This is a genomic window from Bartonella sp. AC70YNML (genome assembly GCF_042196545.1).
Taxonomy (GTDB): Bacteria; Pseudomonadota; Alphaproteobacteria; order Rhizobiales; family Rhizobiaceae; genus Bartonella.
In genome coordinates this window covers 46,630-98,540 of sequence record NZ_JBHIQK010000003.1, presented here as the reverse complement: position 1 = coordinate 98,540, position 51,911 = coordinate 46,630, and the positions used below count along the sequence as shown (strand labels likewise).

At 39.0% G+C, this 51,911-nt stretch carries 35 protein-coding genes and 6 pseudogenes; 11 read left to right on the top strand and 30 right to left on the bottom strand.

The window, feature by feature from the left end:
• Positions 1 to 438 (bottom strand): annotated as a pseudogene (locus tag ACFIMU_RS03825) (hypothetical protein); the annotation flags it as partial.
• 856 nt (positions 439 to 1,294) lie between these two features.
• Positions 1,295 to 1,544, bottom strand: a pseudogene (locus ACFIMU_RS03820) (ABC transporter); the annotation flags it as partial.
• A 305-nt stretch (positions 1,545 to 1,849) separates the two neighbouring features.
• Here ACFIMU_RS03820 and ACFIMU_RS03815 point away from each other — a divergent pair.
• A pseudogene (locus tag ACFIMU_RS03815) lies at positions 1,850 to 2,034 on the top strand (integrase); the annotation flags it as partial.
• A gap of 473 nt (positions 2,035 to 2,507) precedes the next feature.
• Here the strand turns inward: ACFIMU_RS03815 and rpmE are convergent.
• A complete protein-coding gene (gene rpmE / locus ACFIMU_RS03810) occupies positions 2,508 to 2,729 on the bottom strand; it encodes a 50S ribosomal protein L31 (protein ID WP_005774581.1) in 222 nt (73 codons plus the stop codon).
• 190 nt (positions 2,730 to 2,919) lie between these two features.
• On the opposite strand from rpmE, the gene ACFIMU_RS03805 reads away from it, so the two are divergent.
• Positions 2,920 to 4,710, top strand: coding sequence for an ABC transporter transmembrane domain-containing protein (locus ACFIMU_RS03805; protein WP_375615065.1), 1,791 nt, complete (start codon positions 2,920 to 2,922; stop codon positions 4,708 to 4,710).
• Between the two features lie 1,177 nt (positions 4,711 to 5,887).
• Here ACFIMU_RS03805 and ACFIMU_RS03800 read toward each other — a convergent pair.
• The 7 genes and pseudogenes from ACFIMU_RS03800 to tkt form a co-directional block, all read right to left on the bottom strand.
• Positions 5,888 to 6,147, bottom strand: a pseudogene (locus tag ACFIMU_RS03800) (integrase); the annotation flags it as partial.
• A gap of 17 nt (positions 6,148 to 6,164) precedes the next feature.
• Positions 6,165 to 6,448: pseudogene (locus tag ACFIMU_RS03795) on the bottom strand (integrase arm-type DNA-binding domain-containing protein); the annotation flags it as partial.
• Between the two features lie 1,064 nt (positions 6,449 to 7,512).
• A complete protein-coding gene (locus tag ACFIMU_RS03790) occupies positions 7,513 to 7,926 on the bottom strand; it encodes a hypothetical protein (RefSeq protein ID WP_375606561.1) in 414 nt (137 codons plus the stop codon).
• 656 nt (positions 7,927 to 8,582) lie between these two features.
• Positions 8,583 to 9,614 carry a class I fructose-bisphosphate aldolase gene (locus tag ACFIMU_RS03785; RefSeq protein ID WP_375614513.1) on the bottom strand — a complete coding sequence of 344 codons (1,032 nt, stop codon included), beginning with the start codon at positions 9,612 to 9,614 and terminating at the stop codon, positions 8,583 to 8,585.
• Between the two features lie 112 nt (positions 9,615 to 9,726).
• Positions 9,727 to 10,920: a phosphoglycerate kinase gene (locus tag ACFIMU_RS03780; protein WP_375606614.1), complete on the bottom strand. Its 1,194-nt coding sequence runs from the start codon at positions 10,918 to 10,920 to the stop codon at positions 9,727 to 9,729.
• A gap of 510 nt (positions 10,921 to 11,430) precedes the next feature.
• Complete coding sequence (gene gap / locus ACFIMU_RS03775) at positions 11,431 to 12,438, bottom strand: type I glyceraldehyde-3-phosphate dehydrogenase (RefSeq protein ID WP_375614514.1); 1,008 nt, start codon at positions 12,436 to 12,438, stop codon at positions 11,431 to 11,433.
• A gap of 203 nt (positions 12,439 to 12,641) precedes the next feature.
• Positions 12,642 to 14,648, bottom strand: a complete 2,007-nt coding sequence (gene tkt, locus ACFIMU_RS03770; RefSeq protein ID WP_375606564.1) for a transketolase — start codon at positions 14,646 to 14,648, stop codon at positions 12,642 to 12,644.
• Between the two features lie 334 nt (positions 14,649 to 14,982).
• Between tkt and ACFIMU_RS03765 the strand changes: the two genes are divergently transcribed.
• Together ACFIMU_RS03765 and ACFIMU_RS03760 are read left to right on the top strand one after the other, a co-directional pair.
• On the top strand, positions 14,983 to 15,258 hold the full coding sequence (locus ACFIMU_RS03765) for a DUF4164 domain-containing protein (protein WP_005774573.1): 276 nt from the start codon (positions 14,983 to 14,985) through the stop codon (positions 15,256 to 15,258).
• A 12-nt stretch (positions 15,259 to 15,270) separates the two neighbouring features.
• Positions 15,271 to 15,654, top strand: a complete 384-nt coding sequence (locus ACFIMU_RS03760) for a cell division protein ZapA (RefSeq protein ID WP_375606565.1) — start codon at positions 15,271 to 15,273, stop codon at positions 15,652 to 15,654.
• Between the two features lie 1,465 nt (positions 15,655 to 17,119).
• On the opposite strand, the gene pyk is transcribed toward ACFIMU_RS03760, so the two are convergent.
• Both pyk and ACFIMU_RS03750 read right to left on the bottom strand, forming a co-directional pair.
• Entirely contained in the window at positions 17,120 to 18,556 is a 1,437-nt protein-coding gene (pyk, locus tag ACFIMU_RS03755; protein ID WP_375606566.1) for a pyruvate kinase, read from the bottom strand.
• On the bottom strand, positions 18,553 to 19,041 hold the full coding sequence (locus ACFIMU_RS03750) for a DUF1036 domain-containing protein (RefSeq protein WP_375606567.1): 489 nt from the start codon (positions 19,039 to 19,041) through the stop codon (positions 18,553 to 18,555). The genes pyk and ACFIMU_RS03750 overlap by 4 nt, the downstream gene beginning before the upstream one ends.
• A gap of 256 nt (positions 19,042 to 19,297) precedes the next feature.
• Here ACFIMU_RS03750 and ACFIMU_RS03745 point away from each other — a divergent pair, with 256 nt between their 5' ends.
• Positions 19,298 to 19,558 carry a DUF2312 domain-containing protein gene (locus ACFIMU_RS03745; protein WP_005774567.1) on the top strand — a complete coding sequence of 87 codons (261 nt, stop codon included), beginning with the start codon at positions 19,298 to 19,300 and terminating at the stop codon, positions 19,556 to 19,558.
• Positions 19,559 to 20,094: 536 nt separating this feature from the next.
• On the opposite strand, the gene rimJ is transcribed toward ACFIMU_RS03745, so the two are convergent.
• From rimJ to ACFIMU_RS03725, 4 genes are all read right to left on the bottom strand, one after another.
• Positions 20,095 to 20,658, bottom strand: a complete 564-nt coding sequence (rimJ, locus tag ACFIMU_RS03740) for a ribosomal protein S5-alanine N-acetyltransferase (protein ID WP_375606615.1) — start codon at positions 20,656 to 20,658, stop codon at positions 20,095 to 20,097.
• A gap of 558 nt (positions 20,659 to 21,216) precedes the next feature.
• A complete protein-coding gene (locus ACFIMU_RS03735; protein WP_375695847.1) occupies positions 21,217 to 23,079 on the bottom strand; it encodes an ABC-F family ATP-binding cassette domain-containing protein in 1,863 nt (620 codons plus the stop codon).
• Positions 23,079 to 23,465, bottom strand: coding sequence for a hypothetical protein (locus ACFIMU_RS03730; RefSeq protein WP_375606568.1), 387 nt, complete (start codon positions 23,463 to 23,465; stop codon positions 23,079 to 23,081). Before ACFIMU_RS03730 ends, ACFIMU_RS03735 begins: the two co-directional genes overlap by 1 nt.
• 100 nt (positions 23,466 to 23,565) lie before the next feature.
• Positions 23,566 to 24,201, bottom strand: a complete 636-nt coding sequence (locus tag ACFIMU_RS03725; RefSeq protein ID WP_375606569.1) for a thiamine diphosphokinase — start codon at positions 24,199 to 24,201, stop codon at positions 23,566 to 23,568.
• Positions 24,202 to 24,347: 146 nt separating this feature from the next.
• Here ACFIMU_RS03725 and ACFIMU_RS03720 point away from each other — a divergent pair, with 146 nt between their 5' ends.
• Positions 24,348 to 25,925 (top strand): M48 family metalloprotease, encoded by a 1,578-nt coding sequence (locus ACFIMU_RS03720; protein ID WP_375606570.1) that lies wholly within the window; start codon positions 24,348 to 24,350, stop codon positions 25,923 to 25,925.
• A 302-nt stretch (positions 25,926 to 26,227) separates the two neighbouring features.
• Here ACFIMU_RS03720 and ACFIMU_RS03715 read toward each other — a convergent pair whose 3' ends face one another.
• Complete coding sequence (locus ACFIMU_RS03715) at positions 26,228 to 27,139, bottom strand: RNA polymerase factor sigma-32 (protein ID WP_142415995.1); 912 nt, start codon at positions 27,137 to 27,139, stop codon at positions 26,228 to 26,230.
• A gap of 576 nt (positions 27,140 to 27,715) precedes the next feature.
• Here ACFIMU_RS03715 and ACFIMU_RS03710 point away from each other — a divergent pair.
• From ACFIMU_RS03710 to ACFIMU_RS03700, 3 genes are all read left to right on the top strand, one after another.
• Positions 27,716 to 29,302, top strand: a complete 1,587-nt coding sequence (locus ACFIMU_RS03710; protein WP_375687579.1) for a hypothetical protein — start codon at positions 27,716 to 27,718, stop codon at positions 29,300 to 29,302.
• A gap of 21 nt (positions 29,303 to 29,323) precedes the next feature.
• The gene (gene fdxA, locus ACFIMU_RS03705; protein WP_015856977.1) at positions 29,324 to 29,665 is read left to right on the top strand and encodes a ferredoxin FdxA; all 342 of its coding nucleotides are present in this window, start codon (positions 29,324 to 29,326) and stop codon (positions 29,663 to 29,665) included.
• A gap of 303 nt (positions 29,666 to 29,968) precedes the next feature.
• Positions 29,969 to 30,553 carry a CarD family transcriptional regulator gene (locus tag ACFIMU_RS03700; RefSeq protein ID WP_273790499.1) on the top strand — a complete coding sequence of 195 codons (585 nt, stop codon included), beginning with the start codon at positions 29,969 to 29,971 and terminating at the stop codon, positions 30,551 to 30,553.
• Positions 30,554 to 31,459: 906 nt separating this feature from the next.
• On the opposite strand, the pseudogene ACFIMU_RS03695 reads toward ACFIMU_RS03700, so the two are convergent.
• The 3 genes and pseudogenes from ACFIMU_RS03695 to rpmF form a co-directional block, all read right to left on the bottom strand.
• Positions 31,460 to 32,251 (bottom strand): annotated as a pseudogene (locus ACFIMU_RS03695) (tyrosine-type recombinase/integrase); the annotation flags it as partial.
• Positions 32,252 to 33,442: 1,191 nt separating this feature from the next.
• A complete protein-coding gene (locus ACFIMU_RS03690) occupies positions 33,443 to 33,637 on the bottom strand; it encodes a hypothetical protein (RefSeq protein ID WP_375606572.1) in 195 nt (64 codons plus the stop codon).
• Between the two features lie 131 nt (positions 33,638 to 33,768).
• A complete protein-coding gene (gene rpmF / locus ACFIMU_RS03685) occupies positions 33,769 to 33,948 on the bottom strand; it encodes a 50S ribosomal protein L32 (RefSeq protein WP_005774555.1) in 180 nt (59 codons plus the stop codon).
• Positions 33,949 to 34,373: 425 nt separating this feature from the next.
• Between rpmF and ACFIMU_RS03680 the strand changes: the two genes are divergently transcribed.
• Positions 34,374 to 35,276: a polyprenyl synthetase family protein gene (locus tag ACFIMU_RS03680; RefSeq protein ID WP_375606573.1), complete on the top strand. Its 903-nt coding sequence runs from the start codon at positions 34,374 to 34,376 to the stop codon at positions 35,274 to 35,276.
• 1,714 nt (positions 35,277 to 36,990) lie between these two features.
• On the opposite strand, the gene ACFIMU_RS03675 is transcribed toward ACFIMU_RS03680, so the two are convergent.
• The 3 genes from ACFIMU_RS03675 to ispG form a co-directional block, all read right to left on the bottom strand.
• A complete protein-coding gene (locus ACFIMU_RS03675) occupies positions 36,991 to 37,590 on the bottom strand; it encodes a hypothetical protein (protein ID WP_375614517.1) in 600 nt (199 codons plus the stop codon).
• 775 nt (positions 37,591 to 38,365) lie between these two features.
• Positions 38,366 to 39,517 carry an MFS transporter gene (locus ACFIMU_RS03670; protein WP_375696830.1) on the bottom strand — a complete coding sequence of 384 codons (1,152 nt, stop codon included), beginning with the start codon at positions 39,515 to 39,517 and terminating at the stop codon, positions 38,366 to 38,368.
• Positions 39,518 to 40,017: 500 nt separating this feature from the next.
• Positions 40,018 to 41,259: a flavodoxin-dependent (E)-4-hydroxy-3-methylbut-2-enyl-diphosphate synthase gene (gene ispG / locus ACFIMU_RS03665; RefSeq protein ID WP_375606576.1), complete on the bottom strand. Its 1,242-nt coding sequence runs from the start codon at positions 41,257 to 41,259 to the stop codon at positions 40,018 to 40,020.
• 851 nt (positions 41,260 to 42,110) lie between these two features.
• Between ispG and ACFIMU_RS03660 the strand changes: the two genes are divergently transcribed.
• Positions 42,111 to 42,395 (top strand): hypothetical protein, encoded by a 285-nt coding sequence (locus ACFIMU_RS03660; RefSeq protein ID WP_375606577.1) that lies wholly within the window; start codon positions 42,111 to 42,113, stop codon positions 42,393 to 42,395.
• A gap of 706 nt (positions 42,396 to 43,101) precedes the next feature.
• Here ACFIMU_RS03660 and ACFIMU_RS03655 read toward each other — a convergent pair.
• The 7 genes from ACFIMU_RS03655 to atpH form a co-directional block, all read right to left on the bottom strand.
• Positions 43,102 to 44,109, bottom strand: coding sequence for an HlyD family secretion protein (locus tag ACFIMU_RS03655; RefSeq protein ID WP_375606578.1), 1,008 nt, complete (start codon positions 44,107 to 44,109; stop codon positions 43,102 to 43,104).
• A gap of 30 nt (positions 44,110 to 44,139) precedes the next feature.
• Entirely contained in the window at positions 44,140 to 45,768 is a 1,629-nt protein-coding gene (locus ACFIMU_RS03650; protein WP_375606579.1) for an MFS transporter, read from the bottom strand.
• 24 nt (positions 45,769 to 45,792) lie between these two features.
• Complete coding sequence (atpC, locus tag ACFIMU_RS03645; RefSeq protein WP_375615019.1) at positions 45,793 to 46,209, bottom strand: ATP synthase F1 subunit epsilon; 417 nt, start codon at positions 46,207 to 46,209, stop codon at positions 45,793 to 45,795.
• A gap of 109 nt (positions 46,210 to 46,318) precedes the next feature.
• Complete coding sequence (gene atpD, locus ACFIMU_RS03640) at positions 46,319 to 47,926, bottom strand: F0F1 ATP synthase subunit beta (protein WP_375696829.1); 1,608 nt, start codon at positions 47,924 to 47,926, stop codon at positions 46,319 to 46,321.
• A 19-nt stretch (positions 47,927 to 47,945) separates the two neighbouring features.
• Entirely contained in the window at positions 47,946 to 48,857 is a 912-nt protein-coding gene (locus ACFIMU_RS03635; protein ID WP_375606582.1) for a F0F1 ATP synthase subunit gamma, read from the bottom strand.
• Between the two features lie 20 nt (positions 48,858 to 48,877).
• On the bottom strand, positions 48,878 to 50,413 hold the full coding sequence (gene atpA, locus ACFIMU_RS03630; protein ID WP_375606583.1) for a F0F1 ATP synthase subunit alpha: 1,536 nt from the start codon (positions 50,411 to 50,413) through the stop codon (positions 48,878 to 48,880).
• Positions 50,413 to 50,997 (bottom strand): ATP synthase F1 subunit delta, encoded by a 585-nt coding sequence (gene atpH / locus ACFIMU_RS03625; protein ID WP_375614519.1) that lies wholly within the window; start codon positions 50,995 to 50,997, stop codon positions 50,413 to 50,415. Before atpH ends, atpA begins: the two co-directional genes overlap by 1 nt.
• Positions 50,998 to 51,911 lie beyond the last annotated feature (914 nt).

Here is a 51,911-nt window from a genome sequence, read left to right as displayed (position 1 = left end):
GCACTCTTGCTCTTTTTGCTCAAGTTGTTCAGTCAATTGAAGACACTTCTGTTCCCCTTGTGCAATAATATCTTTATATCCAACGCACTCTTGCTCTTTTTGCTCAAGTTGTTCAGTCAATTGAAGACACTTCTGTTCCCCTTGTGCAATAATATCTTTATGTCCAGCGCACTCTTGCTCTTTTTGCTCAAGTTGTTTAGTTAAATGCTTGTTCTGATAAATTGCCAATGCAAGCATTAAGCTTCCCCCACAACACACTATCATTGCCAAACCGAACAAAAAATCCACTGAGTATCCCGAATACCACAACTTCCCCATCAATATGATGCAGAAAATCATAACACCGCATCTTACACTCCCATATTTTTTCCCCCATTTCCACATGACCTTAATTGTAGCTATTCTGAAAGCTATTGCCAATTTTATGTCTTCTTCCATTCTTGCTCTCTTTTATTCTCACCAACATTTAACGCAGCTCTTTTATCGATCCCTCGATATTGTATCAATATGTATATATCTGATTTGAAAATAACTACATATTATATTTTAATAAAAATAATACACAAAATATAGATATTTTTATTGGTAAAATAAAACAATTTGTATTTAATTGTATTGCTCTTATGCTTTATGCACTTTAAAGAAAAGCCTTATAATTCTTAAAATGCACTCCCATAATATTGGTTCAAAGTACTCAAATGCCTAACACAGCAAAACATGGCTGCGTGCTCACCTTGTTTTGTAAAATTGATAAAAAGTGTCTCTCTACTCATTTATCGGCTCTTTTTTAGTAAATCGGCATCATCATACACTCTCCTAACCCCTAATGTTACTACAGCCCATAAAACTTGAGACGCTTCATGAAGAGGACTTATTCTTTCTAAAGTGTTTACCTCACGCAATCTTCCCTGTTTGGTATATGCAAGAGACATGGTTTTAACTGATTCAACATAACCAAATTTGAAATACGAAAATCCTATGGTATTCATGATCTCTCATGAAAAACAATGCGTTATCATTATAAATCAACGTGACAGTTCTGTTATGAAGAGAACTCCTTGCTCATCTTAATAGTCCATAGCGATTTAACTGGGTATTATTTTATATTCTGTACACAAATGAAGTATTTTTATAAAAATGCTTCATCTCAGGCAGAAAAAAGAACAGCCCGTTAAAAAAGAAAAACACCTTAAAGCTTGCCTTTCTTTTTTCCATGAGAGTTTCAAATTGATAAGCCTGTCTGAAAAGAGTGCTGTTTATGCCTTTAAAGATACTGCTCTTGTATCAAGATCACTTACTCAGATGAGAATTGCAGTTTAGCCAAATGCGCATAAACATTATTTTTTATAATGAGTTTTGTGTGTTCCTTCTTCCACAAGAGAGCCTTTATCCATCACGAGAATACGATCCGCTTTTAAAATTGTTGCAAAACGATGTGCAATGACCAAGGTTGTACGATTTTGCATCAACCCTTCTAAGGCATCTTGCACCAACTTTTCACTGTTTGCATCTAAAGAAAATGTTGTTTCATAAAGTAGTAATACTTTGATTTATAATAATAATTCATTGTCTTGTATGTTGAATGAGAATCTCGAATACCGTAGGATTCTCTCATTTCAAATCGGTTCCATGGTGAATCAATCAAAACTATGTTTCTTGCACGTACCAAGCGGGGAGAGTCCGCGTGAATAAAAAAACTATTAAGAAAAGATTTAAAATGCCTCTCATGAATTGTCTCAAGTGCTAAGGGCTGTAGCAACATCCACGAGTTGGCAAAGTGTGTGATAGTGCTGGCTTGCTTCTTCATAAGCGTAAATATGCAGGTGCACAATAGCTTTACCGTTATAGCATTCATGGATGCCGTCGCGAAATAAGCTTGGATGCTCTTTGAGAGATATATCTTTAAAATAAGCCTGTGAAACTGTAACAAAACGGCGTTCTGTTTTCCGTGAGGAACAAAATCCCATTAAAAAACGGAATAAACAAAAGTGTGAAGCAATAAGCAATCTCCATTATTTAAAAGATATTGCTCTGAGCTGGCAAAGTGTGTGATGGTGCTGGCTTGCAGTAAGAGGGCTGCATTTCTTAAAATCGCCTATGCAATACCAATGCGTTGTCTTTGCCCTCCAGAAAGCATGGTACTGCGTTCTCCTCCTTGCGTATCAAAGTCGTTTGGTAAAGCTTGAATAAATTCAAGTGCATTGTCCGCTTTAGCGGCAGCAAGAATTTCTTCTTCATGGGTATTTTCAATTCAAAAAAGATGAACTGTTTGCAATCGTTTTATCTGAGATTTTTATACGCTATGAGAAGAGGTGTATGCGTGTATTTCAAAATGATTTTTGAATTTAAAAAACGCAACCACTACGATTTATAAGGGTTTAAGACCTATCTTTTTTTGTTGGATGCGTTTTTGAATTAAATTTAAAGTGCACTCTTTGACAGGATAAAAAAACCATCGTTTGCAATCGTTTTGTTTAAAATTTTTGTACCCCATAAGAAGGAGGCTTTTACATGCCAATATTACCAAAACGATTTTTGAACTTAGAAAGACGACCACCACGGTCTACAAGTGTTTGGGATCCACCTGTCCATGCTGGATGCGTTCTTGGGTCAATATCTAGATTAAGGGTATCACCTTCTTTTCCCCAAGTGGAACGCGTCGTATATTGGGTTCCATCCGTCATTACAACGGTAATTTTGTGATAGTTGGGATGAATATTCGCTTTCATGCGTCAAACCTTTTGCGTTTATAGAATGAAAGAACACTTACTCATTTTTTTAAGTGCGCTTCCTTTGTCTTTTTGATACACTGATTTAAAGTATTTATTTCTATAGCTGAGCACGCATCAAAAAACAAGTGTTCAAGATACATCATTGTATCAAGTGTTATAAATCATTTAATAGAGTGAGCGAAATTTTATAATGTTACATTATCATTCAGAAAAATCTACGAAATCTTCCCATAAAAAATCTTCATTCTCTTCGCTTGCAATTTTTGTTCCTTATCTTTTGCGCTATCGTTGGTTGTTTATCTTTGCCTTTATTGCTTTGTCTGTTGCTGCTCTGATCACATTAGCTTTGCCAGTGGCTATCCGACAAATGTTTGATCATGGGTTTTCTACTTCAAGCCATGGACATATCAATTTTTACTTCGGAATTTTATTTATCTTAGCTTTGTTTCTCGCATTTGCTTCAGCTGGACGTTATTACTGTGTTATCACCTTGGGAGAACGGATTGTTGCCGATTTACGGCGTGATGTGTTTGTTCATATTATGAGACTCTCTCCTGCTTTTTTTGATCGGTCACATTCAGGAGAGATTGTTTCAAGGCTTCTAACCGATACAACACAAATAAAATTAGCCGTTGGTTCGACCGCCTCTACTGCTTTGCGTCAGTTGATTATCGTGATCGGAGCTGTCGTGATGATGGTGATCACCAATGCTAAATTATCTTTGCTGGTTCTGGCTGCTATTCCTATCGTGGCCATTCCCTTGGTGGTCTTTGGACGTAAAGTTCGCTCTCGTACACGTGCCGCGCAAGATCGTCTCGCAGATGCTAATGCTGTCGCTACAGAACAGGTAAGCGCTATTCGAACTGTACAAGCTTTTACCGCTGAAAAACTCGTTACAATACGTTTTTCACAATTGATAGAACGTGCTTTTCAAACAGCACGTGCTTCTGTAATCTTGCGCTCCTTTTTTACGGGGTTTGCAATTTTTTTGGTTTTTAGCAGTGTGGTTGCTGTTTTATGGATTGGATCGCGTGATGTTTTGAATGGAACGATGACAGGAGGGACCTTAGGACAATTTGTCCTTTATGCGGTTTTTGGAGCTTCTACTTTTGCGCAATTATCGGAACTGGGAGCAGAATTAATCCAAGCAGCAGGCGCTGCTGAACGGCTTGCCGAATTGTTACAAGAAAAACCTGCTATTGTAGCTCCTAAAAATGCTTTATCATTAGAGCAACCTGTTCGAGGTGAACTTGTTTTTGATCAGGTTGATTTTACCTATCCCTCTAGACCACAAGAGAAGGTTTTACGCTCACTTTCCTTTTCTATAAAAGCAGGTGAAACGGTTGCTTTTGTTGGGGCTTCCGGAGCAGGAAAAAGCAGCATTTTTTCTTTGATTCTTCGTTTTTATGATCCAATAAGTGGAACAATTCGGTTGGATGGCATGGAAATTAATCGCCTTTCTTTACAAGATTTACGCAGTGCAATTTCCTATGTTCCACAAGATGTCGCCATTTTTGATGGAACATTGCGCGATAATATTATTTTTGGAACTGAAAATACCCATGAAGAGGAAATCCTTGCTGCTGCTAAAGCGGCTAATGCACTTGAATTTATTCAAGCTTTACCAGATGGCTTGGATACGCAAGTAGGAGAACGCGGTACCATGCTTTCTGGGGGGCAAAAACAACGCATTGGTATTGCGCGGGCAATTTTAAGAAATGCACCCCTCTTGCTGCTTGATGAAGCAACATCTGCTTTGGATGCAAACAGTGAAAAGTTGGTGCAAGACGCCTTAGACGGGTTGATGCAAAATCGAACAACATTGGTCATTGCGCACCGTTTGGCAACAATTTTAAAAGCAGATCGTATTCTTGTAATGGATAAAGGCGCTCTTGTGGAAGAAGGAACCCATGCCGAACTTGTGGCAAAAAATGGCGTTTATGCCTATCTCGCAAAACTCCAATTTTCACCTGAGTGAGTGATCTTGATACAAGAGCAGTACTTGGGCAGCAGTACTTGGGCGTGAATACCGCGCTTTACAGGCAGAGGATTATTAATTTAAGGGCTCATGGAAAAAAGAGGGATAAGAATTAAGATGAAAAAGAGGAGCAAGAATTGAGGCAGTTTCTTTTTGAATTACAGGTTGTTCTTTTTTCTGCATAAGGTAGATCATTTTTATAAAAACGCTTCTATGTACAGAATATAAAACGATGCCAAGTTAATCTCTATGATTAAGGTGTATAAAGAACTCTCTTCATAATAAAACCGTCATGTTGTTTATTATAAAGATAATTTATTATTTTTCGTGAGAAATCCTAATACCATAGGATTTTCTTATGCTGAACTCTCATAGTGAATCAAACAAAATCTTTTGCTTGCACATCACAAGTGGGGTTGGTGTGTGGAGTGAAATTGTACAAGAAAGGAGCAAGAGCCTCTCTTGCCCCTTTAAGTTCCAAGAACTGTCACAACATTGGAGCGCTGACAAAAGAATATACGCTGGCAAAGATTAATAATGGTGCTCGCTTGCTTGAGTCCCTTATGCAGCTTACTTGATAGACTCTACCCTAAAAACTTACCCCACTCTTTAAAAAAAATTAATATGAAAAATTTTTCATGCCCTCTATCTCAGCGCTCTAAACAATAGTGTTTACCGAAAATCATGATAAGCTGTAATTTATAAATACGCTTCTCTCATCTGTAAAAGTATCCTTTTATTCTCTTTTAAAAAACGAACATTTTTTGAACATTGTTTGCAGATTCTTATTATTGAAAAAGAGCAAAGATTTTTTTAGCGTTTTTGGGTGTCTCTATAATTTTTGTGTGAGCGCGTATGAGCAACAGCTTTTGTAATAAACCCGCTTTTGGCAAAATTGTAAAATTTTATCAAATTTATTGTTTGTAAATATCACCACGACCACTGTTCTTCTCTTGCAGACACAACAACCTCAAAACACTTTCTCTTTGCTCACAAATCGTCTCTCCAACTCTCTCTTCCAGTCATAGCCTATAAAAGTAAGGATAGAGTGCTTTGATTGGACACCATCTTCTCATCCCCAAGACCCACAATCCCATCATTTATATTTACAGCCCTCATTTATAGCGCCTCCTGTTGTGCTTTAAGAAGGCATTTTAACGATGATAGGAACGTGTACAAAAGTATCTAGAGCAATATTTTTTAAATAATGGAGATTGCTTATTGCTTCACATTTTTGTTTATTCCGTTTTTTAATGGGATTTTGTTCCTCATGGAAAACAGAACGCCCTTTTGTTACAGTTTCATGGGCTTGTTTTAAAGATATATCTCTCAAAGAGTACCCAAGTCCATTTCGCGACGGTGTCCATGAATGCTATAACGGTAAAGCTATTGAGCACCTTCATCTTTACGTTTGTGAAGAAGAAAGACGGCACCATCACACTCTTTGGCTAGCTCAGAGCAATATCTTTTAAATAATGGAGATTGCTTATTGCCTCACATTTTTGTTTATTCCGTTTTTTAATGGGATTTTGTTCCTCATGGAAAACAGAACGCCCTTTTGTTGCAGTTTCATGGGCTTGTTTTAAAGATATATCTCTCAAAGAGCACCCAAGTCCATTTCGCGACGGCGTCCATGAATGCTATAACGGTAAAGCTATTGAGCACCTTCATCTTTACGTTTGTGAAGAAGCAAGACGGCACCATCACACTCTTTTCTAGCTCGTGGATGTTGCGACAGCCTTTGGCACTAGAGAGGGTTCATGAGAGGGATTTTAAATCTTTTCTTCTATATTTTTACCCACACGCTAGCCCCGCTTGTGATGTGCAAGGGAATGGTTTTGATTGATCCAAGAAAACAGATTTGAAATGAGAAAATCTTACGTTATTCGGGCGACTAATTCAATATAAATAATGCTAAATTATCATTATAAGTCAATGTATTGTGCAAATATGATATATCTTTAGGGTCTTTATGTTTTAAAGCTTGCATGAAATCATAATTTTTTTGTATAGCGAGCCAAGTGTGTGCAAAATACACACCCCTAACCATTTCAAATCATTCAGCTGTTTCAGTAACAGATAAGCCAAGTTCTACAATTATATCTTCAATCACAAATTCATCGAAGTGCAGCGGATTTTCATCATTTTTTAGCGCTCCCTCTTCAGTGATCCTCTAGATAATTAACTCATTCAGCATCTATACCAGCAAAGCGAAATATTATGTGCTAATTTTTCTTTACATTCATTAACCAAGAACCCTCAAAATGACCTTTTAGCGGATAGAGCCAAAAGGATGAGTCATTCAAAAATCATTTGGTGATATAACTATATCAAGAGCACCGAGAATATGTCTTAGTTTCTAAGTATAGGCGATTTTCCCTCTTTTATTGTATCAGTCTTGTCGAAGACTTTAAGTCTTTTATGTTTAAATCAAAAAATCATAATTGGATTATATTGCATAAAGATGCTTTTTTTTATTTTTCCATTTAACATACGATAAGGTATCTTTTAGGCCTCATAAGAAGCTTTTCCCTTATATCATGATTTCAGAGCTGCGTGAGAGGGATAAAAGATGATGTGGCTTAATAAGAGAGTTTGTTCATAAGCCGTTTGGGTGTCTTAATCAAGGATGCCGTTAGGCGCCTCTGTAAGGTTTTCCTTGAGCTTGAGGAACCAAGGCTTGTTAGTCCCTTCGTTAAAAGCGGGTCTGATGTCATGATTTTGGAGAGCAATTATGAAGAATTTGAGAGGCTGTCGGCCTCTTATTTTGGATTAAGTTATGTATAAACGAAGGGCGCTTTTTTATTCAGGGAGAATAAGAACATATCCAGAAGGGGCTAAACGGAATAAGAGAGCGTCGTAACCCCACGCAGCAGACATGCATACAACAGAAAAAACGCCTTCACCAATTGTTAACATCAATGCGGACGATATAGCGGCTTCATCTGTGGCTTCGCGGCATTCTATAAGATATCCGAAAAAAAATAAAAAGCACGCTAATCCACTCGCACCTGCAAAGAAGCTTAATACGGCATGAACCGGTCCACGAAGACGGAACAGGATAAGAAAAATTATGAAAGTAAATACTGTAAAGATCCCTTCGAATACCCCACGCACCATATTGCACAATTTTCGCATCATAATTGCAGAAAAACTCTGTTCTGCGTATCGATTTTTTCTTTTGATGCTTGTATTCTTAGAAGATATACCGTCCACAACTCCCCCCCGTTTTAAAGCAAAAACGCTATAAATTTAATCGCTTATAATTATATCATCACAAAAGACAAGAAAAATTTATTCATTTTAACGAAAAAATAGGTGTTTTATTGAGGAGCAAATCTATTTTCTTTTGCAAAAGTTATTCAATCCGTTCGTCAATAGAAAGTCTACCCCCATTGAACAGGAAACTATCCTGATGCACAAAAATTTCATAAGCTGTATGTCTAATCAATTCAGAAATCGTAATTCTTCAATCTATCAGCTTATCCACTTTTGCAACTACACTCAAATGGATTCTGCTGATGATAAGTAATGATAACATGAAAAAACACCACACTATCAAACTCTTCAATACAGTATTTGCTTTATGATTTTCACTCAAAAAGCAAGTGCCCACTTCATGAATGACACCATACTAAAGTGCTGTGCATTCACAAATTTCCTAGCATTATCTCCCCTTCTCGAAATTGCACCTCTCCCGCAATCTTATCTCTCAGGTAGCACCCATTAAGACTTTTAAAATATCCAAGGAAACAATTTTCTGAGAAGCTTTCAAGCCTAAAACGCCCCCGCCATTTTATCTATGGTGAGGGCACCCCAAATCACGCAGAAACATGAAAAATCTCTCCGCATTTAAAAACAGAGCTTGTGCTTCAATTGCACGCTTTTTCCTGTTCTTTGGTCCATTGTCCTAAAGCCGCAAGATGATTCATCCGAGCCCGATGACGAAAGGCTTTCTGTGCAACAGCAATATTTTCATCTTTTCCAGCCCATGCTTTTAAGGCAGCTGCTTGCAATGCGCGTCCATAGGAAAAGGTCAATTTCCAAGGCAATGAGCCTAAAGAATTCATGGCAGATAAATGCGCTGTTGCTTCCTGATCAGACTGTCCTCCAGAAAGAAAAGCAATTCCTGGAACAGCAGCAGGAACCGTTTGTTTAAGCACCTGGACGGTTTTTTCAGCAACTTCTTCAACACTAGCCTTGCGTGCATCCTTGCCATCAATCACCATATTGGGCTTTAAAATCATCCCCTCCAAAAGAATACGGGCTTCAAACAATTCTTTAAAGACAGCCTGTAAAACAGCGCGTGTCACCTCAAAGCAACGCGTAATGGAATGCCCACACGACGGTCCATCCATTAACACTTCCGGTTCAACAATTGGCACAATATTCAACTCCTGACACAAAGCAGCATAGCGTGCAAGAGCTTGTGCATTTTGTCTTATGGCGCCTCTTGTTGGCAAAGTGTGTTCATCAATAGCAATTACCGCACGCCATTTAGCAAAACGTGCTCCCAAAGCATAATAATCTTTTAGCCGCTCACGAAGACCATCCAACCCTTCGGTAATTGTCTCTTGGGGAAAAGCAGCCAATGGTTTGGCTCCCGTATCAACTTTAATGCCTGGTAAAGCGCCTGAATCCCGAATAAGATCCGTCAACATTTGTCCAGTTGATGCTTTTTGCCGAATGGTTTCATCAAATAAAATGACTCCAGAAATGGCATTTTCCATAGCTTCTTTTGCGCTAAAAAGCATTTCACGATAAGCACGGCGACTATCTTCATGAGATTCAACACCAATACTTTCAAAACGCTTGCCAATGGTTGCCGTACTTTCATCTGCTGCTAAAATACCTTTACCTGTATACACCAAAGAAAGTGCAATATCTTCAAGCCGTTCGTTCATAAAAAAAATCCTCTTTATTTTGTCTTTAAATTTTCCAAAAGTGCGCACCACGCGCGATATACTCTACACAACAACACACAGTTCTTTTTTTAGCTGCACTTTAAATAGACATTTAAGCTTGCATAAGGGCAAAAATGCCAGGTAAAATCTTACCTTCCATCCATTCCAAAAAAGCTCCTCCAGCAGTCGAGAGATAAGTAAAATCATTGGCAACACCAGCATGATTAAGGGCGAAAACCGTATCGCCTCCTCCCGCAATTGAAACCAGTTTCCCTTTTTGACTACGTTCTGCTGCATAGCGTGCCACGGCAATTGTTCCCTTATCAAAGGGAGGCATCTCAAAAACACCAAGGGGTCCATTCCACACAAGGGTAGCAGCTTCATCAATTGCAGCATTGATATGCGCAATAGAACGTGCACCAACATCCATAATCATGCCATCTTGTGGAATATCTTCAATGTCATAGAGACGATGTGGTGCATCTTTTTCAAAGCGAAATCCAACGACAGCATCCTGAGGGAGCAGAAGCTTACATTGACACTCTTGCGCTTTTTTAATGATTTTTTTAATTGTTTCCATCAATGCATGTTCACACAGTGATTTCCCTACATGGATACCTTGCGCCGCTAAAAAACTGTTGGCCATGCCCCCACCAATAACCAAAGAGTCGACTTTTTCCACCAAATGATTGAGCACAAAAAGCTTACTAGAAACCTTGGCACCTCCCACAAGGGCAATTACAGGACGTGTTGGATTGCCCAATCCTTTTTCTAATGCCTGCAATTCACCTTGCAAAGAACGCCCCGCATAAGAAGGCAACAAATGCGTTATGCCCTCTACCGAAGCATGGGCACGATGAGAAACTGAAAAAGCATCATTAACATAGAGATCGCCATTATGAGCCAAAGCTTCTGCAAAAGAACAATCATTTTTTTCTTCCCCTGAATGAAAACGAACATTTTCAAGCAGTAAAACACTCCCATTTTGTAATGACTCAACTGCAACCTGCACCGCCGAACCGATACAGTCAGGAGCAAAAGCAACCGGCTGATTAATGATCTTTTCCAATACTTGTACAACAGGACGGAGTGAAAACTCTTGTTCTACCTTTCCTTTGGGGCGACCACAATGAGAAAGCAGAATAAGTTTAGCACCACGCTTTTGTAACTCAACGAGTGTTTCTTTATGTCGTACAAGACGTGTCTCGTCACAAACTTTGCCCAGTGCCATAGGAACATTAAAATCCACGCGCACAAGAACACGTTTGCCCAAAACATCAACATCATCAAGTGTACGAAACCCCATCACTGCTTCCTCTTCACTTTCCATTGTTTCAAATAAAAACGCATCCAACAACCCTGCCCACTTTTCTTTCCAATTATCCCCTCTTTGCTTTTACAAGAGATCCACAACATCCTATCTCTCACCCTGTGCTTAAAAATCCAAAGCTTTTATCGTCAAATGTACAAAAGCCCACCATTGCTATTAATCTTCATATTCCATTGTGGCAAACAAATGCATTGGCTCAACTTGATCTCTATTAAAGCTTCCTTTTACTTCTAGGCAAAAGAATTTACATCTCCTTTTTTATGACGTTTTCTCAAAGGGTATCTCGTTCAGATCTTGCTTTTTCAAAGTTTATTCTTTTATTCAGCTTTTAAAAGCACGTATTGACCCAGTATTAAAACAAAACACATCATCAATGTTTCAATAGCTCTTCTCTCTAGCGCATGAGAACAACAGCCTCTATCTGTTTTTCTCAAAATTGCACAAAAATGAGACTTTTTCCTATAAAAAGAGGACCCTGAGGTCCTCTTATATTGTCTTAGCAAAAGCCACAGCCGTATCACTCATACGGTTAGAAAAGCCCCATTCATTATCATACCAAACCAAAACACGACAGAGCTGACCATCAATTACTTTGGTTTGATCATTGTGGAAAATCGCTGAATAAGGATTATGATTAAAATCACAACTCACGAGTTTCTCTTCTGTCGTGTCTAAAATTCCCTTCAAAGAACCTTGTGCAGCAGCAGCAATAGCTGTATTAATTTCTTCGATTGTTGTGGAACGCTTAGCAATAAATGTCAAATCAACCACAGAAACATTAGGGGTTGGAACACGAATCGATACACCATCAAGCAATCCCTTTAATTCTGGCAAAACCAATCCCACAGCTTTTGCCGCTCCTGTTGAGGTAGGAATCATAGAAAGAGCTGCCGCACGTGCACGATAAAGGTCCCGATGCATTGTATCCAACACAGGTTGATCACCCGTATAAGAATGGATTGTTGTCATGAAACCCTTTTCAATGCCCACCGTGTTGTGTAAAACTTGTGCAACAGGCGCCAAACAATTGGTTGTACAAGAAGCATTTGAAACAACGCGATGCTCGCTGCTTAAAGATTGATGATTAACCCCATAGACAACCGTAAGATCTGCTCCTTCAGAAGGCGCAGAAACAAGAACACGCTTTGCCCCCGCCTCCAAATGAGCACTTGCTTTATCACGCGCCGTAAAAATGCCCGTACATTCCAAAGCAATATCGATATCCAAATCTTTCCAAGGCAATTGAGCAGGATCACGCTCTGCGCATACCTTTATTAAACCACCTCCCACATCAATAGCATCCCCCACCACCTCAACAGTTCCAGGGAAGCGCCCATGAACTGAATCATAGCGCAACAAATGGGCATTTGTTTCCACAGATCCTAAATCATTAATTGCAACCACTTTAATATCTTGTCGTCCACTTTCTACAAGCGCACGTAAAATATTGCGTCCAATACGACCAAACCCATTAATTGCAACACGAACCGTCATTTCACATGTTTCCTCATCAATTTTTAAAAGCACACCATTTAAAACACAATAAATAGGTATTTCATCAATCCCAAATCATTAATTCCTATAACGTCAATATCTTGATTAATCACTTACTTATCCACAATAATGCACAAGATCATCCACAACACTGTACAGTATAGACGCCCTACGACCAAACCAACTCATGACAACACAAGTTGTCATTTTGTCTTTTCCTCTTTGATCTTTCCAAGCTCTTTTTCTGCGGTCGCAACGACATTTTCCCAAGTAATACCAAAATGCGCATAAAGGGTATCAATTGTTCCACTTGCCCCAAAGCCCTCCATACCAATAAACACACCATCACAGCCAATAAAACGGTCCCATCCTTGGGAGACAGCAGCTTCAATAGCAATTTTAATCGGTGCCTCTCCAATGAGAGCACGCTGATAGGAGAGAGATTGTTGAGAAAAAAGTTCAAAACAAGGAACAGAAATCACACGCGTTGGGATATTTTTTTCTTCTAAAATCGCATGTGCTTGTACCGCAATTTGCAATTCTGAACCGGAAGCAAATAAAGTCACTTGCGCTTCATCACTGGCCGTTAATAATTCATAAGCACCAAGCATACAAAGATTTTCTTCTTCATACTCTTGACGCAAAAGCGGTAGATTTTGTCGACTCAAAGCCAAGGTAGAAGGTGTTCCGCGTGCTTTCAAAGCCAATTGCCAACATTCGACTGTTTCCATGGCATCAGCAGGGCGAAATACAAGATGATTAGGCATGGAACGCAGGCAAGCCAAATGCTCCACAGGTTGATGGGTAGGACCATCCTCACCAAGACCAATAGAATCATGGGTCATGACATAAACCACCCGCAACCCCATAAGAGAAGACAAACGCATAGCGGGACGCATATAGTCAGAAAAGCATAAAAATGTTCCCCCATAAGGAATAAAGCCCCCATGAAGAGCAAGCCCATTCATTATAGCGCCCATTGCGTGTTCGCGAATTCCATAATGCAGATAGCGCCCTGAAAAATCATCTGCAGAGATACTTTTCATTTGGCTGCTTTTTGTGTTATTGGACCCTGTTAGGTCGGCAGAACCACCAATGGTTTCCGTAATGACTTCATTGATCACTTCAAGAGCCATTTCCGAAGCTTTACGCGTAGCAACAACGGGGCGCTCTTCAACCAATTTCTGTTTATAAGCATCGATAGCGCCATCAAATCCGCCCACGAGATCGCCCCGCATCAATCTTTCAAACTCCACACGCTCTGAAACAGGAAGATCAGCAAATTTTTCTTCCCATTTTTGACGTTTTTTAGCAGCATTGAGACTAGCCAAGCGCCAATTATCGAGAATATCGGCTGGAATAACGAAAGGCTCAGCATCCCACCCTAAAGCGATACGGGTTTCAGTGATTTCTCGTGCACCCAAAGGGGCACCATGAACTTTATTGGTACCCGCTTTATTGGGTGCTCCAAAACCAATTGTTGTTTTACAAGCGATCAAAGTTGGTTTATCGGAATTTTGTGCCGCCTCAATAGCCCGCGCAATTGCTGCTTGATCATGCCCATTGACTTTATGTGTCTCCCAACCAGATGCCTTAAAACGCGCAATCTGATCTGTACTGTCAGCAAGGGAAATCTCTCCATCGATAGAAATATTATTATCGTCCCACAACACAATAAGCTTATTGAGTTTCAAATGACCGGCAAGGGAAAGTGCTTCTTGAGATATCCCTTCCATAAGGCATCCATCGCCTACCAACGCATAAGTGTAATGGTTGATAAGATCACCAAAACGGGCATTTTGCAAACGCTCTCCAAGAGCCATCCCCACGGCATTAGCCAATCCTTGTCCGAGAGGACCAGTCGTTGTTTCGATTCCCGCCACATGCCCATATTCTGGATGCCCAGCAAGCTTTGCTCCTAATTGGCGAAAATTTTTGAGATCTTCAATGCCAATATCTTCATAACCAGAAAGATACAAGAGAGCATAAAGCAACATAGACCCATGTCCTGCTGATAACACAAAACGATCACGGTTAGGCCAGCGAGGTTTTTTGGGGTCATGAGCAAGAAATTTTGTATAAAGAACCGTAGCAATATCGGCTGCTCCCATTGGCAAACCCGGATGACCAGAATTTGCTTTTTCAATCGCATCAATAGCAAGAAAACGGATAGCATTGGCCATCTGATTCTGTTGGTGGGTGTTTGTCATGAATAATCGACCATTTCGTTAAATACGTTATTCTGTTGCTTTTTCCGTATTCTCTTAAAGTTCTCAAGAAATACTATTTTCTAATCCTTAGCGTGAGACTTTTTGCCACCACTTCAATAATATTAATAACATTCCCCTCACGCGTTCTGTATATCCATGTCATTTATGCCAATACGCGCAAAAAATCCAGCTTTTAATTTATATCTATCCCCTGCTTTGCTTGCTAAAATATCCTACATACTTAAAAATAAAATGCACACAACACAAGAGTGAAAGTGATTCGTTTTTGCATAACACATTGATAAAGGATACAATTACCCAAAGGATAAAGGCAATGAACCAAGAGACTACAGTTCTACAAGATGCTTTAGAGCACCTAGAAAAGGCACTTAGAACTTTAGAGATCACCATAATAAACCGCAATGCCGTTATTGATAAAAATAACGAATGGGAAGAAGAAATCCAACGAATGAATGCTGACCGCAGCCATCTTGCCCAAGCGCTTGACAAAGCTGAAGCCCAAATTGAACGCTTAGAGTCCGTAAACAAAGAAGTTTCCAAACGTCTTATTAAAGCAATGGAAACAATTCGTGTTGTCATTGATAGATAAAGGTTTGAATGTATGGAAACTGTTTCCGTTACCATTGATGGTAAAATTTATCGCATGGCTTGTGACAAAGGACAAGAACGTCGTCTTATTGCGCTTGCTGCTCAATTAGATCAATATATCACACATTTAAAGAACAATTTTGGTGAAATTGGCGACCATCGTTTATCGGTTATGGCTGGCATAATGATTATTGATGAAATGGAAGAAATAAAACGAGAAAATAAAAAATTACAAGAAGACTACAATACTCTTTTACGACTCCACAACGAAAGAGACCGCACCATGGGGAAAATTATGCGTGACACCACACAACGCATTGAAAATCTCACCAACCAATTGCTCAAAGATGATCAAAACTGCACAAACATTCAAGAACAAGAACAGGAAGATTTCTAAAAAGTACATCAGCGCGTAATAAACCAAGATTTGACTTGCCTCTCACACCTTACAGAACAAAAATCCTAAAACCCACACCAGTGTGTAAACAGTCTGGTTTTTTATAGGAAGGATTCCAGCTACTCACGACTTATGGGATTAACTTAAACCTCAACAAGAAAGCCCTACCCTGAATATTTCACCTCCGCACAAACACTTCCTATATCAAGGAGGCTACCTTATATCACCACATTTCAAATGAGATGTCTTTTAAAAGCGCAATAAGATAACAAAACCAACATCATTGTAAAAAAAATCATATAAATGACAACAACAACAAACAAATAAAGCACCCTTCGAAAAAAAGAGCTATATTCATGTTCCCTATGAATGCATGCCAAAAAATTCTTTCCCCTAGATAATACAATATATATTAAAAAATAACCTTATCTATTATACCGTAAAACACCGCTATTTGATAATATAAGCACCATAGAGTCTTTGCGCCTGAAATGTCCATCCGATGAAACCCACCGAAAAGAACCGTATCATTTATAAACCAGCGTGAATTAAGTATTTTCATCCTTTAGAGCAGGAAAAAAGTCAAACCCAAAGAGTATGTTAATCTCATACAACCTCAAACATCATAAACAACAATAGCTCTTGAAACCATCCTCTACCGACATCTTTATCCTTATAACAAATAATCCATATTTCTCTCCCCACCCCTCAAAATCTCCAAGCTTAATAAAAGAAAGAGCAAGTCGGCATCATCATTATAGTCAGCCCTCAATATTGCAACAGCCCCCTTGGCTCTTGAAACGCTTCATAAGAAGTATGCCTTTCTTGTACAATTTTTACCCACATGTCCCACCCACTTATGACGTACAAGCAAAGAGTTATGATTAACAAAACATAAATAAATTTAAGATAATCTTACGGTATTCGGGGTTCTAATTCAAGTTTAATAACGATAAATTATCATTATAAATCAATATGTTGCAAATGCCCCGACAAAGAATATTTAAAAACACATTCACCCATCACTTTTTCTTATAACATACCAGTACGATTTTTTAGGTACATAATTTTAACTTTATTCAATTCTGTTTGCAAAAGTTTAAAATGAGAACAATTTCAAGGCTCTCATCCAAAAAGAAAAAGAATAAATTCTCATTATCAATGAACATCTCGCTCGTATAAACATCAATAAAGCAATTCCCAATATGCCTCAATGAAATAAAAAGGGGGCTCCCATTAAATGCCCTACCGTAAAAGCAGCTTCCTCAGAACTAAAACAAAATCAAAAGACAATATCACCGGATCTGCTCCCATCACCAAACTGGACGACCTAACGCAATATCTTGCTATCTTACGATAGGAGATAAAAGAATAATGAGTCTATGGAGGCATTCACAAAAGACGAACAGCCGTTGTTTTTAAAGCCTGTTCAAAGGCGCATGAAAAAACACCATGCGTAAACGGCTCAAATCCCTTTCGTTCCATCTTGAGAGACAGAAGCAATACGCAAGAGATTTGTCGCACCAGGCGTTCCAAGGGGAACACCAGCTGTCACAAGGAAGCGATCTCCCCCTTTGCAAAAACCTTCCTGAAATGCAATGGCTGCTGCACGATCAACCATATCCTCTAAACTCCGTGCATCTTGCGTGACCACACAATGAAGCCCCCAAACGAGAGCCAAACGCCGTGTTGTTTCCACAATGGGAGATAAAGCAATAATCGGTCTATTAGGGCGTTCACGAGAGGCGCGCACCCCCGTTGTTCCTGAAGCCGTATAAGCAACGATAGCGGATAGCGCAAGTGTTTCAGCAATCTGACGCGCAGCAAGAGAAATCGCATCCGTTCCTGTTGATTCTGGTGCTGGATGTTGTGCTCCAACCTGAGCGGCATAAGTGTGATCCTGTTCGATTTGCCGCGCGATTCGGTCCATCATAAGCACAGCTTCTTCAGGATAACGACCAGAAGCAGATTCAGCCGACAACATCACCGCATCTGTTCCTGCATAAACTGCTGTAGCAACATCCGACACTTCTGCGCGTGTCGGAACAGGAGATGTGATCATTGATTCGAGCATTTGTGTTGCCACCACAACAGGCTTTCCTGCTAAACGACAAGCTTTTATGAGCTCCATCTGAAGTGCAGGAACCTTTTCCAAAGGCATTTCCACTCCGAGATCACCCCGTGCAATCATAATGCCATCAGATACCTCAATAATTTTCTCTATATGCTCCAAGGCTTGAGGCTTTTCGATTTTAGCCATCAAAGACACCTTGCTTTTCGTCAACTGACGCACCGCCATAATATCTTCTGGACGTTGAATAAAAGAAAGAGCAACCCAATCAACAGGCTGCTGTAAAAGAGCCTGAAGATCCCCCTTATCTTTTGACGTCATCGCATCAAAAGGCAAAATTGTATCGGGAAAACTGACACCTTTTCGATCAGAAATACGGGCTCCAGCAACCACGCGACACTGTATAGAATGACCATCACAAACTTGCGCACGCAGTTCCACCCTTCCATCATCAATCAACAACCGATTTCCTGGTTTAACAGCTGAAAATACATCCTCATGAGGGAAAAAAACACGCTGTGCATCACCAAGAACATCGCGATTATCTAACGTAAAGCTTTGCCCAACACGCAAATCTTCTTGCCCCTTAGCAAAACGCCCCACACGCAGTTTTGGCCCCTGAAGATCCACTAAAATACCAATGGGGCGTCGAACTGTTTTTTCAACTTCTCGTATAGACTTGACCAAATCACCCAGCATATCACGATCAGTATGGCTCATATTAAGACGAAAAACGTCTGCCCCTGCCCTAAAAAGCTTTTCAATCATCAAACGAGAAAAAGAAGAAGGACCAAGAGTGGCAATAATTTTTACTTTACGTGCACGTTTCACGGTGGAGAATTTCCTGAAAGAGAAGGTATAACTGAATTGTTTAGCAAAGACTCATCCGTCAACTGTACCATCCAACTGGTTTGATTTCCGGTATCGATTTCTTTAAATTCAGCCTTTTGATATCCTCGAGGGAAACAATCATGAACCCCTTGAATGGTAAACTGGCTATCTTGCACACACATGGTCACAGAGCCTGCCCAGTTCCCTTTTTTTTGTGCCCCTTCCGCATAAAAATAATAAAACCGTGAAGCAAGAGGCCCCTCAATTAAAGTTTTACACTCCGTCACTGGTACAGTCCACCAGCCTTCGCTCACCCACCCTGAAAATGTACGATATCCAAGAGCAACCCCTACAGACTGCTGAGTTGTATTACAAACCCTAAAGTCAGCTTTTGCAAAAACAACAAGGGGAAACAAGAGCAAAAGGCTCAAGAGAAAAACTTTTAATCCTTTCTGAAGCACCCAATATCGTTTTTTTAAAATCACAAAACTTCCTCTATAATGCCAAATTCTCAAAACAAATTACACATTTCTTTATTTTAAAAGCTTTTCAAATCTAAAACGTATATTTTTCTTTTTATAGCCCTTTTATCAATGCATATATTTTAAAAATTTTACAAAATATTTAAAGTCAATTTGTAAAAAAACTGTGTAGCTTGACTTACTTTTTATTTTCAAGCTTTTTTAACCTAAATTCGTCGTCGAAAAACAACTTAAAATATATAACTTGGAGAAAAATACAATGAACGATACAGTAACCGATCAAACACACGCTATATCCGTAAACCAATTACGCTCTTTTATCGAACGTATTGAAAGACTAGAAGAAGAGAAAAAAACCATTTCTGATGATATTAAAGACGTTTACACTGAACTTAAAGGCTCTGGTTTTGATAGTAAAGCTGTTCGAAGCATTATACGATTGCGTAAAAAAGAAGAACATGAAAGAATGGAAGAAGAAGCAATCATTGAGCTATATAAAAATGCGCTTGGTATGAATTAACACCATTGAGAACATTGGAAATTTTCCTAAGAAAAGAAAATATAAAAAACAAATGAATGTATAAAAATTTCACCCAAACAATAAGCAGTTTGTGTAACTTGTAACGAGACTATCGGTCACAGAATACACAATATTTGTAACAGCCCTCACATTTAAAAGGATTTATACAGAGAATTTTTATTCTTATTCTTCAATCATTTTTATCCACATAACCCCTCACTTGTATGCCAACCTATGCCAACCCAGTTTGTGATGTGCAAGAGAGGTGTTTTTATGATTAAACATCTAGAGATTTGAAATGAGAAAGTCTTCCGATATTGAGTACTCTCTTCCTTCAAATTGAAAAAATGAATTATGATGATAAATCAATTTATTATCTACGAAAAGAAACATATGAAAGCGGTCAGCAGTTGAAATCCGCTAAACGAGAGTCTGAACCGTTTACAAAAGAAGAGGTGGTTAAGGATCTTCGTCTTTTAGGATAGGGAAAAGTGCAGCATATTTACACATTTGATAAAAAGACCCTTAACAAAACTTTATTCAAATCTATTAAAGGACTCATACAGATCATTGATTCGAGAGGTTAGAATGTGATCTCTCCATTTTCCAGAAATCATCAAATAGTCTTTAGCATAGCCTTCTTTTTCAAAATGAAGGCGTTTTAATAAACGTTCGCTTTTTATGTTCTCAGGTCTATAATTTGCCATCACTCTATGCAGATGATAAATATGAAAGATATGCCGTATTAGAGCCGATAAACTCTCAAACATGAGACCTTTTCCTTGTTGTTTTTCATCAAGAGAAAAACCAAGATGACAGGCTTGAAAAACACCCCGAACCACATTTGTAAAATTCACAACACCAATAATTGTGTTTTCATTTTTTAATCGTACGGCATATCGGTATGCTTGTCCCTTTGCACTTTCACAAGCAAATGCATTGGCTCGTGTTTCCCAAGCCGTTAGGCTGTGGTAACCATCAGATCTAACAGGTTCAAAAGGACGCAGGTGATTCGCATTACGGAGAAAATAAGAAGACAGTTCAACTGCATCTTCTAAACCGATCAATGTGGAAATTGTTCGCTTTGTTTTAATTGCCATCATTTTCTCCTCCTAGAAATGTTACAATAACATGTTGATTTACCCTAACAAATCATCATTTTTAAACTCAAATCATAACATCGAATACAGTAAGCTTTTCTCATCACAACACTTCTTATGTTAGAATTAATGAGGATCATTTGCTTTTCCGTCATAAGCGGGGGTGGTATCTTTAAAGCATAAGGTAAAGACAAGGGCATGTTTCTTATGAATGCTCTCAAATTCCAAAGGAGCTGTAGCAACATTGGGGACTGGCAAAGTATGCAATGAAACTGGCGTGCTTCCATATATGAAATTTTGAAAAAGCTCACAGCAAAGATAGTTTTGTTTCTTTGCCTTTCAAGCTCAGAGCATGCTTGTTTTGCGCTACCATATCATTGCCCCCGTATAGAAATCCCAATGACCATCGCCTTGAAATGCTATATGTTACAGTGCAATCTAAAAAGTCTCTGCCATAACTCGTCAACAGCACTGTTCCCGCTAAATCAGCCACAAACTCTTGTAACAAATCAAAGAAAAGCGATGATGCAATACAAATCTTTTAAAGTTTTTTAGATATTACCGTGAACACGCTTCCATTTCTTCGCGTAAAATTTCAAGTTCTAGCCATTCTTCTTGCTTTTGTGTGCAAGTATTTTTCTTTTTTTCCAATGCCGTTGATAAACGCTCAAAACGTTCTTTATCGCGGCGATAAAGGGTTGGATCAGAGAGCTCTTGCTCAATTTTTTTGATTTCGTCCTGCAAAACAGCAATTTCTTCAGGCAATTTTTCCAATGCATAAACCTGCTTATAAGACAATTTACCTCGTGTTTTTTTCTCCCGCCCTACCAAGCTATGTTCTGTTGATGAATCCTGCTTTGAAAGCTCTCCCGCTTGAGATTTTGAAGGTGCTTTACGCTGCGATAATTCTGTTTTTTTGCGTTGTAAACGAAGAGCATGCTGGTTTTGCGCTATCATATCACTATAGCCACCCGCATACAAAACCCAATGACCATCACCTTGAGGTGCCAACATATGCGTTACAGTACGATCTAAAAAGTCTCTGTCATGACTGACCAACAATACTGTTCCCGCAAAATCAGCAATAAATTCTTGCAACAAATCCAAAGTTTCCATATCCAAATCATTGGTCGGTTCATCAAGAATCAAAAAGTTTGCAGGACGCGAAAGAAGGCGTGCAAGCATGAGGCGTGCTCTTTCTCCCCCTGAAAATTCTTTAAGGGGAGTGCGTGCTTGTTCTGGTGAAAATAAAAAGTCTTTCATATAAGAAACAACATGCCGCTCCAGCCCATTGATCACAAGAGTATCACCTCTTCCTCCCGTTAAATAATGCGCTAAAGTTTCTTCTTCATTTAAAATACGCTGCTGATCAAGCAATGCCATGGAGAGGTTATAGCCATGCCTCACCGTTCCACTATCCACGGCTTCTTGCCCAATTAATGCAGACAGGAGCGTTGTCTTTCCGATACCATTAGGTCCCACCAAACCAATTCGATCACCCCGCTGAATGCGCAAAGAGAAATCTTTCACGATCATGCGCTCACCATAGGATTTTGAAATTTTCTTTGCTTCAAGCACCAATTGCCCAGAATCATGACTTTTCGCTGCTGTCAAAAGTGCATTTCCTGGCTGCCCTTTATAGGTTTGATGACGCTGTCTTAAGTCTTTTAATTCGCCTAAGCGCCGTACGTTACGCTTACGCCGTGCGCTCACGCCATAACGCAACCATTGCTCTTCACGAGCAATTTGGCGCCCCAATTTATGCTGTTCGATGGCTTCTTCTTCCAGTGCTTTATCACGCCAATTTTCAAATTCTGAAAAACGCTTTTCCAGTCTTTTGGTTGTGCCTCGATCAAGCCATACCGTTGACCGCGTAACATTTTCTAAAAATCGCCGATCGTGGGAAATCACCACAATCGCTGAACGCAAAGAAGACAAAACAGCTTCCAGCCATTCAATAGTTGGTAAATCAAGATGATTGGTTGGTTCATCTAAGAACAAAATATCGGGTTTTGCAGCAATGGCCCGTAACAACGAAACACGCCGCTTTTCGCCTCCCGAAAGCGTTTCCAATTTTTCCGTCCCCGAAAACCCTAAATTTGTGCGAAGCATATTGATCCACTGAACATCAGATGTTTCATCCAGCCCCGCTTCCATATAAGCATTAATATCTTCAAATCCTGAACAATCCGGATTTTGTGAGACATAACGGAACGTTACTCGCGGGTGGCGAAAAATTTCGCCACCATGAGGTTCTAATATTCCTGCGGCAATTTTTAACAGGGTCGATTTTCCACAACCATTACGGCCAACCAACGCAATACGCGCCCCCTGCTCAACCGATAAAGAAGCTTGATTGAGCAAAGGTGTTGTTCCAAAATTTAAGAAAATGCGGTCAAGCCGCAGAAGCGGCACCGCCATTAACGAACGCGGCGCGGACAAGGTGCTTTATACATCACCCCTCTTGCATCACGGTAAGCACATAATTGTCTAACAGAAACTCTCTGCCCACAAGGTGCTTGGTAAACATACCCTCTACGACCACGATACGTGCACAATTGTGATGCCTGTCTTTGTTGTTTTCTTTGATTTGCAGCTGCACCTGTTACTGTTCCAGCCAAAGCACCAAATGCTGCACCGGTAAGCGCTGCTCCAGGCGTACTTCCACCAATAGCAGTTCCAGCCAAAGCACCGATTGCTGCTCCTCCTACGCCGTAACGTGCAACACGTTCATCGTTTGTAGTACAAGCGACTGAACTGAAACCAATGGCTGAAACAACGGCCACTTTAAAAATTGATTTTAACATATCAAAACCTTTCCTTCTCAAGATCAATACATATATCGTTTATGTCGGCACTTCATCACTAGGCCCCCCTCTGCCTTATTCAAAATATATTGGAAGAGCTTTATGGAATAGGCACAGACGCTAACAATATAGCTTTTCCAGAACCTAAATGGCAAGAAAAGGTTCCACAAATACGGTTAGAAAGTGTTAAAGAAGAGCCAAATGACACATTTTTGTCACAAATTTGCCATTTTACTCCCTTAAGCGTTAAACCTTTTAAATCAGAAAAACCGATAATACTAAACAAACATCCCTTAGGCAAATCATACGAACAAGGTTTTGACAAAACCGGCCAACCTTCTTCCAAACCGCTTGTCAACAACACTGAAATACCCCTTTCAGCCATCATCAACGCTTGCGTCATATGAGAAAGGCTATGATCACTTCGCTTCCCTGCCAAAGCACCGCATAAAATAAGCTTTTTAGCGCCATTTTGCAGCGCTCTTTCACATGCCAGAGCACTATCTGTCATATCTTTATCAGAAGGAAAAACTTCACGCGGAACATGACTATATTGACGTATTAAATTCTCATCTGATGAATCAAAGTCCCCTAACCACAACTCAGGCATCACATTAAGCGCTGCCGCATGACGCATACCACCATCAGCAGCAATTACCCGACTGTTTTGAATTTGATTAAGCAAACGATCAGTGATATGAACATCCCCATTTAATAATATCGTAAATGTTGTCATGCCATACTTTGCCTTTCACAAAATTTTCTTTACAGTGCATCTTTTATAAGTGAGAGTCATTTTTTATAAACAAAAAGCGTGATATAGCCAAACGAATCCCTACTCCTAATGCCTTTCTTAAAGAAACATACGATACAAAGATACAAATGCAATTTGCCAAATTACTCCGCAGAAATAATGTGCACCATGGTCCAACGCACCCCATTTTTCACCGCAATTTTCTTTTTCACTCATGCCTGTATAAAGCAACTTTCATAAGTTTAACACTTCTCCTTTCGGCTTGTCATACACCCCTTTCTCAAAATAACAGGCTTTCTTCCATTTCTTCTAAAACTATCAAAAGTGTCAACAATCACAATATCTATGTCACATTAAGCGCTCTGCAACACCCACGTATTTTACAAATGTATGGTGGCGCTTATCATAATGCAAAACTTGAACACCTTTTAGCAAAGATTGTCCGTAAACTGGCAGTTGCATCACATAGTTCTCATCAAAGCTATTCTGTAACAATTTTAAACTCAGAAACTGTAAACGCTTTTGCGCTCCCCAATGGTTCGATCTACATCACCCGTGGCATGCTGGCATTAGCCAATGATTCTTCAGAAGTTGCAGCCATTTTAGCCCATGAGATAGCACATATCAGAGCCAATCATGGCATTTTACGCCTGCAAAAAGAAGCCCAATTAAAGATGACAAATCACATGTCTTCACGTCTTCTTTCTTCTATTGGCAAAAAACTTCATAACCCTATGCAAAACAAGCAACAACTCGCGCAATTTTCCCGCAATCAAGAGCTGGAAGCTGACTCCCTTGCACTCGAAATGCTCCAACAGTCAGGATATGATCCTTTTGCTTCACCGCGCTTTCTTCAAACAATGGAAGCCTATAGTGCTTTGCGTAATATCTCTGGCACCCAAAATGCCTCTCTAGATTTTCTAGCTTCTCACCCAACTACCCCTCAACGCATTCGGCTTGCGATAGAAAAAGCGCGTAAAATCAGTAAAGGGAATAATAAAATATCCGATCATGATTCTTTTCTCAAAAGCCTTGATGGCATAATTTTTGGAGGAGGCTTTTATACAGGTTTTGTACGAGGCAACCAATTTATTCACCCACAATTGCGCATAGCTTTTTCTGTTCCAAACAATTTTACAATAGAACATTCAGCACACACTGTTTGGGCCAGTGGACCAGATAAAATTGCGATTCGTTTTGACGCTATTCCACATCCTGCTGAAATATCTGCGAGTGATTATTTGAAAAGCGGCTGGATTATCGGTCTAGATCAATCATCTATCCGCCCCATCACAATTCAAGGGCTCCGCAATCAAGAATTTATGCGTCAAGAATCCCAAAACCAAAGTTTACTTGGAGCGCGGGCCCATGCTACCAATGATCAATGGCAATTTGATGTGGTTGTCATTCCATTCAACAACCACATCTTTCGTTTTTTGACGGCCGCTCCACATAATTCTCGAAATTTTGCAGAGGTTGCCCAAAAAACGCTACAAAGCTTTCATTCTCTTTCATCTTCACAGTTAAAAAAATTGCAGCCCTTAAAAATCCGTGTTGTCCGTGTTAAACAAGGAGAAACCGTTGCCAATCTTGCAGATAAAATGCAATACACACCCTATAAAGAAAAACTCTTTCGCATCCTCAACGCCCTCTCACCAACGCAAACTTTACCCGCAGGTACAAAAGTGAAAATTATTACAGAATAAGCCTTTCTTCTCATCCGTTACAGTTTTGATTCTTTTCTGTCTGTATCACGCCCCCCCCTTAAAGCATATTCGAAAATAAAGAGGAACACTTTAAAATCCAACTTCATCATGCCTTTATAGGTCTCCGTTTGATATATATTTCCTCCAAACTAACAGCCCCCTATCTTCTTCTGTTTATCAGTAGCACTCCCAAAGAGGCATATTCCTAAACAAATATGGCCATCCCCTAAAGCTGACTTTATCATATTCTCATATGCCCCCACTTAATATATTCTCTTTCCCCCCCAAAAGCCTTTCACTGCTTATATATCGTAAGCATCTTCTGAATGAATCGTAAGGAGAGCAGAACGCAATTTTTGCAAAGCCCTAGCTTCAATTTGACGCACGCGCTCTTTCGAGATTCCTAATTTTTCACCCAAAACTTCGAGAGTCGCACCCTCTTCATTTAAGCGACGAAAGCGAATAATTTCCAACTCCCGTTCGTTGAGAATTTGCAACGCATCGTAAAGCCATTGTGTACGCCGTTGACCATCAATGACTTGCTCAATTAAAGCATCAGGAAGAGGACTCTCATCCACCAACACATCCATCTTTGCAATGGGATTATCACTGTTCTCAGAAACAGAAACACTCAAGGAATTATCAGAACTGGAAAAACGAAAATCCATGGTTTCAACATCACGCACAGAAACGCCGAGTTTTTCAGCGATTGTGCGAAAAATATCCTGTTTCGATAAAGCACTATCATCCTGCACCAGTTTTGCTCTCAAACGCCGAAGATTAAAGAAAAGTGCTTTTTGCGAAGAACTGGTTCCCCCTCGAACAATTGACCAGTTTCGCAAAATATAATCTTGAATAGAAGCGCGTATCCACCACGTTGCATATGTTGAAAAACGCACTTCCCGATCAGGTTCAAAACGTGCAGCTGCTTCCAATAGTCCCACATACCCTTCTTGTACCAAATCCCCCAATGGCATTTTGAAACGTTTAAAGCGATTAGCAATAGCAATCACTAAACGCATATGAGCCGCTGCAATTTGATGCATGGCATCATCATCACGTTTGTCTTTCCACCGCAGAGCCAAATCATGCTCTTTTTGTCGTTCAAGATAAGGTGCTTGCATAGCAGAACGCATCATATTACGTCCTAAGCTTTTGTCTGCATCGCTATAATTTTTGCTGCTTTTATAAACAGCATTTGAAAGATTACCCATAATAACCCCTTGCGATTAAATTTATCAAAATTGATTTGGCAACGACATCATTGTTCTTCGCTTAAAAAGAACGCAAAAGTTGTTAACTTCTGTAACCACTACTTTAACGTGTAATTTTATAATCGCAATTGTTTTTTTTACTGTCATGGTAAAACTTCTTGTCATAAGACACAATTTCACCTGCAAAATGCCTTTACAATATGCCTTTTAGCCTATGAAATATTTGAAAAAACTTTCTTTTCACTTTTCATGACAAAACAGCAAAAAAATAAAGTGATCATGCAAAAGAAATGCCGTTTTTTGATAACCGGTTCCGTTTCCTTTTAAATTGAAGAATTTATTTATGCTTTCAGCTTTACAATACAACTAATAAGTGTAATTTGCAAATATAAAGCATCTAAACTGAATGAAAACTGAATGAAAAAAGAATCATTCAAGTTTTAAAGGCGCAAAGAAACAGCAAAAAATGACAAGAGTGATTGAAGCAAACGCAACAAACGTGTTAAAGAAAGAGCACCATTATGAAATTATCGCAAAAAGCTTTTGACCAGTGCCACACTGAGAAAGAAAATGATCATGGATAGCAAGATTGTTCAACAGAATGAGATTCTTCAAGATGATATTCTCATTGAAAAACACGGAAGGGGTAAATTTGAAGGTTTTCGTTTTTATGCCAACAAAAACAGTACCGATCAAATAGCTGGGAAGCAAATTTCGACAGAAATAGAGAATGAGAATTTGATTCTTGCTTTTTCCAAACGCGCGACACGTTTTTGTGCTTGTGCAAATGGAGATTTTACCCTCAGTTCTGATGGAATTGTGCGCTGGATTGGTCAACCCGTAGGACAACTTGTAGCAACAGAAGATTTTTTCAAACCAAAACTGATTGTTTTAGCAGATGAACAACTCACGGGAGAATCCCGCAATAACGTTGTGAAACGATTAGAACGCTTTGTCACCTTTCATTTTGAAACGACTTTAAAACCCCTGTTTGATTTGCGCAATGCTGATAATTTAACGGATTCAACAAACAGTCTTGCTTTACAACTTTTTAACTCTTTAGGGATTTTACCACGCCGCGAAGTCTTAGACATTGTCAAAAACCTTGCACAAGAATCACGTGCCGTTCTTCGACGTCTAGGCGTGCGTTTTGGCGCTTTTCATATCTATGTTGCCGGAATGCTTAAACCTACTCCGGTTCAAGCCATTACTCTCCTGTGGAATCTTCAAAATGCGGAACAAGATCAAACTGGTTTGGGTGAAATTTTTTCAGCATTATCTGCTGGTCGAACCTCTTTGATTGTTGATCCTACCTATAACCGCCAATTTTATCAATTAGCCGGCTACCGAATCTTAGGACAACGTGCTGTACGGATTGATATTTTAGAACGTCTTGCCAATCTCATCCGTCCCGCACTTCATTGGAAACAAGGAAGTGATCCTAAACCCGATGGAGCCTATGATGGCAAAAGTTTTTTTGTTACACCAGCCATGATGTCCATTCTTGGGGCCAATGGAAACGATATGGAAGAAATCCTCAAAGGACTTGGTTATCAATCGTACAGCATAAACAATACTGTTTTTGAACAAAATCTCTTTGCACACCAAGCCTCTTCCCCTGTCAATAGGGCAATGCAAGATGTTCCTGCAGCAGAATGCGTTGGAAGTCAATGGCAAACAATAAGCGATTTAGAAACAACACGAGAAGAAAAAAATACCTCATTCCCAAACACTTTATCCTCTAGTATTGAACAACATCTCCATAAAACCAATCGCTTACCAGCAGCTGAACCTGTTGGGAATTTTGCCAAATCCCCTCGCTCTACAGAAGAAGATAAAGTTGTTTTATTATGGCATTATAAGCATCAATTTCCCCACCATGCACAAAAAAAACGTGATAAATTAGGAAATAAGTGGCAAAATAAATCGAAGAACGCTGTAAAAAAAGCGGAATACAAAAATGAAAATTCCCCTCAAGAAGCACCATCACAAGCAAAACGCTCTCATAAGTTCCACAAATCCCAAGGAAAACATGCAAATCATAAGCCCTTTCAAAAAGAAAAGCGCCTTAATCCTGATTCACCTTTTGCGAAACTAGCTGTACTACGCGATCAACTCACCAATCATAAAAACACGCACACACTTTCCTCTAAAGAGAATTAAAGTAACAAATGGAGTTTGATCTTGACCCACGTAGTAACCGACAACTGCATTCACTGCAAATATACCGATTGCGTTGAAGTCTGCCCAGTTGATTGTTTTTATGAAGGGGAAAATATGCTTGTTATTCACCCCGATGAATGCATCGATTGTGGTGTTTGCGTGCCAGAATGCCCAGCAGAAGCGATTTTACCTGATACAGAACCAGGATTAGAAAAGTGGTTAGAACTCAATCTTCATTATGCAAACAAATGGCCTAATCTAACCACCAAAAAAGATCCTCTTCCTCAAGCAAAAGAAATGGATGGTGTTCCAAATAAATTAGAAAAGTATTTTTCAGAAAATCCAGGAAGTGGCGAAGAGTAATGATAAAGTGTACACTCTCCTCCTTCAACGATTGAAAGACTTCTCTTGTAAAAATAAAAAATCCTTAAGCGAAATGATTGATTCTTTTAAATTTTGATGTTAGTGTTATTTTAACATGATCATCTTTCTAAGTATTTTTCTTTGCTTGTTATAGTAAAGCGGTGTATTTTTTTTTGATTTAAAAGTACTCGGCTTTTATGCTCACTTAATTGGTACAATATACTTGGTTAAAGAAAACTCAACCCTCAGGTTTATAACCTGTTTTCCGATACATTTGTTGATCATAAGGGAGTAAACTAAAATATGGCATCCCAACATGGAACGTCTTCCAAGACCAAAGAATTTGCAACCTCTGAATATATCGTCTACCCTACGCATGGAGTAGGACAAATTATAGCGATTGAAGATCAAGAAGTTGCAGGACATAAATTAAAGCTTTTTGTCATTCATTTCGCGAAAGATAAGATGGATGTCAAAGTCCCCATTGCAAAAGCCCTTTCCGTTGGAATGCGTAAATTATCTGCTAGTGATTCTGTTGAACGTGCCTTAAAAGTTTTACGCGGAAAAGCACGCGTTAAACGCACCATGTGGTCACGTCGTGCACAAGAATATGATGCTAAAATCAACTCAGGAGATCTTATTTGTATCGCCGAAGTGGTCCGTGATCTTTTCCGCTCTAATCTACAGCCTGAACAATCTTACTCTGAGCGCCAACTTTATACAGCTGCTCTTGAAAGAATGGCCCGTGAAATTGCGGTTATCAATAGTCTTTCTGAAACAGAAGCGATCAATCTCATAGAGATGCATCTCTCCAACAAGCCGGAACGCGAGTTTAAAACTGAGAGAGAAGAAACAGATGAAAACAGTAAAGCTGTCTACGCTGCATAATACACTCTTTCATCATAATGATGATATTTCGATAAAACCAGCGAAAAGCTGGTTTTATTTTTTAACATCCTCTCTGCCCTTAAGGACAAAGTTTCTTAACCAGCGCCAATCTATAAACAATCTAACTTTTCGACAAATTCCTCCTCCTTATTTTCTTTCTTCATAGATAACAAACTGATTAATCATCATAATCTAGCATTATTCATATTAAATTAGAATCTTGAATATGGTAAGATTTCTCATTTTAAATTGCTCTCATGTTGAAGCAATCAAATCACTTGCTTGTCAATCACAAGAGGAGCTGATCTGTGGGTAAAAACTGTATAAAAAGAGTGAGATACTGTCTCAAGCACCAAAGGATATACCAACATTGGAATCTGGCAAGATGTGTAAGGGGCGGGGGCTTGCTTTTTTATTTAAGCGTAAAGAGCATAGTGCCGTTTATACACTACACCCGAGACTTTACCATTTACCCTTCTACAAAACCATTATAACATTCAAAAACGCCGTCATAAAATGGATGCCACAAATATTGAAAAATATTCCTTTAAAAAAAGCGTGACAGTACAACATAAGCATATTTTGTATTGGGCGCTCTATTTTGCATGAGAAGCATTCCCCCCATTAAAGAACGCGATAAAAAAAACATGAACTAAAACCATCATCTCCATTCTGTAAAAGGCATTCCAAATACTTTTGAAAGCAGTAAAGCTCACTTAAAAAATAACAATAAAAATGAACGTTAGCATTGCCCTTTCAATTTCATACTTTTCCCAAATGAGGTTTCTTATTTCAGAGATTAGGAGATATACGCAATATTCTTACTCCAATCGAACACAAAAAATCTAGAATGATTCATAGAACTCTTAAAAGTCTTAATCTCTATTTCAAACAGACTTCTAAAGATTGGATATTCTCAGCAGGAATTGTCCATATATCATCTTTAATCTGATTCACGAATATGACGCAAAGGATTAATACGAACGCCTGTCAGGATAAGCAAACGCAAAGCCAATTGTGTTATGTTTTGTGTTTTACAGAGTAACTTATAAAAGGAAAGAACATCTCTCCAATCCATGGCTGGTCTATGAGTGGTTTTATGACGTTGTTTGCCTAAGAGTGCGCGTGCTTTTTTTGCTTGTAAATCAACATCCAAACCCAAAGCAACCGCATGTTTGAGACAAAGATTAAGATGCTTCAGTGCTTTATCTGCTGTTGCAGCTTTTGCATGCCAAATAGAGACAAGAATACTTCTCAGTTTGCGTAATCTCTGAAACAGGCAGACAGCCTAATTTAGGGAGAATATAAAGGCGTAAGGGTGAAAACCAATCACAAGCTTGACCATCTCCTTTTAGTTCAGCTTTACGGCTTTCAAAAGCATCTAGAGCAATATCTTTTAAGTAATGGAGATTACGCATTGCCTCACGCTTTTGTTTATCACGTTCTTTAATGAGGTCACGCCCCTCATGCAAAACAGAACACCATTAATTTGTACATTTACGGGCTTGTTTTAAAGAAACATCTCGCAAGGCACCCAAGCCCATTTCACGGCGCCGACCATGAATGGTATAACGTTAAGTCCATTGACCACCCCCATCTCTTACGTTTGTGAAGAAGCAAGCCGGCACCATCACTATATTTTCCAGCTCGTGGGTGTTGCGACAGCCCTTGGCACTTAAGACAATTCATAAGAACCATTTCTAGTCCTTTCTTATACAAATTTTATCCACACACTTATCCCGCTTATGACGTGCAAGCGAGTGGTTTTGATTGATTCTAGATAGAGAGATTTGAAAAAAGTGAATTATATATATAAATCAATATGTTGTATAGTGATTAACAGATAACAAAAAAATCATAAACTTAGGTAAGCACCACTATAAAATCATTCATAAACCAGCTATGAACTGGAAAAACGTACCGGCTTTGTAAAATACTTTGCTACCCCCACACATAACATATTTGGTTTTAAGTTTACTTATTTTTACAAGCTGTTCCCAACAAATCCCTTATATTCACAAAAATACGAAAAATATATGGAAAATTCTTAGTTCAAAAATATGAAAAGACAGCGTGATATTTATAGAAGAGTCTCATATACCTTTATCATAAAAAGCACTAAAGATTATTGAATCTGTATAGCTTTTGTCTTGTAACGGTTTTCTCTTTTCTGCTCATAAGAAAGCACGCTGATATCAGCATACACTTAACCCCAATGTTACAACAATTCTTACATTTGAAAATATTCATTATAGACATTTTTTCCTTTTTTATAGAGTTTTTACCCACATGCCAGCCCCACTTGTGACCGAAAAGCAAGTGATTGTCATTGATTCAACATAGGGAAAAATTTGAAATGAGAAAATCCTACGATAGATCTTCCATTTAAGGCGCAAAACAACAAATGATCTCTATAAATCAATGTAATGTCGATCTCTATTTTTTAAGGAGAATCACATGTCACAATATAAGTCTATAGACAAACCATTGCCTTAAATATTCTCATAAAAAACACCGTTATGCTTTATGCTTAAAGCCTTACATGGATCAACCGCCTTAAAGACGATATTTAACGGTCTAATAGGATTCTCTCTACGGTCAATAAAGATTAAGTGTGATACAAAATGATTCTATTACTGAGCTAACTTATATCAATACCCAAGCTCTTAACGAAGTCATCATAAAAGACACTGATACAAGCAATCCTTTATAGCCTCTCAAGAAAACAAGAAAATCATCTCCCACAATAGAATCATTTTTCTACAGAAAAACTTTATCCCACACATGTTTTCAAGAAAAAGTGAAAAACGCATCTTACCCAATGCATTCACTAATGAAATAAAAGAAGCTCACCACTGGAAAAGAAATAAAATGCTAAAGTTTTAACTACTAAAACGGAACGCCCACGATACATTCCCTGTTCCACATCGATAGAAGACGATGCAAGGGAACCTCAACATTCATCTTAAAGCGAAAATGCACGCCCCAAGCGTGCATTGATCGATGAAATAAAAGAAGTTCACCAATGGAAAAGAAAGAAAACGCTAAAGTTTTAACTACTAAAACGGAACGCCCACGATACATTCCCTGTTCCACATCGATAGAAGACGATGCAAGGGAACCTCAACATTCATCTTAAAGCGAAAATGCACGCCCCAAGCGTGCATTGATCGATGAAATAAAAGAAGTTCACCAATGGAAAAGAAAGAAAGCGCTCAGTCTTTAACTACTAAAACGGAACGCCCACGATACATTCCCGTTTTCAAATCAATGTGATGAGGACGACGTAATTCACCAGAATTTTTATCTTCGATATAAGTCGGCGCCTTCAGAGCATCAGCCGAACGGCGCATGCCCCTCTTCGCTGGAGAGGTTTTTCGTTTAGGTACAGCCATAAAAAGACACTCCAAATCCATTAAAACAGAAAAAGCAATGTCAAAAATGACAATGCTTCATTTAAAAACACCATAAAATTTGAAGATATTATACACTGATAAAAAAGAAGAGGCAATGTCAAAATGATCCTCCTCTTACTAAAAATGACCTTCTTATTATAAAAAATGGTGTCACAATAATCAAATGAATATCAAAAACACTGCAAAATTTGAGAATTTTATACACCAATGAAAGCTTTTTTATAAGACCTTCATTTAATTTTTATTTGGTTTCAAAAGGGATTAGCGCATACAGTAGAGATACGGATAAAAAGAGAAGTTGATTTTTAATAAAAAATGACGCCAATTTATGAAAACAAGAAAAAGTGACAATCTTTCTCTTTAAATTTCATAATTTCATTTTTGTAAAAACAAAGGAAGCAAGAATGCACGAATTTACCACCCTTCTTGCAAAACATAGAGACACCGTTGAAAAACGGCTTGATACCCTGTTAAGTGATCAAATCCAAAATGGTGAAATTTCACGCCCTAAAAACTTAATCAAAGCCATGCGCTATGGTGTGCTGAACGGTGGAAAACGCTTGCGTCCTTTTCTTGTAATTCAAAGTGCTACACTTTTTGACGTCCCTGTAGAACATTCTCTTGATGTTGCATGTGCCTTAGAATGTGTCCATTGTTATTCGCTCATTCATGATGATCTTCCCGCTATGGATAACGATACACTCCGGCGTGGAAAACCCACCGTCCATATAGCATTTGATGAAGCAACAGCAATTCTAGCAGGCAATGCCCTCTTAACATTTGCCTTTGAAATCATTGCTCATAAAGCTAGTACTTTATCTACAGATATTAGAATCAAGCTGATCACGTCCCTTGCACAATCGGCAGGACTTGGCGGTATGTTAGGTGGACAAATGCTAGACCTTGAAGCTGAAAAAAGACCGCAAGAAAGTACTGACATCATCACTCTACAACACATGAAAACAGCAGCCCTAATAAGCTTTGCTTGCCAAGCAGGCGCCATCATTGGCAATGCATCTAAAGAATTAACCGAAAAGCTTACTGATTTTGGTACCTATCTTGGTTTAGCCTTTCAATTAACTGATGACCTTCTTGATGTCACCGCCAACACGCAAACCCTAGGAAAAACGGCTGGGAAAGATAAAACGGCACAAAAAGCCACTTTTATTCGCCTTTATGGCATTAAAGAAACACAAAAAAAACGCGATGAACTGATTACAAAAGCAGAAGCACTTTTACATCCTTTTGGCACCAAAGCAAAACCGCTCCAACAAGTCGCCCGCTTTAGTGCAACACGCAAAAATTAAACTTCACCCGCCCTACTTTTACACCTTCATCTTTGTTGAATGCATAATAGACTTTTCAAAGAGACTTCAATATCGTAGGTCTGCATTATAGCTCCTATCATGAAATGGATGTGCTAAATATTGAGAGGTGTTTCATTAAAACAAGCGCGCGTGAATTGATAACACAAATACATTCTAGGCATCCTATTGTGCTTGAAAAACGCCCCCCTCATCAAAAAATGAAAGAAACAAAAACGGTAAAGCAATGCGTAATATTCAGGCTTTAAAAGATATCGCCATGGATGCTTTAAAGCCGAATAAAAAACAACCGTAAAGAAAGAAACTCGTTTCTCCTTTATATCTTTAATCTTCTAACGATAAGGTAAAAAATAAACAGAATAAATATAAAACAGAGCATTTTATAAACCCGCAAAAGACAATAAAAATGCCGATTGGCTTTGTAGCCTTATCAAAATCATCTGTTGTTCATTGCCAACCGTAGAAGTACAATGCCCTCAGTAAAGAGTCGTAATTTTTATGCCTTTCCACGCTATCTTGTTGTAAAAGATCAAATATGGTTACATTCTGTAAATTCACTCGTGTATTGTTGCTCTCTAAAAACACTTTTACAAAAGTGCTGATTGTTTAGTTTAAGCATCATTTTTTTGAAACTCGTATTTAAAATATCAGAAAAAAATGAACATAATGGCTATTTTGATTTTTATGCCACCCTCAAAGAACAAAATCTTTTAACCTAATCTACTCTGTAAACAGTCTAGTGTCCTACCGAGTAGGTTTCTCTCGTTTTCCACGCATACGATTCACTTAAACTAAAGACGCGATAAACAAGACTTAAGAATATTCACCATGCACTTCTTAAAATACTTAATGTATCAAACAGGATACCTTCACTACCCTTCAAATGACGGTATGTTACGGCATAACAGGATAAATAAAGTCATCAATTTCAATAACACGAAAAAAAAATATTATTACCGATCTCTCTTTTCTTAGCAAGAAAGATATAAAACATTTGATTTATAATGGTAATTCATGTTTTTCAACTTGAATAAGAACCCTAAATACCGTAAGATTCCTTCATTTCAAATCTGTGTATATTGAATCAATCAAAATCACTTGCTTGCACCTCACAAGCGGGAAAAGCCGTGTGGAGCAAAACATCAAAGAAAGGACTAAAAAATGCCTCTTATGAACCGGCTTAAAAGCCATGGGCTGTCCACAACATTAGGAGCTAGCAAAGTGAATGATTGTGTCGGAACGCTCCTTCAAAAGCAGAAACATTTTTATTTACAAAAGTGTGTAATAACTTCAATTTAATAATAATCATGGTCACTATACAACTTTAATTCATCACGCTCTTTATCTCGTTTATTCAATTCATCACATAAAAAGAGAATTGATAAAATTAAACAGAGAATGATCATTGCAACAGAAAGATAAAAAAAGTCCTTATTATTATATATAAAAGCGCAATCTAATTTGTGATAAGTCGTTTTTTCAACCCAAGTGCAAATTTGCTCCTTTAAGTGCAGTTTTCTTATTAAGATGAAAAGCATCATTGTAAATGAACCTATACCTGTTGCCAAAGCTGGAAAATATGTCCACCTTTTGAAGCCATAATGAACAAATATGCAACATGGATAAGAAAATGCCGCGATTATTAAGACTATTATAGCCATTTAATATCCTTCGAGAGAACTTTGCTCGTTAAATGTCATTTGTAAATTCCTCTTGGTTGCATCATGTCATATATCGTGCGGAGCTCTATGCAAAAACGTGCTATTTTTCTAGTATTTTCACTATGACCAGCGTTCATACTAGACACGAGATCAATAATTTGTGTTGTAGAACTGATGCCATTTCCGCTTGAAGAATTAAGAAATTTTTTTGCGTAATCAATCATGGGGTCAGTAGAATTCATAGACATATTATAGGCCCAAATAAAATCGCTTTCTCTCCAGTTATAGTCATAACGCAAACTGCTTATGACATTGGGTAACATTGCCCATGACATCTCCTCATTATAATCACCACGCAATAAATTAACAAAGCGTCCACATAAAACAATAAGTATGTGACGATGCCATATAATATCAAATTTTGGCGCTATATTCTGATAGCCACGACTATAGATGAAGTTTCTTGCTTGTTCTTGCTTTTGAAAATGTTCAAAAGTCTCGTATTTTTCACTGATATATTCTTCGTAAAGTTTATTGTACTGCTCTAGACTATCTACACGCGTACATCCTAACAATACAAATACAGAAAAAAGAGTTATAAATGTTATAATAGGCGTTATAGATAACGATTTCATCGCTTTACCTTTTAATGACTATAATTTGTAGAACTTAACAGATTTCTATTAAATATATCAATATGTGTTTATTTATTTTTGTTTATATCAAATTATACTTAACGATATTGCTGTTTTTAGTTTTATGATTTCTCCAAGAAGAAGGGATCATTCAAAATCCGTACAAATAGGTTTTCTTTACTATCTGAAAGTATTTTCTAACGTCAGAACATGCAGAGTTCACTCTGCAACCAAAGAGAAAATACCCTAAATAAGAATGAAAGATGTAAGAAAACATCTCAATAAGATGATGTGTATTTTAAAAAAAGCAATGGTAAAATCCGCTAACTATACCAACAATAAAATCGATCATGAGGAAATCCGATTAGGACAGGCTAGAATTGTCCTCCCGCTTATTAAACACTGCGTAGCAAGACATTTCCGAAAAATATAAGCGAAAACAGGAAAATTGTTGTGCACTATCACCATTCCTTAATAAGTATATAATCCGGTACAATCATGTTCTCTATCAGCTTCTCATCTTGCCAACAACTCTTAGCGTTCAAGAATATTCATGAGAAGCCTTTTTACTTCTTTTTTATGATTTTTACACTACGCCCACTTATAATGTACAAGAAACATGATTTTGATTAATATACATAGATTTGCAATAAGAAGAACGGACAATATTCAGCTTTCTCATTCAACATGAAAACAATGATAAGACTTATAAATCAAAGCCTTGATCCACTATAATGCCCGATGAGACATGCGTGATAATGATAAGTAAATATTCTCACAGAGCTTTTTTGAGATTTCCTTCTAAAAAAAACACTGCCAACAAGTAAATCAATAAATAAACAGCAAAAATATAAACGAGCGAGAAAAAGCCAAACATATCGACCATATACGCACTCATGTAAAAAAATACCAAGAGGCTCAATCTTCCAACGGTTGACAAGAAAGATTCATATGTAGCCCTGAAATGATCACTAATACTATCATGCAAAACAACTTCTACACGAAGATATGTATACTTAATGAGATAAAAAATCATACAGACTAAAATGATAGCAATTTCTTTTTTCGGTTCAAAAAAAGCAATGGTAAAAATCAGTGAAGCTGAAAGAAACAACAGTAAAATAAAGTTCATTCTTTCACTTAGTTTTGTAAAGAGAAAACTAGCCAAAAGCTGAGAGAACAATATCAGCGAAAATGTCACACCAAGATCAAAATAAGTGACATTAATATGATGATCTTTAAATATCCACTGCCAATACTGCGAGAATATATTGAAAAAGATCAATGAAAAATAAAAGCATAAAGAAATATAAGGAACTTTAATAAAAATAGACAACATCTCCTTAGCTTCACAAATGAGAGAATTCACTTTATTTGGTTTTTTCTCCCCCTTCAAGTCATCAAGAAAAAACAAACCAAATAGTGTTGTCATCAACATTAAAAACGCCGCGATATACCATATATATTGGCTTGAATAATCAGCAAAATATGCACCGATTAAACTGAATATAAACATGCCGATGTAATTATATTGAGAGCTCGCTCCCAGCACTTTTTTAGTCGATGTCACTTTTGCTTTTGCATATTGAACAAGTAAAGCATTATAAGCCCCCGCAATCAATGTCAGTGATAAGGCATTAAAAGATTCTGCTAAAAGAAAACCGTAAAAGCTTGTAGAAAATCCCATGAGACATAGCCATGTAGCAGCAAAAGCCGCTGCCAAAACAATCGATATTTTATAACTTTTTCTATCGGCAAAATATCCCAGAGGAATATCTGTAACCATCATAATAAAAGCCTGAAACGACTTAATGATCCCGATATCAATAAGAGTTAGCCCTTTTTCAAGCATATAAAAGACAATGAAGGCACCTGTTAAAATTCTTATACCGTTAAATAAAAATCCAAATGCTAATATACTGGTCATGCATTCCCCCAATAACACCCAAAAAGGCACCATATACATCATTTTATATCAATATAAAAAGCTTATATTTCACGACAAATAGAGCAATAACCGCTATAAGGATCTCCAATCCTATCAATTTGATACCCCGAAAAATTCTGGGAAAATGCCTAAAAAATCAATAAACAATGTTCTTTCTATAATTTGACATTTGTCAAAATCCGCTAAATATTTCACTGTCTCAAAAGCAGCCCAAAAACCAGCAACAACATTTACGGATCTATTAAAGTATTCATATCATTTTGCTTAATAGTCTTAACACACTCAAGCTCATTAATATCCTTCATAAGCTTCTCATTCTAAAACAGGCATATCATCTGGTTTTACCTAAAATAATAAGCAACCAACAACAGTATTGACCATAGCTAAAGCAGCACACAACAGCCCCCTCTTCAAATTGAAGACAGCTTGTTTAAAAAAACGACACACCCTTTTTACTTCAACCTTATGCGATTTTTACCTCAACCTTGCCCAAAGCGTGTATGAATATAATCACTCAAAAGCGCTTCAAATTCTTCAGCAATGTGATCACCCCGCAAAGTTTTTACCTTTTGTCCCTCAATAAAAACAGGAGCCGCTGGACTTTCCCCCACTCCAGGCAAAGAGATTCCAATATCCGCATGTTTTGACTCCCCCGGTCCATTGACGATACATCCCATCACAGCCACCTTCAAACTTTCAACCCCAGGATATTTTTCACGCCAAACGGGCATATTTTTGTGTAAATCCGCTTCAATTTTTTGTGCCAATTGCTGAAATACTGTCGAGGTCGTGCGACCACATCCAGGACAAGCAGCAACAACAGGCAAAAATTGTCGAAACCCCATTACTTGCAAAAGTTCTTGTGCAACTTTGACTTCTCGTGTTCGATCACCACCAGGTTCAGGGGTTAATGAAATTCGTATCGTATCACCAATCCCTTGCTGTAATAAAATGCCCAAAGCCACCGAAGAAGCTACAACCCCCTTTGTTCCCATCCCTGCTTCTGTCAAACCCAAATGGAGTGCATAATCACAACGCTCTGCCAAGGCAATATAGACAGCAATAAGATCTTGGACATCACTCACTTTAGCAGAAAGAATAATTTTATCACGTCCCAATCCTAACTCTTCTGCTAAAGCAGCCGAAAGCAAAGCCGACTGAACAACAGTTTCCCGCATCACTTCAGCCACAGATAAGGGTTTTTCTTGCTGTGCATTTTCATCCATAAGCCGTGTTAACAACGCATTATCAAGAGAACCCCAATTCACACCAATGCGAATAGGTTTATGATACCGACAAGCAATCTCTATAATTTCCGCAAATTGGCGATCTTTTTTTGCACCAAAGCCAACATTTCCAGGATTGATGCGATATTTTGCAAGCGCCTCAGCACACGCAGGATGCTCTGATAAAAGCTTATGACCAATATAATGAAAATCCCCCACCAATGGGATAAAAAAACCTAACCTCTCCAATCGCTCCCGTATTTTTGGGACAGCAGCTGCTGCTTCATCGCGATCAACAGTAATCCGAACCAATTGAGACCCAGCTTGCCAAAGAGCAGAAACCTGCGCAACAGTTGCATCAACATCCGCTGTATCTGTATTGGTCATTGACTGGACAACAATCGGGCTCTCCCCCCCAACGATCACATCACCAACAGCAACACCAACAGACCGACGACGCTCAAGTGGTTTAGATAAAGGATAGGTCGTACTCATCAAGTCCTCAAATTTTTAAAACCTGCGCTATCAATCATCGTTTATATCGACTTCCTCCGCGCTTCAAAGGACGAAAATTACACCGCCCACCAATCTTAACAGATTGCTCTCAAAAGGTTCTACCTACTAACACTGATGCAATACAATTCATAGGTGGATTCATTCTATAGACGCACCGGATAAGTTCTACTACTTCTGTTCAAGTTTATACTTCTACACTTGGTTGCTTCAAAAAGAAACTGAAACAAAACAGAGACAATACTGTATTTTTAAGTTGCATGCCGATACCTTACATCAATGTCATCACAAAACAGTGTTTTACAACACAACAGATAACGCCTAACAAAGCGCAATTTTTAAAAATGCATGAAAGACATCGCCAAATTAATCCAACATATTGATTTGTAATAATCTATTTTTTACAAATTTAAATGGCAAACCCAAATATCGTAAGATTTCCTCATTTTAAATCTTCTTAATTGAATCAATCAATGCCACTCCCTACAGCCACAAGAGAATAGATAGATAAAAATTTCTTATAAACTATTTCAAGTGCCAAAAGTTATCCCAACACTTTAAACAAACAAAAAAATGAAGACATCGCCCACCATCTTTATGAATGAACCTTACACCATTTTGTAAAAATTTTTACCTTACATCCTTAACAAACACCATCACGAAATGAACTCGAGTACATTAAAAAATGCCTCATTAAACCCAAACTCTTAACTATCATCTCACCCACGCGCGGCATGATCAATGCAACCTTTCAATTTTCAAGCCGTTATAGCAAAACCCCAAACACAATTCCAACGATCATGCAACAATTTAACATATGAAGGAGTCAATAAATGTGTCTATTTTCACCCCATAGAAAAAATGCTAAAATTAAAAAACGTATAGCACAATTAAAAAGAGAGCTGGTTCCCGTAAATTATTGGAGTTCTCAAAATGATAGCTTTGAAAACATTTCTGAGCTGTTTAACACATGGAAACAAAAAGGCCGTCACGCACTTTATCACCTCAACGAACATGCTACAGAATTAAAGAAAAAAGCGAAAGAAAATCCTAAAAAAACCCTCGCATTAGCAGCAGGAGTCGTTTTAGTAAGCTTCTTGCTGATCCGTAAAAATTAATAACACAAGCAACAACCTCCCCTTTTAATGCCCGACTCAAAACGGGCATTTTTATGGTTTACAAAATATAAACTTTACGTCTTCCTCCTAACTTTACGCCCTCTCCCAAAAGGATAAGTTTTTCATCCGCCTCATCCGTCTTTGACTTCCTCCCCACACCTCAAAGAATGGAGATTCCTACCAGTCACCGGACTGTCAACAGTCCAGCATCTCTCGGCAGGCTTCACCTGCTGACCATTTACGCGGTTCACTTTATAGGCGCGATAGACAAGCCCTGCCCTGAATACTGATCACGATATCTAAAAAACACTTAATATGTAAAGCTTGTAATGCCTTATATCACCGCTCTAAACAACGCTGTTTTACGGCATAACAGGATAATCCAACTTTTTATCTCGCAGACTCTTCCGCTGTCCACCCATGTGGTTCGTATCACCTCACCTCAAAGGACAGTGTTGCTAGAAACTACAGGCACACAGCTTTCAATATTCCATCCCTCTACTACTGAGTTACTTCAAAAGAAATAGAAACGATTAAAAATGCATGCGCTTTAATATTCTAAGGAACATTATTTTACAGCATAACAAATAAGAACTTTAAGAGCTTTAAAAGATGTATCATAACAAACCAAATAAAATCTTCCAACGTAAACAACCACTTGCTATAAGTAAATGACGCAAAAATTAAACTGAAAAAACCCAAAATTTTATCCTCCAGAATCGACCCGTTGCGAAGTATCTACATACGTAACCACGGACATCCCAGGGATGAGCTTTTCAATTCCTTCCTGCCCAGGATCTAAAGCAATCCGTACTGAAATACGTTGCGCAATTTTGATAAAATTACCAATAGTTGTATCTGTTTTTAACAATGAAAACTCTGAGCCTGTAGCAGGTGCAAAACGAACCACACGCCCTGTTAACTTTTTGTTGTTCAATGCATCAACAGAAAAAACAACCGGTTGTCCCACACGCATCTGAGAAAGTTGCGTTTCCTTATAATTAGCAATAATCCAAATATCATCAGAAATAACAGAAACCAATTGTGTCCCCGGCATAACATATTGCCCTACCCGCGCTCCAACTAATCCAATATAGCCTGTTCGAGGAGATAAAATCTTTGTGTGATCGAGATTAAGTTTTGCTAACTCAACACTCACCTTTGCTCCCGCAATTTCTGACTGTAAACTTTGCCGTTCAAGATTTAATTGTTTTTGCAATTGTCGTTTTGTTTCCAATGCCGTCAAAAGTTGTGAAAGAGGACGAGAAACAGAACTTGCCGTATCACCAAAACCTAACTTTTTACTTTCAGGGACAATATTGGAGAATGCTCGTGAACGCGCCAATTCGACTTCTGCAGCATTAATTTCGCCCTGCAAAAGCTGTGCTTGCAATTCAATACTTGCTAGTTTTGCATTTTTTGAATCGAGAATAGCCTGTGCCCGTGCAAACTGCTGACGAAAAAGAGAATCATCGAGCTCAAAGAGCAACATTCCCTTTTCAACGCGTTGATAATCTTGCACATAAATCCGCGCGATCACCCCAGAGATCTGTGAACTAACCAGCGTAACATTGCCCTTAATGGAAGCATTATCCGTTATTTGGATGTGACTCACAAAAGGAGGAAGTCTCCAAGCCCATAAAATCAGTAAAACACCCGTAATACCTGATAGGAATGCAATAATTGTAGCTTTTGATCGTAATGCTTTTATCATTTTTTGCACCCCTCTTTCTATGACATTACTCTACTTTTCTAATGCTCGCAAAGAGCATGACTTAACAATCATTGTGACAAGAAAAATAACGAATGCAATCATTGAAATATAAAAATAAAGCCTAAAAACGTCATCATAAGCAAAAATATTTGCTGTTAACTTAAATTTTTCTATCAACATAGAAGTACCCTGCTCACTCCCCAAGCCATTGGGAACAGAGACACCATAAGAAGGCGAAAACAAAGTATTCATCTCACCAGAAATAAGTGGATCAGTAACAACAATATTTTGCGTTAAAGACTCAAAGTTCTTATGGGCAAAATAAAACTGTAGGCTGCCAAAAAAAGCAGACCCCATCAATCCCCCTGTCACTTGCGTTAACAAAAAAACAGCAATAAAGCTTAAAACATAACGCGGACCTCTCTCACCAGCGAGCACAAACCCTTTGAAAAGAGCAGGCGGCAAAAACAGTGCATAACTAAAACTCACCAATCCTTGGCTCAACATCATATCTTGCGGACGCGTTAAATGGTTTACACGACTATCTAAATAAGCTCCCAGCGCCAAACAACCCAAAGATAACAAATAAAAATAATCCTCACGCCCCGCTCGTAAAAAAAAGACGCAAACAGCTCCCCCTAACAAAATACCTAGTACCACAGCAAGATACATGGGCGCCATCTCACGATTAAGCAAACCAAAAAGATTAAAAAAGCCTACGGGCAAATTTGACCGTTCTAACAAGAAAACATGAAAGATAAATAAAATAAAAACAGATTGGACCATTTCCTTACTGAAAATCCACCGGAGATCAATCAACGGTTTTTCTCTATTAAGCTCAATAATAATAGCAATAGCCAATGAGAAAATGGCAAGTGCGAGCCCCCAACCAATCCATGGTGCTTCATACCACCAATACAATATGCCAACAGACATAATCACGGCATTTAATCCAAGACCAAGAGCAATCAAACCATAGCTTATCCAATCTAACTTTTGAATCACCTTACTGCGAACAACAGGCGTTAGGGGCAAAGTATAGATACAAACCAAGCTGATGAGAACCAATCCCATTTCCAGCGCGGAAAGACTGGAAAAACCACCATGTTCCAGCAAATCAGGAGAAATCAAACGTGATAAAGGTGCCGCTAAAGCAGCATTCATATAATTCAAGCTAAGACCAATAGTAAACTTCTTTGCTGGAGCAAAAGCCTCCATCATATAAAGCAGAGCAAGCGAAGCCAAAGGTGCAGCAGCAATCCCAGCGAAAAAGCGAATAATCAATGCAGAACGCAAATCCGTAACAAAGAGCTGTAAAACACAAACCAAAACGAAGCCAAGGATTGATAATTCAGCAAAAGCGCGCAACCCAAATTGATAGCGAATTTTGATCAACATAATCGCTATACTTACATTTGGCGCCATATAAGCCGCTACCAACCATGTTGTCTCGGTCAAAGTTGCGTGAAAATCACCGGTCAGATGGACAATGTTAGACTGAACAATATTAGCCCCTAAACCATAAGCCCATTGCAAAATAAGAGAAGCCAAAATATAAACAAAGCACTTTGGCAAAGGCCCTGCAAAAACACGACCAGGACGAGGAAAAGGTTTTCCGCTCCTTTTAGCAGACACAACCGTACTCTTTTTCCCGCTCATGTCACCTTTTCCTGTCTACCCTTGCTACGCCTCTATTAACGAAGAACCATCAGCTGACAATTGCTGGAAAAAAGCCTCTATTTTATGTTTATCCTCATCACTTGCTCCCCCCTTTAACGTCGCTTGGACTTGCAAAATCTGCTGTTCTAATACATCAAAAGAAAGATGCTCTACAGCCACAACATGCTCTACCAATAAAGAGCAGCCTGAAAAGGTAATATTTGCAACACCTCCACATACAGCAAATAATTTCTCACCTAAAGAAGTGCGAACACGAACATTGCCCAACACAATACTTGCCACCAATGGCGCATGATGCGCCATAACTGTTAAAGAACCTGAAGCTGAAGGAAGAACAACAGACACGACCTGATCTGAAAACACAATTTTTTCAGGCGATACAAGCTCAAACAAAAAATGCTCTTCTCTATTGTTTTCCACAAAAGTCTCCACAATACCCGATATAAGGACTTTCCGTTTTTTTCAACGACTCGTCCTTTTTAACGACAAAATATTCATGACAGTTTTCTTCTTAATAAGAAATTTCCTACTAAGAAGCCTCTGCCATAAGACGCTTTCCTTTTTCAAGTGCTTCATCAATCGAACCAACCATATAAAAAGCAGCTTCTGGCAAATCATCATAATCGCCAGCACAAAGACCTTTAAAACCTTTGATTGTCTCTTCTAAAGGGACGAGTTTTCCCGGTGAACCAGTAAAGGCTTCCGCCACATGGAAAGGTTGCGAAAGGAAACGTTCAATTTTACGTGCCCGTCCCACCAGCAATTTGTCGTCTTCAGAAAGTTCATCCATTCCAAGAATAGCAATAATATCCTGAAGTGCCCTATAACGTTGTAAAATAGTTTGCACTTGACAAGCAACCGTATAATGCTCTTCCCCAACAATCAATGGATCCAACATACGCGAGAAAGAGTCAAGCGGATCAACCGCTGGATAGATTCCCTTTTCAGCAATAGAGCGCGAAAGAACTGTCGTTGCATCCAAATGGGCAAAAGACGTTGCGGGTGCTGGATCTGTCAAGTCATCTGCAGGAACATAAATCGCTTGAACAGAGGTAATAGAGCCTGTTTTTGTACTGGTAATACGTTCTTGCAAAGCCCCCATATCCGTTGCCAAAGTTGGCTGATACCCCACAGCAGAAGGAATACGCCCTAAAAGAGCAGACACCTCAGCTCCTGCTTGCGTGAAACGGAAAATATTATCCACAAAGAAAAGAACATCTTGTCCTTCATCACGGAAACTTTCCGCAATTGTCAATCCTGAAAGAGCCACACGCGCACGTGCTCCTGGGGGTTCATTCATTTGCCCGTAAACAAGCGCACATTTTGATCCTTCCGTTGAACCATTATTCTCTCTTGGATTCACATTCACGCGACTTTCGATCATTTCATAATAAAGATCATTTCCTTCACGCGTACGTTCTCCCACACCAGCAAATACGGAATAACCACCGTGTGCCTTTGCAATATTGTTTATAAGTTCCATAATGAGAACGGTTTTTCCAACACCAGCACCACCAAACAAGCCAATTTTACCCCCTTTAGAATAAGGAGCTAACAAATCCACGACTTTAATACCAGTGACGAGAATTTCTGAAACCGTTGATTGCTCAACATATTCAGGCGCTTCTTGGTGAATAGAACGCGTTTTAGTTGCAGGAATCGGTCCCACATTATCCACCGGCTCTCCAATCACATTCATAATACGTCCCAATGTTGCTTCTCCTACAGGAACGCTAATTTGCGTTCCTGTATCCACAACCTTTTGGCCCCGCATCAGACCATCAGTTGTATCCATAGCAATCGTACGCACAGTATTTTCACCCAAATGCTGTGCAACTTCCAACACCAAACGATTGCCTAAATTCTCTGTTTCCAAAGCATTGAGAATATTTGGCAATGCGCCTTCAAATTGCACATCAACGACAGCACCAATAACCTGCTTGATCACACCAACAGCGCCTTTTGCCTGCTCTTCTTTTTTTACAGGCGTATCTTTAGCTGCACTACGCGCAGATGCAGACGAAGCCTTAACACCCGCTTGAGATTTCGAAGCGGCTTTTTTCACGCTGGAACGAGCAACTGGTTTCTTTTTTTCACCTTTTTCTGTTCCTTTGCTTGAGGTTACTGCTTTTACCATCAATCCTTACCTTTTCCATTTAAAGCGCTTCAGCGCCCGCAATAATTTCGATCAATTCTGTCGTAATCTGTGCCTGACGCTGACGATTATAAGCCACCGTCAATTTATTAATCATTTCACCTGCATTGCGCGATGCATTGTCCATAGCCGTCATCTTTGCGCCCATTTCACCAGCAACATTTTCCAACAAAGCCCGAAAGATTTGCACTGAAAGATTGCGTGGCACAAGCGTCTCTAAAAGAGAAGCAGCATCCGGTTCATACTCATAAACAATCGATTGAGATCCCTTACTATGATCGGTTTGCTCTACAACATCTATGGCCTCAACAACTGCTTTTGGAGCAATCATTGGAATCAAACCAAAAGCTGTCGGTCGCTGATTAATGACGGAAACAAATTCAGAATAAAACAGCGTACAGACATCGAAAGCGCCATCATTGAATAAATCAACAATCCGTTGACTAATCATCACCGCCTCTGCAAAACTAATTCGCTTTACAGCATGCAAATCGATGTGATCAATTATCAAACCTTTGTAATCACGCGATAAAATATCCGCACCTTTTTTACCTACGGTAATAATTTTCACTATTTTACCAGATGCCAACAGTACTTTAATCTGTTCACGTGCACGACGAGCAATTTGCACATTAAAAGCACCACACAAACCGCGCTCAGCAGTACATACTACCAGGAGATGCACATCATCTCGCCCTGTGCCTCGCATAAGAGCAGGCGCATCAACACCATCCACATCAGCAGCGACACTGGTCAAAATATCAGCCATTCTCTTCGCATAAGGACGAGCAGACTGCGCCGCCTCTTGTGCACGATGTAACCTTGCTGCTGCAACCATCTGCATAGCTTTAGTAATCTTTTGTGTTGCTTTAACCGAAGCGATACGGTCTCTAAGATCCTTTAGTGAGGCCATTCAAGCATTCCATTAATTCATCACGAAAAATTTTTCGCATAAGTGTTAAGAACCGTCATCAACTTATCTTTCAGCTCGTCTGTTAACTGCTTTTGCTCAGCAATTGCCTTTAAGAGATCTTGATAATCACTCCGCAAAAGCACCAAAAGCCCCTGCTCAAACCGCGCAACATCAGAAACCGCTAGAGAATCAAGATAGCCATTCACACCCGCGAAAATAACCACCACCTGTTCTTCTGTTTTGAGTGGAGAAAATTGTGGCTGCTTTAAAAGCTCAGTCAAGCGTGCTCCTCGATTCAGCAGACGCTGGGTTGACGCATCCAAATCAGAGCCAAACTGCGCAAAAGCTGCCATTTCACGATATTGCGCCAATTCACCTTTAATCGAGCCGGCAACCTGTTTCATCGCCTTAATTTGTGCAGCAGAACCAACACGCGACACAGAAAGACCAACATTTACAGCGGGACGAATTCCTTGATAAAACAAATTAGTCTCCAGAAAAATTTGCCCATCCGTAATCGAAATCACATTTGTAGGAATATAGGCGGAAACATCATTTGCTTGCGTTTCAATGACTGGCAAAGCTGTCAAAGACCCAGATCCATTTTCTGCATTCAACTTCGCAGCCCGCTCTAAAAGACGCGAATGAAGATAGAAAACATCTCCCGGATAAGCTTCACGACCTGGAGGACGACGTAACAAAAGAGACATTTGACGATAAGCCACCGCCTGTTTTGACAAGTCATCATAACCGATCAAAGCATGTTGCCCATTATCACGAAAATATTCGCCCATAGCACATCCGGCAAGAGGCGCAATAAATTGCAATGGCGCTGGATCAGAAGCGGTTGCCGCCACAATAATAGAATATTCCAGTGCTCCACGTTCTTCCAAAACTTTAACGAACTGCGCCACCGTCGAACGTTTTTGACCGATAGCGACATAAATGCAATAAACTTTGTCTTGTTCTCGTCCAGCCTCTTTTTCATGAAAAGGCTTTTGGTTTAAAAATGTATCGAGCAAAATCGCTGTTTTTCCTGTCTGGCGATCACCAATCACTAATTCACGCTGCCCCCGTCCAATGGGGATGAGTGCGTCAATCGCTTTCAATCCGGTCGACATCGGTTCATGCACAGACTGACGCGGAATAATTCCAGGCGCCTTAACATCAACACGACGACGTTCTGTTGCTTTAATGGGTCCCTTACCATCGATAGGATTTCCCAATGCATCAACCACACGCCCAAGCAAAGCGGGACCCACAGGAACATCCACAATAGCACCCAATCGTTTTACACAATCCCCTTCACGGATATCGCGATCTGAGCCAAAAATGACCACACCAACATTATCAATTTCCAAATTGAGAGCCATACCGCGCACACCGTTTGGAAAAGCAACCATTTCCCCTGCTTGGACATTATCCAAACCATAAACGCGGGCGATACCATCCCCAACAGAGAGAACCCAACCAATTTCTGAAACCTCAGCCTTTTGGTCAAAGTTTTTGATTTGCTCTTTTAGAATTTTTGAAATTTCAGATGGTCTAATATCCATCAGCTGACCTCTTTTTTCAATGCAAGCTTAAGCGAAGACAATTTTGTTAGAAGGGACGTATCAATTTGAGACGCCCCCACACGAACGATTAATCCACCAAGAATCGTTGGATCCACAATGATGTGTAGCAAAACTTTTCCCCCGACGACACTTTCCAAAGCCTCACACAATTCTTGTCTTTGTTGAGAACTTAAGGAGCGCGCAGAAATAATTTGTGCTGTTACTTGATTACGAGCGCGTGCAACACAACGTTGAAAAGCATGTAAAATACCAAATACGGCACTAAGCCTACGGTTTGCTGCAATAACGCATAAAAAATCACCAATAACCTGTCCTGCGTTTTTATCAGCAAATTTGATGTTTTCACAAATAGATTGCATCACCTTAATTTGCTCTTTGACTGAAAAGAATGGACTGAGCACAAAGCGTTTTAAATCTTCATTTTGCTCCAAGACAAGCAAAATTTTTTCCACTGCCTTTTCAACTTTTTCAACGTTCCCCGCTTCTTGAACGCAATCAAAAAGCGCTTGCGCATAGCGTTGATCTACCAACGGCAGCGGTATGAGAGAAAATGAATCCGACACGAAATACCGCCTCTTTCCCTTGAGCGACTCTCTGATAGTTATCAGATGAAATGAAACAGACACTCTCTATTTTAAGAATCTTCTTCTTAAAACTTAGAACAAAAATCATTTGGTTTCTAGCATAGACATAACTGACTCGCAACACCACAAATCGCTGCTTTTTAAAAATTTTAATAAAATATTCAAAATATTTTTAAAAAGCATTTTTTTAGATATACAGGATGGCATCATAGTTTTTTTATGCCTCTTTTTGACATTCTCTGAGCGATTTTTTTCACTCTCTTTAATTTTACTCCCAATGCTCTTTCCACCCCCAAAAAACGGTTCTTCCTTAACATTAAAGATCAGCCTCTTATCACCATAAGAGCTTTCGCGAGAAGCAACTATGCATTGCCTCACACTTTTGTTTATTGCGTTCTAGAATGGGATTACATCCCTCACGAGAACAGCACGCCATTGGGTTGCAATTTAACAGGCTTGTTTTAAAGAGACATCTCTCAAAGCTCCCAAGCCCATTTATGACAGCACCCATAAATGGTATAACAGTAAATCCATTGAGCCCCCATCTTTACGCTTATGAAGAAACAAGCGTTCCCCACACCACACACTTTGCCCAGTTCCCAATATTGCGACAGCCCTTGGCATTAGAGACGATTCATAAGAAGCACTTTTACTCCTTATCTTCTATAGTTTCACTCCACATACTCAATTCCCGCTTGTTATGTACAAGCGAATAATTTTGATTGATTTAACATACACAGGTTTGAAACGAGAGAAGCTTACGATATTCGAAACTCTCATTCAACATACAAAACAATGCATTATCCTTATAAACAAGACTGCGACTGCGACTGCGACTGCGACTGCGACTGCGACTGCGACTGCGACTGCGACTGCGACTGCGACTGCGACTG

Bases quoted from the DNA above. Each gene is read 5' to 3' on its own strand.
- ACFIMU_RS03745 (WP_005774567.1), top strand. From the start codon at position 19,298: ATGAACGATACAGTAACCGATCAAACACACGCTATATCCGTAAACCAA.
- atpA (WP_375606583.1), bottom strand. From the start codon at position 50,413: ATGGATATTAGACCATCTGAAATTTCAAAAATTCTAAAAGAGCAAATC.
- ACFIMU_RS03720 (WP_375606570.1), top strand. From the start codon at position 24,348: ATGCAATTTGCCAAATTACTCCGCAGAAATAATGTGCACCATGGTCCA.
- ACFIMU_RS03660 (WP_375606577.1), top strand. From the start codon at position 42,111: ATGTGTCTATTTTCACCCCATAGAAAAAATGCTAAAATTAAAAAACGT.
- ACFIMU_RS03670 (WP_375696830.1), bottom strand. From the start codon at position 39,517: ATGACCAGTATATTAGCATTTGGATTTTTATTTAACGGTATAAGAATT.
- ACFIMU_RS03655 (WP_375606578.1), bottom strand. From the start codon at position 44,109: ATGATAAAAGCATTACGATCAAAAGCTACAATTATTGCATTCCTATCA.
- rpmF (WP_005774555.1), bottom strand. From the start codon at position 33,948: ATGGCTGTACCTAAACGAAAAACCTCTCCAGCGAAGAGGGGCATGCGC.
- rimJ (WP_375606615.1), bottom strand. From the start codon at position 20,658: ATGGCAATTAAAACAAAGCGAACAATTTCCACATTGATCGGTTTAGAA.
- ACFIMU_RS03760 (WP_375606565.1), top strand. From the start codon at position 15,271: ATGGAAACTGTTTCCGTTACCATTGATGGTAAAATTTATCGCATGGCT.
- gap (WP_375614514.1), bottom strand. From the start codon at position 12,438: ATGACGGTTCGTGTTGCAATTAATGGGTTTGGTCGTATTGGACGCAAT.
- ACFIMU_RS03650 (WP_375606579.1), bottom strand. From the start codon at position 45,768: ATGAGCGGGAAAAAGAGTACGGTTGTGTCTGCTAAAAGGAGCGGAAAA.
- ACFIMU_RS03710 (WP_375687579.1), top strand. From the start codon at position 27,716: ATGGATAGCAAGATTGTTCAACAGAATGAGATTCTTCAAGATGATATT.
- ACFIMU_RS03780 (WP_375606614.1), bottom strand. From the start codon at position 10,920: ATGGGGTTTCGTACACTTGATGATGTTGATGTTTTGGGCAAACGTGTT.
- ACFIMU_RS03675 (WP_375614517.1), bottom strand. From the start codon at position 37,590: ATGAAATCGTTATCTATAACGCCTATTATAACATTTATAACTCTTTTT.
- ACFIMU_RS03765 (WP_005774573.1), top strand. From the start codon at position 14,983: ATGAACCAAGAGACTACAGTTCTACAAGATGCTTTAGAGCACCTAGAA.
- ACFIMU_RS03680 (WP_375606573.1), top strand. From the start codon at position 34,374: ATGCACGAATTTACCACCCTTCTTGCAAAACATAGAGACACCGTTGAA.
- ACFIMU_RS03700 (WP_273790499.1), top strand. From the start codon at position 29,969: ATGGCATCCCAACATGGAACGTCTTCCAAGACCAAAGAATTTGCAACC.
- tkt (WP_375606564.1), bottom strand. From the start codon at position 14,648: ATGACAAACACCCACCAACAGAATCAGATGGCCAATGCTATCCGTTTT.
- ACFIMU_RS03725 (WP_375606569.1), bottom strand. From the start codon at position 24,201: ATGACAACATTTACGATATTATTAAATGGGGATGTTCATATCACTGAT.
- ACFIMU_RS03715 (WP_142415995.1), bottom strand. From the start codon at position 27,139: ATGGGTAATCTTTCAAATGCTGTTTATAAAAGCAGCAAAAATTATAGC.
- atpD (WP_375696829.1), bottom strand. From the start codon at position 47,926: ATGGTAAAAGCAGTAACCTCAAGCAAAGGAACAGAAAAAGGTGAAAAA.
- ACFIMU_RS03735 (WP_375695847.1), bottom strand. From the start codon at position 23,079: ATGGCGGTGCCGCTTCTGCGGCTTGACCGCATTTTCTTAAATTTTGGA.
- ACFIMU_RS03690 (WP_375606572.1), bottom strand. From the start codon at position 33,637: ATGTATCGTGGGCGTTCCGTTTTAGTAGTTAAAACTTTAGCGTTTTCT.
- ACFIMU_RS03785 (WP_375614513.1), bottom strand. From the start codon at position 9,614: ATGAACGAACGGCTTGAAGATATTGCACTTTCTTTGGTGTATACAGGT.
- rpmE (WP_005774581.1), bottom strand. From the start codon at position 2,729: ATGAAAGCGAATATTCATCCCAACTATCACAAAATTACCGTTGTAATG.
- ACFIMU_RS03635 (WP_375606582.1), bottom strand. From the start codon at position 48,857: ATGGCCTCACTAAAGGATCTTAGAGACCGTATCGCTTCGGTTAAAGCA.
- ispG (WP_375606576.1), bottom strand. From the start codon at position 41,259: ATGAGTACGACCTATCCTTTATCTAAACCACTTGAGCGTCGTCGGTCT.
- ACFIMU_RS03730 (WP_375606568.1), bottom strand. From the start codon at position 23,465: ATGTTAAAATCAATTTTTAAAGTGGCCGTTGTTTCAGCCATTGGTTTC.